General features: G+C 70.9%; 50 protein-coding genes and 1 tRNA gene (2 of these 51 only partly in view). 29 read left to right on the forward strand and 22 right to left on the reverse strand.

Features of this window, described 5'->3' with window-relative positions:
* Positions 1-1057 carry the 5' portion of a tryptophan synthase subunit beta gene (gene trpB, locus EXE47_RS09380; protein ID WP_094495299.1) on the reverse strand. The gene continues 107 nt to the left of window position 1, outside the view, so the window shows 1057 of its 1164 coding nt (coding positions 1-1057); its start codon is at positions 1055-1057; its stop codon lies off the left edge, out of view.
* A gap of 112 nt (positions 1058-1169) precedes the next feature.
* Between trpB and EXE47_RS09385 the strand changes: the two genes are divergently transcribed.
* A complete protein-coding gene (locus EXE47_RS09385; protein WP_137691097.1) occupies positions 1170-2366 on the forward strand; it encodes a pyridoxal-phosphate dependent enzyme in 1197 nt (398 codons plus the stop codon).
* Between the two features lie 65 nt (positions 2367-2431).
* Here the strand turns inward: EXE47_RS09385 and EXE47_RS09390 are convergent, their stop codons facing one another.
* A complete protein-coding gene (locus EXE47_RS09390; RefSeq protein WP_137708234.1) occupies positions 2432-3634 on the reverse strand; it encodes a redox-regulated ATPase YchF in 1203 nt (400 codons plus the stop codon).
* Positions 3635-3741: 107 nt separating this feature from the next.
* Positions 3742-3999: a hypothetical protein gene (locus EXE47_RS09395; RefSeq protein ID WP_094495297.1), complete on the reverse strand. Its 258-nt coding sequence runs from the start codon at positions 3997-3999 to the stop codon at positions 3742-3744.
* A 118-nt stretch (positions 4000-4117) separates the two neighbouring features.
* On the opposite strand from EXE47_RS09395, the gene EXE47_RS09400 reads away from it, so the two are divergent.
* Entirely contained in the window at positions 4118-4660 is a 543-nt protein-coding gene (locus tag EXE47_RS09400) for a universal stress protein (RefSeq protein ID WP_137708235.1), read from the forward strand.
* 139 nt (positions 4661-4799) lie between these two features.
* Here EXE47_RS09400 and EXE47_RS09405 read toward each other — a convergent pair whose 3' ends face one another.
* Complete coding sequence (locus EXE47_RS09405) at positions 4800-5789, reverse strand: biotin--[acetyl-CoA-carboxylase] ligase (protein ID WP_137708236.1); 990 nt, start codon at positions 5787-5789, stop codon at positions 4800-4802.
* A 77-nt stretch (positions 5790-5866) separates the two neighbouring features.
* Between EXE47_RS09405 and EXE47_RS09410 the strand changes: the two genes are divergently transcribed.
* Complete coding sequence (locus tag EXE47_RS09410; protein ID WP_049929359.1) at positions 5867-6250, forward strand: 2Fe-2S iron-sulfur cluster-binding protein; 384 nt, start codon at positions 5867-5869, stop codon at positions 6248-6250.
* A 138-nt stretch (positions 6251-6388) separates the two neighbouring features.
* Complete coding sequence (locus EXE47_RS09415) at positions 6389-6952, forward strand: hypothetical protein (protein ID WP_049929357.1); 564 nt, start codon at positions 6389-6391, stop codon at positions 6950-6952.
* 60 nt (positions 6953-7012) lie between these two features.
* Here the strand turns inward: EXE47_RS09415 and EXE47_RS09420 are convergent, their stop codons facing one another.
* Positions 7013-7948, reverse strand: a complete 936-nt coding sequence (locus tag EXE47_RS09420) for a DMT family transporter (protein ID WP_049929356.1) — start codon at positions 7946-7948, stop codon at positions 7013-7015.
* A gap of 183 nt (positions 7949-8131) precedes the next feature.
* Between EXE47_RS09420 and EXE47_RS09425 the strand changes: the two genes are divergently transcribed.
* A complete protein-coding gene (locus tag EXE47_RS09425) occupies positions 8132-8614 on the forward strand; it encodes an Lrp/AsnC family transcriptional regulator (protein ID WP_049929354.1) in 483 nt (160 codons plus the stop codon).
* Between the two features lie 7 nt (positions 8615-8621).
* On the opposite strand, the gene EXE47_RS09430 is transcribed toward EXE47_RS09425, so the two are convergent.
* The 3 genes from EXE47_RS09430 to EXE47_RS09440 form a co-directional block, all read right to left on the reverse strand.
* Positions 8622-9146, reverse strand: a complete 525-nt coding sequence (locus EXE47_RS09430) for a phosphate-starvation-inducible PsiE family protein (RefSeq protein WP_049929353.1) — start codon at positions 9144-9146, stop codon at positions 8622-8624.
* Positions 9147-9224: 78 nt separating this feature from the next.
* Entirely contained in the window at positions 9225-11108 is a 1884-nt protein-coding gene (gene gatE / locus EXE47_RS09435; protein ID WP_137708237.1) for a Glu-tRNA(Gln) amidotransferase subunit GatE, read from the reverse strand.
* A 560-nt stretch (positions 11109-11668) separates the two neighbouring features.
* A tRNA-Leu gene (locus tag EXE47_RS09440) sits at positions 11669-11753 on the reverse strand.
* 184 nt (positions 11754-11937) lie between these two features.
* On the opposite strand from EXE47_RS09440, the gene EXE47_RS09445 reads away from it, so the two are divergent.
* The gene (locus tag EXE47_RS09445) at positions 11938-12498 is read left to right on the forward strand and encodes a DUF420 domain-containing protein (protein ID WP_086215564.1); all 561 of its coding nucleotides are present in this window, start codon (positions 11938-11940) and stop codon (positions 12496-12498) included.
* A gap of 20 nt (positions 12499-12518) precedes the next feature.
* Here EXE47_RS09445 and EXE47_RS09450 read toward each other — a convergent pair whose 3' ends face one another.
* The 4 genes from EXE47_RS09450 to rqcH form a co-directional block, all read right to left on the reverse strand.
* The gene (locus EXE47_RS09450) at positions 12519-13223 is read right to left on the reverse strand and encodes a halocyanin domain-containing protein (protein WP_094495292.1); all 705 of its coding nucleotides are present in this window, start codon (positions 13221-13223) and stop codon (positions 12519-12521) included.
* A gap of 99 nt (positions 13224-13322) precedes the next feature.
* Positions 13323-14822: an amidophosphoribosyltransferase gene (gene purF / locus EXE47_RS09455; protein WP_137708238.1), complete on the reverse strand. Its 1500-nt coding sequence runs from the start codon at positions 14820-14822 to the stop codon at positions 13323-13325.
* 115 nt (positions 14823-14937) lie between these two features.
* Complete coding sequence (locus EXE47_RS09460; protein WP_094552583.1) at positions 14938-15330, reverse strand: DUF5820 family protein; 393 nt, start codon at positions 15328-15330, stop codon at positions 14938-14940.
* A gap of 75 nt (positions 15331-15405) precedes the next feature.
* Positions 15406-17592, reverse strand: coding sequence for a ribosome rescue protein RqcH (rqcH, locus tag EXE47_RS09465; protein WP_094593274.1), 2187 nt, complete (start codon positions 17590-17592; stop codon positions 15406-15408).
* Positions 17593-17748: 156 nt separating this feature from the next.
* Between rqcH and EXE47_RS18945 the strand changes: the two genes are divergently transcribed.
* Together EXE47_RS18945 and EXE47_RS09470 are read left to right on the forward strand one after the other, a co-directional pair.
* Complete coding sequence (locus tag EXE47_RS18945) at positions 17749-18051, forward strand: hypothetical protein (protein ID WP_241997573.1); 303 nt, start codon at positions 17749-17751, stop codon at positions 18049-18051.
* A 48-nt stretch (positions 18052-18099) separates the two neighbouring features.
* Positions 18100-19089, forward strand: coding sequence for a S8 family serine peptidase (locus EXE47_RS09470; RefSeq protein ID WP_256370619.1), 990 nt, complete (start codon positions 18100-18102; stop codon positions 19087-19089).
* A 27-nt stretch (positions 19090-19116) separates the two neighbouring features.
* Here EXE47_RS09470 and EXE47_RS09475 read toward each other — a convergent pair whose 3' ends face one another.
* Complete coding sequence (locus EXE47_RS09475) at positions 19117-20847, reverse strand: tRNA uridine(34) 5-carboxymethylaminomethyl modification radical SAM/GNAT enzyme Elp3 (RefSeq protein ID WP_137708239.1); 1731 nt, start codon at positions 20845-20847, stop codon at positions 19117-19119.
* A 126-nt stretch (positions 20848-20973) separates the two neighbouring features.
* On the opposite strand from EXE47_RS09475, the gene thiC reads away from it, so the two are divergent.
* The 4 genes from thiC (at position 20974) to EXE47_RS09495 (ending at position 24920) form a co-directional block, all read left to right on the forward strand.
* Positions 20974-22410 carry a phosphomethylpyrimidine synthase ThiC gene (thiC, locus tag EXE47_RS09480; RefSeq protein ID WP_137708250.1) on the forward strand — a complete coding sequence of 479 codons (1437 nt, stop codon included), beginning with the start codon at positions 20974-20976 and terminating at the stop codon, positions 22408-22410.
* 105 nt (positions 22411-22515) lie between these two features.
* The gene (locus EXE47_RS09485) at positions 22516-24030 is read left to right on the forward strand and encodes a DUF790 family protein (protein ID WP_089307546.1); all 1515 of its coding nucleotides are present in this window, start codon (positions 22516-22518) and stop codon (positions 24028-24030) included.
* Between the two features lie 84 nt (positions 24031-24114).
* Positions 24115-24648 carry a DoxX family protein gene (locus tag EXE47_RS09490; protein WP_049929340.1) on the forward strand — a complete coding sequence of 178 codons (534 nt, stop codon included), beginning with the start codon at positions 24115-24117 and terminating at the stop codon, positions 24646-24648.
* Between the two features lie 14 nt (positions 24649-24662).
* On the forward strand, positions 24663-24920 hold the full coding sequence (locus tag EXE47_RS09495) for a hypothetical protein (RefSeq protein ID WP_241997575.1): 258 nt from the start codon (positions 24663-24665) through the stop codon (positions 24918-24920).
* A 77-nt stretch (positions 24921-24997) separates the two neighbouring features.
* On the opposite strand, the gene EXE47_RS09500 is transcribed toward EXE47_RS09495, so the two are convergent.
* Entirely contained in the window at positions 24998-25549 is a 552-nt protein-coding gene (locus EXE47_RS09500) for a hypothetical protein (protein ID WP_086215556.1), read from the reverse strand.
* Complete coding sequence (locus EXE47_RS09505; protein WP_049929337.1) at positions 25546-26508, reverse strand: RsmB/NOP family class I SAM-dependent RNA methyltransferase; 963 nt, start codon at positions 26506-26508, stop codon at positions 25546-25548. Before EXE47_RS09505 ends, EXE47_RS09500 begins: the two co-directional genes overlap by 4 nt.
* Before the next feature lie 97 nt (positions 26509-26605).
* Between EXE47_RS09505 and EXE47_RS09510 the strand changes: the two genes are divergently transcribed.
* Entirely contained in the window at positions 26606-27346 is a 741-nt protein-coding gene (locus EXE47_RS09510; protein ID WP_086219131.1) for a proteasome assembly chaperone family protein, read from the forward strand.
* Between the two features lie 6 nt (positions 27347-27352).
* On the opposite strand, the gene EXE47_RS09515 is transcribed toward EXE47_RS09510, so the two are convergent.
* Both EXE47_RS09515 and EXE47_RS09520 read right to left on the reverse strand, forming a co-directional pair.
* Positions 27353-28723, reverse strand: a complete 1371-nt coding sequence (locus tag EXE47_RS09515) for an isochorismate synthase MenF (protein WP_049929335.1) — start codon at positions 28721-28723, stop codon at positions 27353-27355.
* A 106-nt stretch (positions 28724-28829) separates the two neighbouring features.
* Complete coding sequence (locus tag EXE47_RS09520) at positions 28830-29444, reverse strand: sulfite oxidase-like oxidoreductase (RefSeq protein WP_049929334.1); 615 nt, start codon at positions 29442-29444, stop codon at positions 28830-28832.
* Between the two features lie 254 nt (positions 29445-29698).
* Between EXE47_RS09520 and EXE47_RS09525 the strand changes: the two genes are divergently transcribed.
* From EXE47_RS09525 to EXE47_RS09535, 3 genes are all read left to right on the forward strand, one after another.
* Positions 29699-29914 (forward strand): cell surface protein, encoded by a 216-nt coding sequence (locus tag EXE47_RS09525; protein WP_049929331.1) that lies wholly within the window; start codon positions 29699-29701, stop codon positions 29912-29914.
* Between the two features lie 94 nt (positions 29915-30008).
* On the forward strand, positions 30009-30287 hold the full coding sequence (locus EXE47_RS09530) for a UPF0058 family protein (protein ID WP_008442749.1): 279 nt from the start codon (positions 30009-30011) through the stop codon (positions 30285-30287).
* 104 nt (positions 30288-30391) lie between these two features.
* Positions 30392-32311, forward strand: a complete 1920-nt coding sequence (locus tag EXE47_RS09535) for a rhomboid family intramembrane serine protease (protein ID WP_049929330.1) — start codon at positions 30392-30394, stop codon at positions 32309-32311.
* A gap of 37 nt (positions 32312-32348) precedes the next feature.
* Here EXE47_RS09535 and EXE47_RS09540 read toward each other — a convergent pair whose 3' ends face one another.
* Positions 32349-32972 carry an METTL5 family protein gene (locus tag EXE47_RS09540; protein WP_049929329.1) on the reverse strand — a complete coding sequence of 208 codons (624 nt, stop codon included), beginning with the start codon at positions 32970-32972 and terminating at the stop codon, positions 32349-32351.
* 3 nt (positions 32973-32975) lie between these two features.
* Positions 32976-33374 (reverse strand): hypothetical protein, encoded by a 399-nt coding sequence (locus EXE47_RS09545; protein WP_049929328.1) that lies wholly within the window; start codon positions 33372-33374, stop codon positions 32976-32978.
* A 335-nt stretch (positions 33375-33709) separates the two neighbouring features.
* Here EXE47_RS09545 and EXE47_RS09550 point away from each other — a divergent pair, with 335 nt between their 5' ends.
* From EXE47_RS09550 to EXE47_RS09565, 4 genes are all read left to right on the forward strand, one after another.
* Positions 33710-34663, forward strand: a complete 954-nt coding sequence (locus EXE47_RS09550) for a transcription initiation factor IIB family protein (RefSeq protein WP_006113981.1) — start codon at positions 33710-33712, stop codon at positions 34661-34663.
* Positions 34664-34759: 96 nt separating this feature from the next.
* Positions 34760-35194 carry a universal stress protein gene (locus EXE47_RS09555; RefSeq protein ID WP_137708252.1) on the forward strand — a complete coding sequence of 145 codons (435 nt, stop codon included), beginning with the start codon at positions 34760-34762 and terminating at the stop codon, positions 35192-35194.
* A gap of 33 nt (positions 35195-35227) precedes the next feature.
* Positions 35228-37378, forward strand: coding sequence for an AMP-binding protein (locus EXE47_RS09560; RefSeq protein ID WP_049929327.1), 2151 nt, complete (start codon positions 35228-35230; stop codon positions 37376-37378).
* A gap of 61 nt (positions 37379-37439) precedes the next feature.
* Positions 37440-38588, forward strand: a complete 1149-nt coding sequence (locus EXE47_RS09565) for an acyl-CoA dehydrogenase family protein (RefSeq protein WP_049929326.1) — start codon at positions 37440-37442, stop codon at positions 38586-38588.
* A 7-nt stretch (positions 38589-38595) separates the two neighbouring features.
* On the opposite strand, the gene EXE47_RS09570 is transcribed toward EXE47_RS09565, so the two are convergent.
* Positions 38596-39270 carry an MBL fold metallo-hydrolase gene (locus EXE47_RS09570; RefSeq protein ID WP_049929325.1) on the reverse strand — a complete coding sequence of 225 codons (675 nt, stop codon included), beginning with the start codon at positions 39268-39270 and terminating at the stop codon, positions 38596-38598.
* A gap of 147 nt (positions 39271-39417) precedes the next feature.
* Between EXE47_RS09570 and EXE47_RS09575 the strand changes: the two genes are divergently transcribed.
* Both EXE47_RS09575 and EXE47_RS09580 read left to right on the forward strand, forming a co-directional pair.
* Entirely contained in the window at positions 39418-41274 is a 1857-nt protein-coding gene (locus tag EXE47_RS09575) for a DNA mismatch repair protein (RefSeq protein WP_049929324.1), read from the forward strand.
* The gene (locus EXE47_RS09580; RefSeq protein WP_049929323.1) at positions 41267-41722 is read left to right on the forward strand and encodes a hypothetical protein; all 456 of its coding nucleotides are present in this window, start codon (positions 41267-41269) and stop codon (positions 41720-41722) included. The genes EXE47_RS09575 and EXE47_RS09580 overlap by 8 nt, the downstream gene beginning before the upstream one ends.
* Positions 41723-41750: 28 nt before the next feature.
* Here EXE47_RS09580 and EXE47_RS09585 read toward each other — a convergent pair whose 3' ends face one another.
* Entirely contained in the window at positions 41751-46463 is a 4713-nt protein-coding gene (locus EXE47_RS09585) for a glycoside hydrolase family 15 protein (RefSeq protein WP_199237884.1), read from the reverse strand.
* Between the two features lie 127 nt (positions 46464-46590).
* Between EXE47_RS09585 and malA the strand changes: the two genes are divergently transcribed.
* The 3 genes from malA (at position 46591) to EXE47_RS09600 (ending at position 51368) form a co-directional block, all read left to right on the forward strand.
* Positions 46591-48720, forward strand: coding sequence for an alpha-amylase MalA (gene malA, locus EXE47_RS09590; protein ID WP_137692703.1), 2130 nt, complete (start codon positions 46591-46593; stop codon positions 48718-48720).
* Between the two features lie 124 nt (positions 48721-48844).
* Entirely contained in the window at positions 48845-50335 is a 1491-nt protein-coding gene (gene malQ / locus EXE47_RS09595) for a 4-alpha-glucanotransferase (protein WP_137708240.1), read from the forward strand.
* A 4-nt stretch (positions 50336-50339) separates the two neighbouring features.
* On the forward strand, positions 50340-51368 hold the full coding sequence (locus EXE47_RS09600) for a sodium:calcium antiporter (RefSeq protein ID WP_094495277.1): 1029 nt from the start codon (positions 50340-50342) through the stop codon (positions 51366-51368).
* A 60-nt stretch (positions 51369-51428) separates the two neighbouring features.
* On the opposite strand, the gene EXE47_RS09605 is transcribed toward EXE47_RS09600, so the two are convergent.
* Positions 51429-51641 (reverse strand): PLDc N-terminal domain-containing protein, encoded by a 213-nt coding sequence (locus tag EXE47_RS09605; RefSeq protein WP_137708241.1) that lies wholly within the window; start codon positions 51639-51641, stop codon positions 51429-51431.
* Between the two features lie 95 nt (positions 51642-51736).
* Here EXE47_RS09605 and EXE47_RS09610 point away from each other — a divergent pair, with 95 nt between their 5' ends.
* From EXE47_RS09610 to EXE47_RS09625, 4 genes are all read left to right on the forward strand, one after another.
* The gene (locus EXE47_RS09610) at positions 51737-52069 is read left to right on the forward strand and encodes a hypothetical protein (protein ID WP_137708242.1); all 333 of its coding nucleotides are present in this window, start codon (positions 51737-51739) and stop codon (positions 52067-52069) included.
* A 90-nt stretch (positions 52070-52159) separates the two neighbouring features.
* Positions 52160-53473, forward strand: a complete 1314-nt coding sequence (locus EXE47_RS09615) for a Zn-dependent hydrolase (protein ID WP_137708243.1) — start codon at positions 52160-52162, stop codon at positions 53471-53473.
* A 357-nt stretch (positions 53474-53830) separates the two neighbouring features.
* Positions 53831-54877 carry a transcription initiation factor IIB family protein gene (locus tag EXE47_RS09620; RefSeq protein ID WP_049929315.1) on the forward strand — a complete coding sequence of 349 codons (1047 nt, stop codon included), beginning with the start codon at positions 53831-53833 and terminating at the stop codon, positions 54875-54877.
* A 101-nt stretch (positions 54878-54978) separates the two neighbouring features.
* Positions 54979-55030, forward strand: partial view of a hypothetical protein gene (locus EXE47_RS09625; RefSeq protein WP_049929314.1) — the 5' end (the start) only. 128 nt of this gene lie beyond the right edge of the window; the window shows 52 of its 180 coding nt (coding positions 1-52); it begins with the start codon at positions 54979-54981; its stop codon lies off the right edge, out of view.

Genomic DNA, 55030 nt, shown 5'->3' on the forward strand with positions numbered 1-55030 from the left:
CGGTCAGCGCGAGGGCGTGGGCCGGCTCCAGCGCCGGGATGATCCCCTCGGCCTCGCTCAGTTCGCGGAACGCGGCCAGCGCCTCGTCGTCGGAGACCGCGTGGTACTCCGCGCGGCCCATCTCCTGGAGCGCGGCGTGCTCCGGCCCGATGGCGGGGTAGTCGAGCCCGGCGGAGACGGAGTGGTTCTCGGTGTCGTCGCCGATCGTCTTCGTCTTCATCCCCTGGAAGATCCGCGGCTCCTCCTGTTTCGTCTTCGAGAGCGGGGCCGAGTGGTTCGCGTCGTCGGTGCCGCCCGGCTCGGCGCCGTAGAACATCACGTCGTCATCCTTGAACGCGTGCCAGAGGCCGATCGAGTTCGACCCGCCGCCCACGCAGGCGACGCACGCGTCGGGGAGGTCGCCGTGGCGCTCTTGGATCTGCTCGCGGGCCTCGGTCCCGATGACGGACTGGAACTCGCGGACCATCCGCGGGAACGGGTCGGGCCCCACGACGCTGCCGACGAGGTAGTGCGTCGAGTCGACGTTCTCGGCGAAGTCCTCTAACGCGGCGTCGACCGCCTCCGCGAGCCCCTCGTTGCCGCGGTCGACCGGCTCCACGTCCGCGCCCATGAGCCGCATCCGGAACACGTTCATCTCCTGTCGCTGCATGTCGTGCCGGCCCATGTACACGGTCGTGTCGAGGTCCAGCAGGGCGCCGACCATCGCCGTCGCGGTGCCGTGCTGCCCCGCCCCGGTCTCCGCGATCAGGCGGTCCTTCCCGGCCCGCTTGGCCAGCAGCGCCTGCCCGAGCGTGTTGTTGAGCTTGTGCGCCCCGCCGTGGAGGAGGTCCTCGTGTTTGAGGTAGATGTCCGCGCCGTACCGCTCGCTGAGCGTCTCCGCGTAGAAGACGGGCGTCGGCCGCCCCGCAAAGTGTTCGAGCAGGTCACGGAACTCCGCCATGAACTCGTCGTCGGCGACGGCCTCCTCGTAGGCCGCCGCCAGCTCCGCCAACGGTTCCTCCAGCGGTTCCGGGACGTGTCGGCCGCCGAACTCGCCGAACTCGCCTGACGTACCCATGCGTGACCGGTGTGGCCGCGACTCAAAAAAGACGAGGGAACCCCCGGGCGCTGCCGCGGTCGCGGCGCCCGCCCGTGACCAACGATTTGTGTCGCGACCGAGACCGTGGCGTATGGAACGACTGGTCTGTTACGACTGCGGCGAGACGTACCCCGCCGGCGAGGCGGCCCGCTGCGCGTGCGGCGAGCCGCTCTGGTTCGACACGCACGGGACCGGGTTCTCGTGGCCCGAGGCGAGCGGCGGCGGTGGCCTGCGGCTCGGGCGAGACTCCCTCTGGCGGTACGAGCCCGTCCTACCCGCGGCGACCGTTCCGAGCGGCCTCGCCGCGGCCGCCGGGGGCACGCCGCTGTTCCGCGCGCCGTCGATCGAGCCGGCGGACGGGCCGCGGGTCCACCTCAAGGTCGAGGGGACCAACCCGACGGGGAGCTTCAAGGACCGGGGGACGGCCGTCGGGATGGCCCGCATCGACGGCCCGGTCGGGACGGTCTCGCACGGCAACATGGCACTGAGCGTCGCCGCGCACGCGGCGGCGCTGGACCGGGAGGCCGCGATCCTCGTCGCCGAGGACACGCCGGACTCGCGGCTCGCGATGATCGCCCAGCACGACCCGCACCTGTTCCGGGTCCGGGGGGAGTACGGGCGGCTCTACGAGGACACGCTCGACCACGACCTCGGGGTCGCCTTCCTCAATTCCGACGCCCCGCTCCGGGTCGCCGGCCAGAAGACGGTGGCGTACGAGATCTGCGAGGCGTTCGCTCCCGACGCGCCCGACGCGATCGTCCTGCCGGTCAGCAGCGGCGGACAGGCGAGCGGCGTCTGGAAGGCGCTCCGAGAGCTGGACGCGGCGGGAGTGCTCCCGTCGATCCCGCGGATCTACCTCGCGCAGGCCGCCCGCTGTGACCCGATCGCGCGGGCGTTCCGGCGGGGAGACTCCCGCGTCGAACCCGTCGCGGGCGAGCCGACCGCGGCCGTCTCGATCAACAACGCCGACCCGCCGAGCGGGAACCGCGCGCTGGCCGCCGTCCGGGCGACAGACGGCGGCGTCGTCTCCGTCTCGGAGGAGTCGATGCTGGCCGAGACTGACCGGCTCGCGGCCGACGCCGGAGTCTCCGTCGAGCCGTCGTGCGCGGTGGCGACGGCCGCCGTGCGAGAGCTCGCCGCGGTGGGCGAGTTCGGCCCCGACGACGACGTGGCCGCGATCCTGACGGGGTCGGGGTACAAGTACGGAGCGACCGAGGTCGAGGGCTTGTCCGTTCGGGAGGTCGACCGGGCCGACGTTCCCGACGCGGTCCGCGATATCGTATCGTGACCGGCCGGACGCACAGAGGTCGTTCGGAAGAGCGGCCAGCGGGGTCGGCGGCCTCGTCGGAGCGGCTACGGCGCGGCCTGCTTCGTCGAGACCAGTTCGATCACGTCGCGGTGGGAGAGCTCGCGGTCGGTGCCCACCTGCCGGCCGCTCCGGCAGTCGGTGCCGTGGAGCAGCCCCTCGCCGATGTCCGAGTGGATGTGGTACGCGAAGTCCTCCGTCGTCGACCCCTCGGGGAGGATGAAGCAGTCGCGGAAGACTCCCTTCTCGTCTTTGCTCCCGTTCGCGGAGCCGGGGAAGACGGCGATACAGCCCAGCACGTCGAAGACGGCGGACTCGAGCGCGCCCTGGACGCCCGTGCCGTCGTACTCGTCGACGAACTCGGAGATCTGGTCGAGGCCGGCCTTCTGCTCCCCGGAGACGTCGCCGACGACCTCGAACGCGTCGTCGCCGGGCGTGTAGTCGACGACGCCGGCGTCGTCGGCGTTCTTCAGCGCCTTCTCCGCGTGGGCGCTCGCGGGGACGAACGAGAGGTGGTCGTAGTCGGGGTCGCTCGTGATCTCCGCCCAGTTCGCCTGCGCCTCGGGGGTGTCCATCTTGTTGGCGGCGATCACCATCGGCTTCGTGCGCTTGCGGATCTCGCGGGCCAGTTCGACCTTGTCCGTCTCGTCCCACGTCTCGGGGTCGAGTTCGAGGTCCTGCGCGAGGATGGTGCGTTTCATCCGGTCTTTGTCGGTCCCGAACGCGGACATCTGGTCGGCGAGCTCCGCCTCGATGGCCGCGTCGGCGCCGTGATACCGCGTCTCGAACTTCTCTAAGCCCTTCTCCAACACGTCGAGGTACCACGCGTCGAGCTCCTCCTCTAAGAAGTCGATGTCCTCACGGGGGTCGTGGCCCTCGGTCGCCTCGCCCTCGATGTCGGTCTTCCCCGAGAAGTCGACGACGTGGATCAGCACGTCGGTCTCGTTGAGGTCGGTGAGGAACTGGTTGCCGAGCCCGCGGCCCTCGTGGGCGCCCGGGACGAGCCCGGCCACGTCGACCAGCTTCACGGGGACGAACCGCGTCCCTTCGCGGCAGACGCCGACGCTCGGCGTACAGGTCTCGTCGAACTCGGGCGCGGCGCAGTCGACGCGGACGTACGCCTCGCCGACGGTCGGGTCGATGGTTGTGAACGGGTACGCCCCCTCCGGTACGTCGTTCATCGTCGCGGCGTTGAAGAACGTCGACTTGCCCACCGAGGGCTTGCCGACGAGACCGATCCGATAGCTCATTACCACCGCTGCGCGGCGCGGCGCCAAAAGCGATGCGAGACGCGCCGTGGCGTGGGGATCGGTGACGAGGGAGGGGGCCGGCCGCGAGCCGTCGCGGGAGGCCCGATCTACGCGTCGCCGTCGGACTGCCCGGGCTCCCCGAGCGCCTCGATCGGGAGGACCTTCTGGAGCGCGGCGTGCGCGTCGGCGGCGCCCTCGAACCTCGCCTGGTCGACCTCGGCCAGGAGGTCGCCGAGGTCGGCGTCGCCGTCGGCGAACAACACCGTCGTGCCTGCGAACGAGTCGGCGAGCGCTCCGCGGTCGGCGGGGTACGCGCGGTCGGCGAGCGTCGATTCGGGGCGGGAGCGGTTGATCTCGTCGGACATACCGACCCGTCGTGCGAGAGAGTATAAGCGCGCGCTCGGCCCGGACGCCACCGGACGGCGGCGAGAAACCGGCAAGAACAAAGGGTTATCCGTCCCGGTCGTCATGCTACACGTGAACATGCCCCTATACGACCGGATTCTGGTCCCGACCGACGGCTCCTCGGAGGGGGAGTTAGCGGTGTGTCACGCGCTCGACCTCGCCGCGGTCCACGGGGCGTCGGTGCGCGCGATATACGTGGTCGACACCGCGCGGTACGCCGGGATGCCGATGGAGACGACGTGGGAGGGGGTGGGCGACCTGCTGTACGACGACGGCGAGGCGGCGCTCGAGACGGTGTGCGAACTCGCCGCCGACCGCGGCGTCGACGTCGAGACGTCCGTCGTCGACGGCTCGCCGAGCCGCGAGATCATCACCCACGCCGAACGGACGGGCTGCGACCTCGTCGTGATGGGGACCCACGGGCGCGGCGGGATCGACCGCCTCCTCCTCGGTAGCGTCGCCGAGAAGGTGGTCCGGAGGTCGTCGGTGCCGGTGTTGACCGTCCGGATCGGCGACGACGAGGACGCGGCGACCGCGGGCGAGACCGCGACCGCGGGCGAGACGGGCGCCGCCGGGGCCGACGCGGACGGGTCCGTCTCCGACGCGACGGAGACGGGGTAGCGAGCCGCGGCGCGTCGGCTGGGAGTCAGGCCGCGTCGCGGAGGTCAGGCCGCGTCGCGGAGGTCAGGCCGCGTCGCGGAGGTCAGGCCGCGTCGCGGAGGTCAGGCCGCGTCGCGGAGGTCAGGCCGCGTCGCGGAGGTCAGGCCGCGTCGCGGAGGTGTTCACAGTCGCCCGCGTGGACGCGCCGCCGGCCCTCGTCGGTGTCGACCACGAGCGCACCCGGCTCCGTCACGTCGACCGCGGTGCCCTCCACGACCCCCTCGGCGGTGTCGACCCGGACGCGCCGCCCGAGCGTGCTCGCCCGCTCGCGCCACGCGGGGAGGACCTCGTCGAGCGCGCCGGGCGAGGCGGTCAGTTCCGCGTAACGTTCGAGCAACGTCGCGGCGAACCGCCGCCGGTCGATCGGGCCGCCGCGCTCCGCCGAAAGCGACGTCGCGCCCGCGGGCAGCGTCTCGGGGTCGAGGTTGGCGTTGACGCCGACGCCGACGACGAGCCAGCCGACCCGGTCGGCCTCCCCCTCCATCTCCGTCAAGATCCCCGCCAGCTTCGGGCCGCCGCGGCCGGGGGTGTCGGGATCTGGCACTTCGGAGCCGCTTCCGTCGCCCCCGACGAGCACGTCGTTCGGCCACTTGATCCGCGCGTCCACGCCGGCCTCGCGGGCGGCGTCGGTCGTCGCCACCGCGGCCGCGAGGGTGAAGAGCGGCGCCCGCGCGGTCGGCACGTCCGGCCGGGTGAGGACCGACAGCCAGACCCCGCCGCTCGGCGCGACCCACTCGCGGTCGAGGCGGCCGCGGCTCCCGGTCTGTTCGTCGGCGACTACGGCGACGTCGGTCTCCCCTTCTGCCGCGAGCTCCCGGGCCCGCTCGTTCGTCGACGCGATCCGGTCGTGATACTCCACGGAGTAGGGTGCGTCGAGGCCGAACGCGATCCCCGGTCCGGAGTACCCCGGCTCGTCGGGGGCGACGTACCCCGCCGCGGTCGACTTGACCGCGAACCCGTCCTCGCGGAGCCCCTCGACCGCCTTCCAGACGGCCGCCCGGGAGACGCCGAGCGACTCGGCGAGGGCGGGCCCGGAGACGGGGCCGTCGTCGGCAGCGAGGGCGTCGAGCAGCGCGCGCCGCGTGTCCATGTCGCCCGTTCCGACGCCCGGGCCGAAAGCCGTTCCGGGTCCGGGACGCTTTGTGTGCGGCGCGCGAAGGGACGCCGATGACCGAGGACGAACCCGACGAGGACGCCGGCGGACGGTCAGGGAGCGGGTCCGAGACGGTCCCGCTCGTCGTCGTCGACGGCGACGACCGCGTCGAACTCGCCGTGGAGCGCGGTCGCAACCTCCGGCGGGTCATGCTCGACGCCGGCCTGTCGCCGTACGCGTCCGCGACGCGCCGGCTCAACTGCGGGGGGCGGGGGATCTGCGCCACCTGCGGCGTCCGCGTCCGAGAGGGGCCGCCGGCCGACCAGTGGCACGACCGCCTCGCCGACCGGTTCGGCTACCCGCGGCTCTCCTGTCAGATCGCGGTCGACCGCCCGATGACGGTCGCGCTCGTCGACAAGCGCGTGTGGGGCGGGCGGCGGTCGGGCGGCGACGGGTAGCGGCCGCGACCGCGCCGGGCCACACCGCGTTTCCGGTGAAACGGCGAACGGTAGCGCGTGGCACGCGACCGCGCGCGGAAAGCGTGACGACACCGCTCGCGGCACAAAAGCCAAGTCCGCGGGCCCGAACGGTCCGGTATGCAACCCTCCAAGGAGCGCGAGTCGTCCGACGACCCGATGGACGACCTCGACGACCTCCTCGACGACGACCTCGCGGGCGGCGAGGGAGAGTCAGAGGCCGACGCCGGCGGGGCCGCGAGCGCCGAGCCGACGGCGGGGAGCGAGGCCGGCTCCGGGGACGCCGGCCGGGTCGGCGTCTCGGGGCGGTGGTTCTCGGCGAAGGCGTTCGGTCTCGCGCTCGTCGCGGTCGCGGTCGGCGTGTTCGTCGGCGGCCTGATCCCGCTCATCGGCGGGACGGTCGGGACCGCGGGCGGCGTGTTCGTCGCCGCGTTCCTGCTCGGCCTTGTGCTATCGGCGCGCCGCTACGTCGAGACCGGGACCGCCGGCGCCGCCGCGGGCGCGGCGAGCGCGGTGACGAGCGTCCTCGGCGTCGGCTTCCTCCCGATCGGGATCGACTACCTCTCGCAGTGGGGGCTCCCGCTCGTCGCGGTCGGCGGGGGCGTCGGGCTGGTGCTCGCGCTGCTCGGCCACTACTTCGGCCGCGACCTCCGCGCGGGGCTGAGCCGAGACGTGGAGGGGTGAGTCGCCGAAATCCGCGAGGGGTGAACGACCGGAACCCGCGAGAGGCGTCTCCGTGAGCCGCTACTCTCGCAACCGGTCGACGCCGACGTAGTCGGCGATCTCGCGGCGCTCTAAGACGAGGAAGCCGGCGAGGATCGCGACGAACCCGATCAGCGCCTCGGCGTCGACGAGGTGACCGAGCAGGGCCCAGCTACCGACCGCGGCGACGACGGGCTCGGCGTAGCCGACGAGGTGGAGCTGCGACGGGCCGACCGCGTCGAGCAGCGCGAAGTACAGGAGGAACGCGACCACGCCGGAGAGCAGCGTCAGATACGCGAGCGAGGCGATCGCCGTCTGGTTCCAGGCGATCGCGGCGGGCGACTCGCCGATCGCGGCGGCCGCGACGAGCAGCTGCCCGGCTCCGATCACCATCGCCCAGCCCTGAAGCGCGGCGATCGGGAGGTCGGTGCGGAGCGGGCGCAGCAGGACGGCGCCCAGAGAGAAGGCGGCCGCGCCGGCGAACGCGAGCGCGACGCCGACGACCGCCGCGCTGCCCAGCCCGGCCGCGGCCGGGTCGGCGATCACGGCCACGCCGATGACGCCGAGCGCGAACCCGCCGATTTCGACGGGGCCGAGGCGTTCGTTCGGGAGGAGCGCGGCCGCGAAGACGGCAGTCAACACCGGCGAGAGGCTCACGACGACCGCGGCGACCGCGCCGGAGATCCGGATCTCGCCGAGGTAGAGGAACCCGTGATACGCCGCGATCACGAACGTGCCCGCGACGGCGACGCCGAGCCACTCGTCGCGGCCCCGCGGGATCCACCGGTCCGCGGCGACCGCGGCGTAGCCCAGCACGACCGCGCCGGCGACGACGTACCTGACGCCGGCGAACAACAGCGGCGGGAAGTAGTGGAGGCCGGCCTCGATCGCGACGAAAGACGTGCCCCAGAGCGTTGCGAGCAGCAGGAACGCGGCGACGACCGCTTCCGGAGTAGAGAGGAGGTTTCTGAGATTCACTGGTTATGAATTCGAAAGACGCAGACGTAGTTAAACTATTCTCTCGGATAGTGCGTTATTCGAAACGAAGAATCAGACATACGAATTAGATCCGATTCGAGCCCCGAACGGCGCCGACATCTTGGAGTATCCTCCAACCCTGTCGGTCGACATATACAACCGGTCGGGGGTCGATCCGGGGGTATGGACGAGCGCGACGTGCGGCTGTTGAAGGCGATATCCGATCTCGGTACCGGGAGCCCGGAGCGGCTCCACGAGGAGACCGGGATTCCGGTGTCGACGATCCACTACCGACTGAACAACCTCCGGGAGGACGGCGTCATCGAGAACGACCTGTACGACCTCGACCACGAGGCGCTTGGGCTCGGCGTCACCGTCATCGTCGAGGTGCTCGCGAGCTACGAGGGTCCGTACGAGGAGTTCGCGGACGAGCTGCTGGCGGTGGAGGGCGTCACGGAGGCGTTCTTCACGATGGGCGAGACAGACTTCGTCGTCCTCGCGCGACTCTCCTCGTCGGACACCGTCGAGCGGCTCATCAGCGACTTCGAGGCGATCCCCGAGGTCGAGCGCACGAACTCGACGTTCACCATCGCGGCGCTGCGCGACGAGCCGCGCGCGCCGGCGACGTACGACCTCGACACGTTGATCGAGGAGCTGACCGAGTGACGGCGGCTCACTCGGGCGTCAGCGAGGCGCCGACAGAGCGCTCGACGTACAACAGCAGCACGAGCCCGAGCATTACGGTCCCGTAGGAGACGGCGGCGAACAGCGCGTCCTGCGTCGAGGGGTACTCGGTGGTGCGGAAGATGATCACCTTCCGGACCATCGCGATGACGCCGGTGTAGATCACCAGCCTGACGATCCGCCTGGTGTCGCTCTGTTCGATGTACGCGACGACCGTCTGGTACACCTCGACGATGATGAGCAGCAGGAGGCCCGTCTCGATGAAGCCGATGACCACTTCCGGGTTCGTGATCTCTCCCGTCGGGACGGACTCAACGATCTGGATCGCGAGGTCGACGACGCCGATACCAAACAGGAGCGCGAACAGCGCCGCGGCGGCGAGTTCGACGGCGTGAACGAAGCGGTTCGTCACCTCCGAGACGCGGCCGCTGACCGTCTGCGTCTCGGCCGGGTCGGGCGCGCGGTCCGACGCGGACGAATCGTCCGACTGGTCGACCACAGGCGAGTCTGCCATCAGATGACCCTCAATTCCGATAACGGACTCGCGCCACGTAAAGAGGGGGCCTAACCGGTGTGGGACGCGCGGAACGCGTTACGAGCGCTTGCCGATCTCCTCGCGAAGCACGTCGGAGACGACCTCCCCGTCAGCCTTCCCGCGGAGCGCGCCCATCGCCTCGCCCATCAGCCCGGAGAACGCCCCCATCCCCTCGGCCTCGATCTGGTCGGCATTGCGCTCGACGACCTCGACGACCGCCTCGCGGACCTCCGCCTCGCTCACGCCCGAGAGGCCCGCCGCCTCGACGGCCTCGCTCGCCGTCAGATCGGGGTCCTCGGCGAGCGTCGTCAGCACCTCGGGGACGCCCTCCTTCGCGAGGTCGCCCGACTCGACGAGGTCGAACAGCGCGAGGAAGTGGTCGTCGGTGAGGTGCTCGACGGGCGCGCCGTCGCGCCGGATCTCCGTCGTCGTCGACTCCAGCGTCGTCGCAGCGAAGGTGGGGTCGACGCCGCGGTCGACCGCCGCCTCGAACAGCGGGAACCGCTGGCCGAACGCGACCTGCTCGGCGAGCCCGGCGTCGAGGCCGAACTCGTCGGCGTACCGTTCGGCCTTCTCGTCGAGGAGTTCCGGCGTCTCCACGTCCGAGGGGTCCGGTTCCACCGGCGGCACGTCCGTCTCGGGGTACATCCGCGCGGCGCCCGGGAGGGGGCGGAGGTAGCGGGTCGTGCCGTCGTCGTTCGCGCCGCGGGTCTCCTCGGGGACGCCCTCCATCGCGGCCTCGGCGCGCTCCGCGGCCGCCTCGATCGCGAGGTCGGCGGTCTCCGGGTCGGCCGCGACGACGGCGACCGCGTCCGCCTCGCCCGCGCCGACCGCATCGCGTAGCGCGTCGACCTCCGCCTCGGTGACGCCGTACGCCGGCAGTTCGTCGGTGTGGAAGATGCCGCCCGCGCCGTGGCGCTTCGCGTGGTCCGACAGCTCCGTGCCGAGCCGGCGGTCGGGCTGGAGTTCGCGGCCAACGAGGCCGTCGAACCCGAACAGCGGGACCGCGGTGACCTTCCCGCCAGAGTCGAGCGCGCCGCGGATGACGCCCGACTCGGTGTCGGCGAAGACGTCGGTCGCGTCCGTCACGTCGCCGACGCTCGCGTCGCGTTCGCGGAGTTCGTCGCGGATTTCGAGCAGCTCCGCCTGTCGGCCCACCTCGCCGCGGACGATGTCCTCGATCCCTTGGAGGTCCTGAACGCCCTTCACCTCGACGCGCGCGCCGTCGGCGATGGAGACGTTCACGTCCTGCCGGATGGTGCCGAGCCCGCGCTTGACCGCACCCGTCGAGCGAAGCAGCATCCCGATGCGCTCGGCGGCCTGCCGCGCGCCCTCCGGGCTGCGGATGTCCGGGCCCGTCCCGATCTCGACGAGGGGGACGCCGAGCCGGTCGAGCGAGTAGACGACGCCGTCGTCCGTCTCTTCGACGCGCTTCGCGGACTCCTCTTCGAGCATGAGGTCGACGACCGACACCGACCCGGACTCCGTCTCGATCTCGCCGTCCTGCCCGAGGAGGATCGAGCGCTGGAAGCCGGAGGTGTTCGAGCCGTCGATGACGAGCTTCCGCATGACGTGCGCCTGGTCGACGACCGAGAGGTCGAGCAGGTCGGCGATCTGGAGCGCCACGGAGAGCGCCTCGCCGTCGACGCGGCGGGGCGGTTCGTCGTCCTCCTCGACGAGGCAGGTCGTGTCGTACGCGAGATAGGTGAACTCGCGGTCGACGCGGCTCTCTTCCATCGCGGCGTCGTCCAGCTCGCCCAGTTCGCTCTTCGTCGGGTGGAGCTGTCGGGTGATCGACCGGTCGGACTCGTCGGGGTCGCGCTCGACGGTCGGGGAGTCGCAGAACAGCTTGGTCTCGGTGTCGAGCTGCTGGTGGATCTCCAGCCCGGCGACGAGCCCCAGTTCCTCGTAGTCGTACTCGGGGGTCGCGTCCGTACTCATTACGCCACACTCCGACGGCGCGCGACTAAAAGGGTGGCAGTTCGCGCGGGCGAGGCGACAATCAGCAACAAACAGCCGATGCGGTGGCGCGTGCCTGCGATCGACCGCCCCCGGCGGCCGCGAAGCCAGCACGCGCGAGGGAGTCGGTGGTCCTCCGCTTCGCTCCGGACCACCGACAGGGCGAGAGCCCCGCTCTCGCTTACAACCGGACGTCGTCCGGTGACGAGGCTGGGGAGGCGTGAGGCGCGGTGCTGTGCTGGGCGGGACTCAAAGGGGCAGTCGCGAGGGCGGCGCAGGCGACGTAAACACCGTAGTGAGTGAGCGAAGCAAACGAACGAGGAGCGCAGCGAGCGTGCGCCGCCCTCGCGACTGGGGCTTTGGAGGTGGTCGCCGCCGGTCCACGAGTAACGATTTATAACCGAGCGGCCGGGGCTTTGGGGCAGTTCACCACCGTAGCATTCCGATCGTAGTCGTCACTTCTTACGTAGCATCGAAAGGAATTGTGCGTGGGTGCTGTCGTAGAGACAACACCGGCATCGGTGGGGGTGTGCCCCGAGCGATGCGTGGGACCGGATTTGAACCGGCGGACCTCTACAGGACAGCGCCCTCAACGCTGCGCCGTTGGCCTGGCTTGGCTACCCACGCTCGCGGTGTTCTGTCGCGTCTCCACGTACCCTGTCCCCAATTAAAAGCCCTTCCATTCGAGGGAGCCGTGCCGGGGTTTCGCAGACCGGCGGGCGGCGCGCCGCCGTCCCGATCCGGCGACCGCGACCGGAACGCGTCGACCGCAACCGGCACGCGTTTGGGGGTCGCGTCCCTCCGTCCTGGCATGTCCGACTGGGCCCGCGAGAACGTCTCCGTGTTGACCGCCGTCGCCTCCGGCGTCGCGCTCGCGCTCGTCTTCGGCGCGGTGGGCGGCGTGATCCCGAGTTCGCTGCTCCCGCGCGCGAGCGACGCCGTCCTCGCCGCGATCCCGCACTTCAACGCCGCCGTCTCCGCGACGGCGATCGCAACGATCCTGCTCGGCTGGCGGGCGATCTCCCGCGGGAACGTGACGCGTCATCGGAACTTCATGGTGACCTCGTTCGCGCTGTTCGCCGCGTTCCTCGGGGCGTACCTCTACCGACTGATCCACGTCGGCACCACCGAGTTCCCCGGGCCGGAACTCGTCTACTCGTACGTGTACCTCCCCTTCCTCGCGATCCACATCCTGCTCGCGATCGTCTGCGTCCCCTTCGTCTTCCACGCGCTGTTCCTCGCGGCGACGCGCCCGTACGCGGACCTCTATCAGACGCGGCACTCGCAGGTCGGGTTCGTCGGCGCCGTCCTCTGGCTGATCTCCTTCACGATGGGGATCGGCGTGTACCTGCTGCTGTACCACATCTACTGAGGAAAGACGCGAGAAGAGGACTACGCGTTCCGCTCTGCCTTCTTGTGTGCCGCGTAGAACAGCGGGACGAGCAGCGCGCCGGCGAAGCCGAACCCGAGCGCCAGCGTTCCGATGTCGCTCGCGGAGAGACCGCCGTCGGACCCGCCCGAGTCGCCGCTCCCGGAGCCACCGTCGCCGCCGTCGCCGCCAGAGCCACCGCCGCTGCCGGAGCCGCCCTCGGCCTGCGGGTCGACGAGGTCGTCGTCGACGGACCCGACAGCCACGACGCCCTTCATTCCGACCGCCCGGTGGGGTTCACAGAGGTAATTGAACGTGTCACCGTCGCTCGCGTCCTCGAAGGTGTACTCGAAGGTCGTGCCCTCCTCCGAGACGGGCGAGCCGCTGTCGAACGTGCCATCGTCCGCGACGACGTTGTGACCGCCGCCCTGTCCGGTCCACTCCCAGACGACGGTCGCGCCCGGGTCGATGAGGATGGCGGCGGGGCCGAAGCGGAGCCCGTTCTCGCCCGCGCCGACCGAGACGGTGACCTCGTCCTGCCCGCGGTAGTCGTGAGTACCGTCGTAGTTGCTGACGCCCTCGAGCCACCCGTCGTACTGGGCGGCGGCGGTCCCGCTTCCGGCCGCGACCCCCGCCGCGACCGCCGCTCCGGCGGCCCCGGCGCGGAAGAATCCGCGGCGGCTCATCGACGCGGCGTCGCCCTCGGCGGCGTCGGTGTTCCCTGTCATGCTCGCACCTCTGACCGTGATCGTATTTAAGCCCCCGATACGTTCCGAGCGGGCGGCCCGGCGGCGAACGTGTGCGGGGCCGGCGCCGAGTCGGAAGGGTCAGTCGTCCGCCGGCGTCGGGTCCGATACCGGCGCGTCGACATCACGGTCGGTCGCCTCGCCCTCGACATCGAAGGGGTACTCGCCGGTGACACAGCCGAGACAGAGGTCCGCGCGGCTCTCGCCGAGCGCCTCCGCGACCGCGTCGATGGAGAGGTACGAGAGCGAGTCGGCGCCCACCTCCTCGCGGATCTCCTCGGTCGAGGCGTCGGCGGCGATGAGTTCGTCGCGCGTGGCCATGTCGATGCCGAAGTAGCAGGGGGCGAGGATCGGCGGCGCGCCGATCCGGAGGTGGACCTCCTCGGCGCCGGCCTCGCGGACCAGCTCGACGAGCTGCGTCGATGTCGTCCCGCGGACGATGGAGTCGTCGATGATGGTGACCGACTTCCCCTCCACAGTCGACCGAATCGGGTTCAGCTTCAGCCGGACGGCGCGCTCGCGCTCGTCCTGCGTCGGCATGATGAACGTCCGGCCCACGTACCGGTTCTTCATCAGCCCCTCGGCGAACTCCACGCCGCCGTCGTCCGCCGGCCGCGGCTTGCCGGCGGCCGTGGTCTCGCCCGCCGCGTCCGCGTAGCCGGAGGCGAAGGCGCGCCCGGAGTCGGGGACGGGCATCACCACGTCGGACTCGACGCCGGACTCCTCCCAGAGCTTCCGGCCGAGCTTCCGGCGCACCTCGTACACGAGGCTCTCGTCGATGACAGAGTCGGGGCGCGCGAAGTAGACGTGTTCGAAGAAACAGTGGGCGGTCGCGTCGCGCTCGACCAACTGATACGTGTCGTAGCCGGTGCCGTCGGGGTCGAGGACGACGAGCTCGCCGGGTCGGACGTCGCGGATCAGCTCCCCGTCGAGCGTGTCGATGGCGGCCGACTCGCTGGCGAGGACGTAGCCGCCGTCGATCTTCCCGAGACACAGCGGGCGGTTGCCAAGCGGGTCGCGGACGCCCAGCACGGTGTCGTCGTGGGTGATCGCCAGCGAGTAGGAGCCGTGGATGCGGTTCATCGTGTGTTTGACCGCCCGCACGAGGTCCTCTTCGAGGAGGTTCCGCGCGAGGTCGTGGGCGATCACCTCGGTGTCGCCGTCGGAGGTGAACGCGTGGCCCGCGGCCGCGAGCTCCTCGCGCACTTCGTCGGCGTTGACGAGGTTCCCGTTGTGGGAGAGCCCGAGTGAGCCGGACTTGAACGACACCGAGAAGGGCTGCGCGCAGCTCTTGTCGAGGCTCCCGGCGGTCGGGTAGCGGACGTGGCCGATGCCCGTGCCGCCCGACAGCGACGCGAGGTCCCCCTCCTCGAAGGCGTCGCCGACGAGGCCGCGCTCGACGTGGCTGTGCTGCTGGAACCCGTCGTGCGTGACGATGCCGGCCGACTCCTGGCCGCGGTGTTGGAGCGCGTACAGCGCGTAGTACAGCGGTCGCGCGGCCTCCCGGTCCTCAAGCGAGACGCCGACGACGCCGCACTTCTCCCGCGGTTCGTCGCCGCCGTAGTCCCCACCGGCGTTCATGTACGCGAGGGTGAGGCGGGCGGCGATAAAAATCCTCGTGTTCGTGGCGTATCGCTCCGCTAATCGTGCGATGATATACGCGATCGTGGATAAAACTCGGCTCGCCGGCGCGTCGTTACGCCCCCTCTTCAGCACCGACGAACTCGTCGAGGCGCGCGAAGTACGCCTCGCGGGGCACCTGATACGCGTCCCGGTAATCGATCTCGCCCGCGACGAACCGTTCCGCGACATCGACCGCGCCGGCCGCGCCCGCCTCGCGGCTCTCGTGCGTCTCCGCGACCGCCTCGATTTCGGGCTCCAAGAAGAGGACGACGTGCCACTCGTCAGTCGCGTACTGGCCCGAGCCGGGCCGCGCGTTGCGGGAGCCGTTCGTCAGGTAGATCGTCGGGAGACACTCGTCCGGGAGGTCGCCGCTCCCGAAGACATCGGGGCGGTAGACGAGGATCGCCCGGCCGCTGGGCTCCTCGTTCCACACCCGCCACCCCTCCGGCAGCGATTCGAAGGTCATAGCCTCGCCTCGGTCGCGGAGGCTTGAAAACGTCGCGCTCGGGGAGAAGAATCGTTCCGCGGTCGACGGGGGGCCTCAGTCGACGATGTCCGATCCGCCCGGCGGGAGGAACTCCTGTAGCTGGTCCGCGCTCGCGACCTTCCGCACGAACGACTGGTCCGCGAACCGCTCTTTCAGATTCCGGTACGCCATCATCGCGGCGTCGTTCTGCGCGTACATCCCCGGTTCGAAGGTGAGGTGCGCGGCCGCGCGGTCGACGACGGCCGACGGCGGGCCGCCGATGGCGCGGGTGACCGGCTCGCACTGGACGCCGACGGCGATCCGGCAGGGGACGTCCTCGAAGTACGTCCGGTCGCCGCGGATCACGAAGCTCCCCTTCTCGATGTACTCGCCGCTCTCGGGGGTCTTCGACACCTGGTCGGGGTCGACCATGTACGCGTCGCCCGCGCCGCGGCCATCCTTCCAGTCAGACGAGTAGGAGACGGCGAACTGCGCGGCCTCCCGCAGGGTCTCCTCCGAGAAGTCGACCGGATCGGCCGACTCCGACGGGCCTGAGGCCTTGAGGATCGTCACCGGCCCCCCGTGCGCCTGCGTGTGGAAGAACCGATCGTGTTTACCCATGTACTTCTTCACCAACTCCTCGTTCTGGTCGGCGTTGCGCCCGCCGATGACGAGGTAGCCGGTCGAGGTGCGGAACCAGCGGAACCGCTCGAACCAGTCGTCCGGGCTGCGGATCGGGATCGAAGAGCGGGAGAGCCAGTCGGTCTCGTACGCCTCGTCGTCGTCCTCGTCGTCGCCCTCTTCCTCGCCGCCGTCGTCGGCCGCCTGCTGTTCCTCCCACTCCGCCTTCCGTTCCTTGACCGCCTCCAGCTCCTCGCGGGTGGACTCGATCGCCGCCATCGCCCCCTCCTTCTTCTCCTCGACGCGTTTCGCCTCCCGGTAGAGGCGGTCGGCGTTGACCTCGACGCCCTCGCTCGCGTCGACCTCGACGCGGACGGGGTCGCCGTCATCGTCCTCGAGTTCCACCGTTACCGTCCCCTCGCCGCCGTCGACGTCGACGACGGCCTCCGCGGCCGGAATTCCCCGCTCCGCGCCGGCGTCGAGCGTCTCCGCGATCTCGTCCCACGGCACCTCGTTCTCGCGGGCCTCCCGCACCGTCGAGATCACCTCGTCGACGAGGTCGTAGTTCGCGTACAGCAGCTCCGCGCGCTCGCGCTCCGCCTGCGCCTGTTCCTCGAACCCCTCGATCGCGCCGCGCTGCTGTTCGATGATCCGCTCCTGTTTGGCGATCTCCTCCTCGAAGTCCGGGCGGGAGGCGCTCGCGTCGGCGGGGGCTTCGCCGTCGCCGGTCTCCTCGCTCCCCAGCCGGTGGAAGTACTCGTCGACGGCGGCGTTGAAGGAGTCGAACCCCACGCTCGGCAGGTCCTCGTGCTCCGCGAGCGGGAAGGGGGTCACGTCGACCACGCGGGGGTCGGCGTCATCGGCGCCGCCGTCGCTCCCGTCGCCGTCGATCGATTCCTCGTACACTCGGGGGTCGATGTCGCCCGAGCGGAGCCGTTCGTCGATCCGGGAGAGGGCGTCGTGGAGCGCCCCGAGTTGGTCGTCCGTCGCCTCCTCGATGGGCGTCTCCTTCGGCACGCCGGCGCGGGTACACACCTCCTCGGCGTAGAGGCCGCCGAGGTTCAACTGGGTGGCGAGGGTGCGCACCACGTCGCTGTCCGACTCGCGCATGTGCCGGTCGAACCCGCCGCGGCTCACGTCGAGGGGGTTGAGCCGCGAGGCGGGGTACTCGTACTGCGAGCCGGGCGCCACCGTCCGGGACTTCAGCCGGACCGTCGACAGCGCCCCGATCACCTCGCCCGTCTCGTCGAGCGCGGCGACGTTGCCCTGCCCGAACAGCTCGGCGACGAGCGTCGTGTTCTGGTCCTCGCGCTCAAACTCGAAGGTGAGGATGCGGTCGAACTCGTACTGCTCGACGCCCGCGAAGTCCGCGCCGGACAGCCGGTTCCGGAGCATCTTCGCGAAGTTCGGCGGGCGGCCCGGCGCGTCCGCGACGTGGTCCGGGTCGGCGGCGTGCGCGCGTTTGATATCTCCGACCTCGATCATGAGCTCGACGCGGCCGCGGTCGAAGTCGCGCAGCTTCAGCCGGAGCAGGTCGTCGTCGTAGAGGTACGCCTTGTCGACCTTCGCGCCCTCGTACCGATTCAGCTCGGTGACGAGCGCGGCGAGGTCGATGCTCGACAGCTCCCGCTTCTGGTCCATACTCGATGAAGACTCGCGGGCCGGAAAAAGGCGTGTCGTTGTGGTTAGCCCGCCCGGGCAGCGACCGGTTCCGGCTGCCGAGCCGTCCGAGCGGCTATTATATTGTATAAATGTTTTGGGAAAATTATATTTTTGCGATGTCCGAGTGTCAAATACATGTCTAACCTTACCAAGAGAAAGTTTATCAAGGTGAGCGGGTCGGTGATCGGTGGTATCGCGGCCGGGACGACGGTAACCGCTGCGGCACGGACAGACAGGTTCATCGTCTCAACGAAGGGCAAGGCCGACCTGAGCGACCTGACGGTCGTCCACGAGATGCCCGGGATCAACTACGCGGTGGTCCAGGGCGACGAATCGGACGTGAAGCGGTCGGTCAAGAGCTACGAGGCGGACGTACGGATCGAACTCGACTCGCCGGGCGTGAACAAGGAGACGCCGACGCTGGACGCATCGGACTAAGAGGGACAGCCGGGAGACTTCCTCCAGTGGGACAAAGACAATCTCGACATTCCCGAGGCGCACGCGACGACCGAGGGCGAGGGGACTCGGGTCGCCGTGATCGACTCGGGCGTGCTCGAAACGCATCCGGACCTAGCCGGGCCACTAAACCTCGACCTCTCTCGGAACTTCACCGCCGACGGAGGCGATCACAACCCCGTCGGCAGCGACGACCACGGGACGCACGTCGCCGGGATCGTCGCCGCGGACAACGGCGGTGGTGTCGGTGTCAACGGAACGGCCCCGAAAACCGACCTCGTCGATTGTCGCGTGTTCTCCGGACCCACCGCCTCGTTCGGTGACATCCTCGCGGCGGTCGTCTACAGCGCGAACATCGACGCTGACGTGGCGAACCTCCCGCTGGGAGCGTACCCGATCCCGAGACAGGCGCAGGGGCAGTTCTACGGGAAGGTCCTCAACAGCGCGATGACGTACGCGAACAAAGAGGGGACGCTGCTCGTCATCGCGGCGGGCAACGACAGCGCCGACCTCCAGCACGACAAGAACTTCATCAGCCTCCCGAACGAGGGCGCGCAGGCGGTGTCGGTCGCCTCGACGGGGCCGATCGGATACGGGTGGGACGCGGACGGTGGCGGAGAGACAAGCGATCTGGTCGCCCCACCTGAGAGCCCGGCATTTTACACGAACTACGGGACGAACGCGGTCACGATCGCCGCGCCGGGCGGCGATGCCGACCAAACCGCGATCGGTACCGGCGTTCCGTGGTTCAATGACCTCGTGTTCAATACCGTGTTCAGCTACGTTGACACGGACGGAGACGACGAGCCCGACACACAGGTACCGGGTTACGGCTGGAAGGCCGGGACCTCGATGGCGGCCCCGAACGTCGCGGGCGCAGCGGCCCTCGTCAAGTCGGCGAACCCCGACTACAACGCGAACCAAGTCGAGGCCGCGCTGAAGAAGGCCGCCGAGGTGCCCGACGACTACGGGAAGGAGTACTACGGCGCCGGCTATCTGAACGTCGTCGACGCGCTCTGAAGTCGTCCGACGGACGCGTTTTCCCGACTACAGCCGCTTCGACACGTACGGCCCGTCCTGCCGGTAGCCGAGCTTGTTGCGGTAGTACTCGCGGGCGCCGATGCCGGAGATGACCGCGACCTTGTCGTAGCCCGCGTCGCGAGAGAGTTCCTCGGCGCGTTCGAGAAGCTTCGTCCCGTACCCCTTATGCTGCCAGTCGCCGTCGCCGCCGATGCCGACCTCGGTGCCGTACACGTGGAGCTCGCGGATCAGCGCGGCGTCTTCGAGCTCCGGCCGGGTCGGGTCGCTCTCGGTTCCCGGCGCGCCCGGCTGGTCGGGGGCGAACGAGGGGAACCGTAGTCGACAGAAGCCGACCAGGAGATCGCGGACGGGGTCCTCGAAGGCGATGAAGTGTTCCGTCCCGCCGCCGGCCTCGTAGGTGGTGACAGAGAGTTCGACATCGTCCGGGTCAGGGTCGGCGTCGTTGTGGCCGACTTCGCGGGCGCGGATGTCCCGCTGGACGATCCCCTTCTCCTCGGCGCGCTGGGCGGCGAGCTGTCGGAGGTTCGACTTCTGGACGCCCGCGTCGATGAAGTCGGCCGGGATGTCGCGCTGGACGCGCTGGAGCCGCGTGTACTTCGGGATGAGGTCCATCACGTCGGCGACGAGGTCGGCCGCCTCCTCGCTCGTGAGCGGGTCGAAGTCGTCGCGCCGCCACCGGTCGTACACCCGCGTCCCCTCGACGACGAGCGTGGGGTAGATCTTCAGGTAGTCGGGGCGCCAGTCGGGGTTCTCGAACAGCTGCCGGAAGTCCTCCAGACACATCTCGCGGGTCATCCCCGGCTGGCCCGGCATCATGTGGAAGCCGACTTTGAACGCGGCGTCGCGCAGGCGGCGGTTGGCGTTCCGGCTCGCCTCGTTGCCGTGGCCGCGGTGCATCTCGCGGTTGATCCGCTCGTAGGTGGTCTGGACGCCGACCTCGACCTTCGTGCCGCCGAGGTCGAGCATCCGGTCGATCTGCTCCGGGTCGCACCAGTCGGGCTTCGTCTCGAAGGTGGTGCCGATGTTGCGGATCGGATTCGTCTCGTTCTCGGCGATCACGTCTTCGAGGTACTCGAACTCGGTCTCCTCGGGCGCGGGCGCGAACGACTCGCCCTCCGCGGGCTCCGGCTCCTTGTCGAGGTCGTAGTCGTTCATCGCCTGGAGCGCGCGCTTGACGAACCACTCCTGGTAGTCGTGCGAGCGCGCGGTCATCGTCCCGCCCATGAGGATGAGCTCCACCTTGTCGACGGGGTGGCCGATCTTGCGGAGCTGTTCGAGCCGGAGCGTGACCTGCCCGTACGGGTCGTAGTCGTTCTGCTCGCCGCGGGCCGCCGCGGGCTCGTGGCCCGTGTACGACTGCGCGGAGGAGAACTCTGAGGCCGGGCCGCCCGGGCAGTAGAGGCACTTCCCGTGCGGGCACAGTTCGGGGGAAGTCATGATCGCCACGGGGGAGACCCCGGACGCGGTCCGGACGGGCTTGCGCTGGACCACCTCGATCACGTCGTCGCGGTGCTCCGTCGGTGCGTGGTCGAGGATCTCGGTGTTCTTCGGCACCTTGGGGGAGCCGAACTCCGAGCAGGCGTCGAGCTTGGCGCGTTCGAGGTCGTCGCGCTCGATCTCGCCGTCGAGGATCCTGTCGACGAGGTGTTCGCAGGTGCGGACGAACGCCTCGGAGTCGGTGGGGTCCCCGGAAGCGGCGTCGTCGGACTCGGCGTCGCCCGCCGCGTCGGTACTCATTACCCTCCGATCCGCGGGTTTCGGGGTTAAGCGTGTCGCACCCGGGCGCCGACTCGGTGCGCCGAGCCGTTTACCACAGAATATATTAGTTAGTGGTATTACCGAGTGATTATGCCAGCGACACAGATGGAGCGGGCGCGACGCGGCGAGGTCACCTCCGCGATCGAACGCGCGGCGGCGCGAGAGAACCGCGACCCGGAGTTCGTCCGCGAGGCGGTCGCCGAGGGGCGCGCGGTGATTCCGAACAACCACGCGCACGACGCGCTCGACCCGATGGTCATCGGCCGGGCGTTCGCCACGAAGGTCAACGCGAACATCGGGAACAGCGAGACGACGAGCGGCCGGGAGGAGGAGCTCGAAAAGCTCCACGCGGCGGTCCACTACGGCGCCGACACGGTGATGGACCTCTCGACGGGCGACGAGCTGGACGCGACCCGCGAGGCCAACGTCGCGCACTCGCCGGTGCCGGTCGGGACGGTCCCGATCTACGAGGCGGTCAAGCGGGCCGAGTCCGCCGAGGCGATCACCCGCGAGCTCCTGCTCGACGTCATCGAGAAACAGGCGCGGCAGGGCGTCGACTACATGACGGTCCACGCGGGGATACTGATGGAACACCTCCCGCTGACCGACGGCCGGAAGACGGGGATCGTCTCGCGAGGGGGGTCGATCCTCGCGCAGTGGATGGAGGAGAACGAGTCGCAGAACCCGCTGTACGCGAATTTCGAGGCAATATGTGAGATATTCGCCGAACACGACGTGACGGTCTCGCTCGGGGACGGCCTCCGGCCGGGCTGTGTGGCCGACGCGAGCGACGAGGCGCAGTTCGCCGAGCTCGACACCCTCGGAGACCTCACGCGGACCGCGTGGGACCACGGCGTCCAAGTAATGGTGGAGGGCCCCGGCCACGTCCCGCTGGACGATATCGCGGAGAACGTCGAGCGGCAGCAGGCGGTGTGCGACGGAGCGCCGTTCTACGTCCTCGGCCCGCTGGTGACGGACGTGGCGCCGGGGTACGACCACATCACGAGCGCGATCGGCGCGACCGAGGCCGCGCGGGCCGGCGCGGCCATGCTGTGCTATGTGACGCCGAAGGAGCACCTCGGACTGCCGGAGCCCGAGGACGTGCGGGACGGTCTCGCCGCGTATCGTATCGCGGCGCACGCGGCCGACGTGGCGAACGACCTCCCCGGCGCGCGCGACTGGGACGACGCGCTCTCTGAGGCGCGGTACGAGTTCGACTGGCGGCGCCAGTTCGACCTCGCGCTCGACCCCGAGCGCGCGCGGTCGTACCACGACCAGACGCTTCCGGGAGACAACTACAAGGAGGCCCGCTTCTGCTCGATGTGCGGCGCGGAGTTCTGCTCGATGCGGATCGATCAGGACGCCCGAGACGCGGACGGCGGGATGGCGTCGATAGCGGGATCAGAGGGGACGGACCTCGACGCGTCGCCGGCCGCGAGCGTGAACCTCCCGCCGGTCGGGACCCACGACACGAGCCGCGTGCCGGAGCGGATCGAGGTCGAGGGAGTGACGTTCACCCCGGAGACCACGGACGACGACTGATGCGGGCGGAGGGGCCGATGCGGGCGAGCCGCGGCCACAAGCGCGCGTCGGCGCGGGAGCGTCGAACCCGGCCGGTTTTAGGCCGCCACGCCCGTAGCCGCCGCCGTGCTACGGAAGGACCTCCTGCGCGTCTCCCGGGCGGGCGGCGGCTACCGCCCGCAGTTCACCGGGCGGGAACATCGGCCGCTCGCGGCGCGCGTCCTCGGGGCGTTCGAGTCGCACGTCGGCGAGCGCCGCGGCGACCTCGACGACGCGCTGGCGGACTTGGAGGCCGACGCGGCCGCGCGGAACGGCGACTTCAAGCTCGTCCGCGGGCTGGCGGCGCTCGTCGAGCGCGAGTGCGAGTTCGAGACGCGCGCGGCCGTCCCGCCGCGTCGCGTCCGGCGGGCCGCGTTCGAGGCCGCGGAGGCGGTCGGCGTCGCGAGCGAGGCGGAGCGAGAGACCGCGGTCGACCGCGCGGCCGACGCGCTTGGGATCGACTCGAGGGACGTGTCGGCGTCGCTGTACGCCGACCGCGACGTGAATCGGGTACTCGTCGACGCCGACGTGCGCTGGGACCCCGACACGCTGCTGGAGCAGTACGACCTCTCTCTGGCCCAGACTACGCTGTTCGACGCCACCGAGGTCAGAGTGCGGTCGAACGACCCGAAGCGGCTCGTCTCGGCGGTGAAGCGCCTGCGGCTGATGTACGAACTGGAGCAGACTCCCGAGGGCCGGGAGCTCGTCGTCACCGGGCCTGACGCGCTGTTCTCGCGCACCCGACGGTACGGGACCGCCTTCGCGAGACTGCTCCGGACCGCCGCGGAGTCCGCCGAGTGGTCGCTGGAGGCGACGATCGACGACCGCGGCCGCGAGCGAACGATGCGGCTCTCGGACGGTGACGTGACCGTGCCCGACGTGGAGCCGGTGGCGGAGCCCGACTTCGACAGCGGGGTCGAAGCGGACTTCGCCGGTCGGTTCCGCGGGCTCGACCTCGACTGGACCCTCGTCCGCGAGCCGGAACCCCTCGAAACCGGCGCGAGCGTCATGATCCCGGACTTCGCGTTCGACTACGACCACGCCGACTTCCGGCTGTTCTTCGAGGTCATGGGCTTCTGGACCCCCGAGTACGTCGAGAAGAAGCTCGGCCAACTCGCTGACGTGGAGGACGTGGACCTGCTCGTCGCGGTCGACGAGAGCCTTGGCGTCGGCGAGGAGGTAGCCGCACGCGACCACCGCGTCGTCACCTACTCGGGCGCGGTCCGCGTGAAGGACGTGGTCGACGTGCTCCGCGAGTACGAGGCCGAGTTCGTCGCGGACGCCGCCGCCGCCCTCCCGGACGCCTTCGAACCGGCGGACGACGTGCTCCCCCTGCGGGACCTCGCCGACCGACACGGCGTGAGCGAGGCGGCGGTGGAGGGCGGGCCGTTCCCCGCCCACGAGCTCGTCGGCCGCACGCTGGTCAGACCGGCGGTGTTGGAGCGAATCGACGACGATATCGACGACGGGGCGGCGCTGTCCACGGTGGAGGCGACGCTGGACGAGTACGGCGTCGACGACGCGAGCGCAACCCTCTCGACGCTCGGCTACCGAGTTGAGTGGGAGGGGCTCGGCGGCGGAACGGTGAGACGGAAGGAGTAGTCCGCGGTTCGCGAATTACTCGTCGGTGACATTGGAGATAGGTTTATATATCCTAACCGAACATTTTCGCAACCGAGGTTACGCATGGTCACGAACATCCAAACGCAGCTGCTGGGCAGAGACGTATCGTTCCCGGTCGAGGAGTCGCGCTTCGCCTACTGGCTCGTCGTCTTGCGTCTGATCGTCGGGTGGTGGTTCCTCCACGCGGGACTCGACAAGTTCCTCGCGTGGCCGTTCGACGCGAGCTGGTTCGTCGGCGGCGCGGCGGCGCAGACGAGCCTCGGCCCGGTGGTCACGCTGTTCTCCGACGGGATCCTGTTGTCGTTCACGAACATCATGGTCCCCTTGGGACAGACGCTGATCGGGTTGGGGCTGATCGTCGGCGCGCTGACGCGGCTGGCAGCGTTCTTCGGCGCGTTCCTGATGACGTTCTTCTACTTCATCAACGGCGAGACCGGCGGCTGGGCCCACGGCGTGATCACCGGCGACCTGCTCGGGCTGCTGATCTTCGCGATGATCGCCACGCTCGGGGCCGGGCGCGTGCTCGGCGTCGACGCCTACCTCGCGAAGACGTCGTTCGTCAGGGACCACCCGCGGCTGCGGTACTTAATCGGCTAACGAGGTGACGACGCATGAGCCAACTCACTACCATGGAACGAGTCGGACTGTACGGCGGCGGCGCGCTCATCCTGATCGGCACGGTCGGGATGGGGCTGCTCGAGATAATCGCGGGGGTGCCGCACCCGGTGTCGGGAGAGGGACAGGTCGTCCACGAGACGCTGATAAGCCTCAGCGTCCGGTCGTACACCATCCTGCTGGGGCTGCTGCTACTGGCGGCGTACGGAATCACCAACCTCGCCACCAAACCGCCGGAGGACACGTCGATCTGACCCGCACGACCCGCTGGAGCGCCGTCGAACCGCGGCGCTCCGACGACTAACTTTTTACCGAACGCCGGGAGGGCCGCTCACTCCACGACCGGCAGGTCCGCCCGGCTCCCCTTCGGGACCACGGAGCGCAGCTCGTCGTAGAGGTACAGCCCAACCCCGATCGGGACCGACTCGCCCGCGACCTCGTGGGTCGCGATCAGGTAGCCCCAGTCGCCGTCCCACTCGGGGAGGTCTTGGTCGTCACCCGCCGCGAACCGGGACGCCTGCGCCGGGTCCAGTTCGATCGCGTTCTTGGTCGCGAGATGACCGAACCGCGAGACCGCCCGGCCGGTCGGCTTCCAGTGGTCCTGTCGCGTGCGCAGGAAGGTCATCCCGATCGCCTCGACCTCGCTGGGGTCGGTCGCCTCGCCGTTGAAGATCCAGATCTTCCCCGCGCCCTTCTCCCAGAAGGAGTACTCCGCGAACACCTCGGGGTCGATCCCGAACCGCTCCTCCCACCAGTCGAGGACCTCTGCGCGGCTCGCACGGCCCTCGACCTCGCGGTCCGCAGGGGTCGCGGGGAGCCGGTCGAACCGCTGGCCGTCGTTGGTGGGGGCGTCGCCCGCCTCTCCGCCGGTCTCGTCGCTCACGCGTCCACCACCCCGTCGGCGGCGGCCGCGCTATCGGTCTCATCGCCCGCCGCGCCGCCGACTCGAAGCTTCGCGCAGAAGAAGCCGCCCGTGTCGTTGCGGTGGGGGTAGATCCGCTGCGCGCGCGTCACCGACTCGTCGTACGTCTCCCCCTCCCACTCGGTCACGCCGGGGTCGGCGTCGAGCGGCAGGTCGAACTCGACCAGTTCGCAGTCCTCGTTCGCGAGGACGTGGTCGAGGACGGCCTCGTTCTCCTCGGGCGCGAACGTACACGTGGAGTAGACGACGACGCCGCCGGGGCGGGTCGCCTGGACGGCCCTCGCCAGGACGCCCTTCTGGATGCCGGCGACCGCGTGGACGTGGTCGAGCGTCCACTGGTCGAGGACGTCCGGGTTCTTCCGGCACGTACCCTCACAGGAGCAGGGCGCGTCGACCAACGCGCGGTCGAACTCGTCGAACGCCAGCGGCTTCGTCGAGAAGTTGCGGGCGTCCTGGTTCGTGACGATCGCGTTCGTGATCCCGAGGCGCTCGGCGTTGTGCCGGAGCGCGGAGAGGCGCCCGAGGTTGTTGTCGTTGGCGACGACGGTCCCCTCGTCGTCCATCGCGTCGGCGATCTGGGTGGTCTTGCTGCCGGGCGCCGCGCAGGCGTCCCAGACGCGCTCGCCGGGTCGCGGGTCGAGGGCGAGCGTCGGCAGCACGGACACCTCCTCCTGCCCGTGAGTCCAGCCGTGGACGTACGGCCAGTTGCCGCCGGGGTTGCCGTCGGGGAGCCGGAAGAGGCCGTCGTGCCAGTCGACGGGCTCGTAAGCGACGCCCGACTCGTCGAACGCCTCGCGGACGCGGGCCGGCGTCGCCGCGATCCCGTTCGTGCGCACGACCGAGGGGAGGGGCCGGTCGCACGCCGCCCGGAACGCGTCGACGTCGTCGACGAGCGACTCGTATCGGTCGAGCGGATTCATGGCCCCCCTTTCGCGTCGGGCCGTTAGACCGTTTCGGGACGCGCGAGGTGCCTCCCGCCGCCGCACCTTTAGGTCGACCCCGGGCGTACGGCCGCACATGGCACGCATCTCCGTCCTCGACGACGGCGTCTCGCTGGACGAGCCGACGCTGATAGAGGGGTTCCCCGGCGTCGGGCTCGTCGGGAAAATCGCGACGGACCACCTGATCGACGCCCACGGGATGACCCACTACGCGAACGTCCACTGCGACGGGCTCCCGCCGGTGACCGTCTACCGCGAGTCCGAGACGGCCGCGACGACCCCGGTCCGGCTGTACGCCGACTCCGAGCTGGATCTCGTCGCGCTGCGCAGCGACGTCCCCGTGAACCCGGGGGCGGCGACGGAGGTCGCGGCCTGCCTCGGCTCGTGGTTCGACGAGATCGACCTGTTCCCGGTGTTCCTCTCCGGCCTCGGCCGCGAGAAGGACGAGGAGCCCCCGGAGCTGTACGGGATCGCGACCGGGAACGGCGCCGAGGCGCTGGACCGCGCCGAGGTGTCGGAGCCGTCGGAGTCCGGGCTCGTCTCCGGGCCAACGGGCGCGATGCTGGCGGCCGCGCTGGAGGACGACCGCGACGCGGTCGGGCTCGTCGTCGAGTCCGACCCGCAGTTCCCCGACCCCGAGGCGGCGCGGGCGCTCATCGTCGACGGCATCGACCCGATCGCGGGGATCGAGACGCCGACCGACGGGCTCGTGGAGCAGGCGACGGAGATCCGGAACGCGAAGCGCCAGCTCGCAGAGCAGATGCGACAGGCGACCGAGGAAAGCACGCAGGCCGAGCCGCTGAAGATGTTCCAGTAGGCGGGGTCAATCCGCTGCGTCGCCCTCCAGCTCGTCGAGGATCGGCCGGTACTTCAGCTGGACCTCGTCCCACTCGCGGTCGGGGTCGGAGTCGGAGACGACGCCGACGCCGGCGAACAGCGTGGCTCGACGGCGGGTTCCGACCGCGGACCGGATCGCGACCGCGAACGCGCCGTTGCCGGCGGCGTCGATCCAGCCCACCGGCGCGGCGTACCAGCCGCGGTCGAACGGCTCTGTCTCGCGGATCGTCGCCAGCGCGCGGTCCGGCGGGAGCCCGCCGACCGCCGGGGTGGGGTGGAGCGCCTCGACGAGTTCGAGGACGTGTCGGTCCGCGTCGAGCTCGGCGGTGATCGGCGTGTGGAGGTGTTGGACGGTCGCGAGTCGTCGAACCCGACGCTCGCCCGCGGAGACCGACGCGGCGAACGGCTCAAGCTGGTCGCGGACCGTCTCCGCGACCAGCTCGTGCTCGTGAACGTTCTTCTCGTCGTCGAGGAGCTCGCGCGCGAGCCACTCGTCCTCGCTCGGCGTCTCGCCGCGGCCGGTCGTCCCGGCGAGCGCGTCGGTCTCGACGGTCCGCCCCCGCAGCGAGACGAGTCGCTCCGGCGTGGCGCCGAAGAAGGCGCTCTCCCCCGCGGCGGGCTCGAACCAGTAGCGGTGGCAGTCGGGGTACTTCTCGGCGAGGCGTTCGAGGGTGGCCGCCCGCGGGAAGTCGGCCGCGAGGTCGGCCTCCAGCGCCTGCGCCAACACCACCTTCTGAAGGTCGCCGTCGGCGATCCTGTCGACCGCGGCGCCGACGCTCTCGCGCCACGCGTCGCGGCTCGTCGTCCGGCGGCTCTCGCGGATCCCCGGGCGAGGGGGCCGGGAGCCGGCGGCCGCGGTCGGCGACCCGGCGTCGACGGCGTCGAGGGCGGCGAACCGGTCGACCTCGCGGGCGAGCCGGTCCTCGACGGCGTCGACGCCGGCGTCCGGCCCGACCGCGTTGACCGTGAGCCACGCGCCGTTGTCGGCGTAGGTCAGCTGGACCCGCGGCAGGACGAACCGGGCCTCCGGAAACGGCGCCCACGGCTCGCCGTCGCAGGCGCCCTCGTGGAAGGCGAACCCGCCGAACACGCGGGGGCGGGCCGCCTCGGTGCCGGCGTGGACGTCGCCGGACTCGAACAGCTCCGTCGCCGACTCGCGGATCGCCGCGAACCGGTCGCCCCCGGACGCGGTCAGCGTCGCGGCCTCGCCGCCGCCGATCACCAGCGCGTCGTCCGGCGCGCTCCACGTCGTGCGCGGGGTGGGAAGCGCCTCGAACGCCGCCGCGAACGCCGGCTCGACGACCTCGGTGGTCCGGCTGACCAGCGGCGACGACGACCGCGAACGCGCCTGTTCCATGCGTATCGAGTCGGGGACGTGGACCCTTTATCCTGACTATCGGGGCGGAGGACCGGGGGAACTCGGGCGACGACGCGGACGGGCCGAGCGCGACCCCGGGGGGCGCTCAGCTGTAGCGCTCCTCGTTCCAAGGGTTCGCCGTGTCGCTGTACCCCCGCTTCTCCCAGTAGCCGAGTTCGGGCTCGGTGAGGAACTCGACGCCCGAGACCCACTTCGCGCCCTTGTACGCGTACTTGTGCGGCGTGACGACGCGGATGGGGCCGCCGTGGTCGGCCGGGAGGTCGTCGCCGTCGTAGCCGTAGGTGAGCTGGACGCCCGGCTTCGTACACTCGTCGAGCGGGAGGTCGGTCGTGTAGCCGTCGAGCGCGTGGAACATGACGTGTTCGGCGTCGTCGCGGACGCCGGCGCGCTCGGCGAGGTCGGCGAAGGAGACGCCCGTGAACTCGCAGTCGAACTTACTCCAGCCGGTCACGCAGTGGAAGTCCTGTCGCTGGGTGACCGACGGGAGGTCGCGGAACTCGTCGAGCGAGAGGGAGAGCGGCTCCTCGACTGCGCCCCACACCTCGAACTCGAACGTCTCCGGGTCCCACGAGGGCGTCCCGCTCTTCGAGAGGACCGGGAAGCCGTCCGTCTCGCGCTGGCCCGGAGGGAGTCTGTCGTCGCCGTACTCGCGGTAGAGGTCGGTGAGGTCCTCGGCCGCGTCGACGCCGGAATCGGTCATGAACCGCCGTTCGGCCCGGACCGACGTATGAATGTCGCTCTCAGAGGACGCGCTGGGGACCCGCGAGTGTCGCCCTCGAACGGCACGGACGCCCGGCGGCGAGACACCGGTACCGCTCGGCGGGGGATTCGCACAAACCTAACCGACCTTCAGAAGATAAAAAATGAGCTTTCGAGTCTCTGCTTTGAGTTTTCATATCTCCGGATCTGCGACGCCAATTTTATATACGCCATGCCACAAGACCCGGACAGCAAATGCCACAAGTGAAGATAACCGTGCCGGAGCATCTGGAGATGCAGATCGCCCAGATGGTCGAGGAAGGAGAGTTCCTCAACCGCGAGGAGGCGGTCGAGGAGCTGTTGTCGACCGGCATCAAGGCGTACAAGACGAGCGGCCCGCGAGACGACGACGACTCCAACGGGTTCGAGGACGAGGGGATGATGGGCCACGAAGACGAGTACGTCTTCTGACCGCGCGGCTCCCTCGGTCAAGGTCTCCGGGGCGCAGAACCGTGCGTACCGCCCTCAACAACGCTTAAAGGGCCTACGACCCGTATCCGTGGGTATGCACAAGGACGAGCTGCTTGAGCTTCACGAACAGATGGTGACGATCATGGAGCACTTCCGCGCGCAGGAGACGGTCGACGGGTCGCTGTTCGACCCCTACGACGAGCTCGAAGTCGACCCCTCCCACGTCCACAAATCGAAGAGCGAACACAAACACGCCGTGTTCGTCCTCGGTAACGCCTTAGCGAACGCGATGAGCGAAGACGAGTTCTCGCCCGCCGGCCGCGTCGGCAAGCGGATGGAGGAGCTGGCCGACGACGCCGAGAACAAGATCTGACCCGTCGGACGCTTTCGCCCGCCCGCTCGACCTCGCATTACGCCCGACCCCGTACCGCGCTCGACCCCCGTTATTGATGTGTGCGCGGCCCCGTCGAACCTGACATGGTCGCGGACGCGCTGGCGTCGGACGCCGTCCACCTCGCCGCCGGCGGCGTCGCCGTCGCCGTCGCGCTCGCCGCGGTGTTCCTCGCGGATCGACGAGGGGCCGACTGGACGCGGACGCTCCGCTCGCGGCTCCTGCTCGGTGTCCCGTGGGGGACGCTCCTCGTTGTCGCCGGCGTGATCGGAGTGTACCTGTTCGTCCAGTCCGGAATCGACGACCCGAACCGACCGGTCGTGATCCCGTTCCGGTCGTGGTCGTACTTCTACCCGGAGGGGCTCGTCTGGTCCAGCTTCGCGCACGCGGGCCGCGGACACATCACCGGGAACCTCCTCTCCGCGCTCGTCGCGGGGAGCCTCGCGGAGTACGCGTACGGCCACTTCCCCGAGGGACGCGAGGTCGGCGACCGGGAGCGGGCCGCCGTCCGGTCCCGCCGACTCCCGGATCGCCTGCGAGGTCTCCCGGGTCGAGTCCGTGAGATGCCGAGTCGGGCCCGACGGCTACCGAGCCGGATCCGCGCCGTCGAATCCCCCGGCGAGAACCCCTACGTCCGTGCGTTCCTGATCGTCCCCGGCGCGGCGGTCGCGTTCGGCCTCGTCTCCGCGCTGTTCGCGTTGGGGCCCGTGATCGGCTTCTCCGTCGTCGTGTTCGCGTACTGGGGGTTCGCGCTCGTCACGCGTCCCGTCGCCGCGGTCGTCGCCACGACGGGAACGGCGCTCGTCGGCGTCGTCTACGACGCCCTCCGGACGCCGGTGGCGTTCGCCGAGGCGTCCCCATCCTACGGCGCCCCGGGGTGGGCGAACGTCGCGATCCAAGGGCATGCGCTCGGGCTCATCGGCGGCGCCCTCGTCGCCGTCGTACTCCTGCGGCGGCGGCGGACTCGAGGGGGGGACGACGGAAAACGCAGCGAGGACCGCGACGCGGGCGCGACCCCCGGTCGGTGGCGGTTCCATCCGAATACCGCGCCGGACCACGACGGGTCGCGCGCGGACGCGTCGGAGCGCACCGCGCTCGTCGTCTTCGGGGCGCTCCTGCTGTTCGGCGCCTCGCGTCGGCTGTGGGCGGTGTACTGGTACCTCGGCAACGAGCGGTACGAGCTGTACCGCGCGGTCGGCGTTGGGCTGCTCGCCCTGCTGGCCGCGATCGTCGCCGTCGCGGCCGCCTCGCGCGACGACCCGCTCTGGCCGTCCCGAGCGGTGCCGAAGCCCGAGACGCTCAGAGACGGGATCCGGTCGTCGACGCCGGCGGCGGTCGGACTGGTCCTGCTCACGGCGGCGCTGGCGGCCGTCGCGGGGCCGGCCGTCGTGCCGAACCTCGTCACGGTCGAGGACGGCGACCTCCCGGGCAACCCGATCGAGGTCGAGGGGTATCAGGTGACCTACGCGGAGAACGTCGAGGACCGACTCGTGGGCGTCGTCGACGTGGAAGCGTTCGGGCGCTCGACGTCGGTCAACACGTCGGGGGTGATCGTCAGCGACCCCGACCGCGAGATATGGACGACCGCCGTCTCGAAGGGGAACCTCGCGTTCTGGGGGTACCGCGCGGTCGACGTGGGGGGCACCGGCTGGCGGGAGACCGTCTGGGTTCAGCGGGTCGGCTGGGTCGCCGCGAACGGCGGTCCGGCGTACCGGGTCGACGTGGTCAGGAACGAGACGAGACGGACGCTGTTCACGAGCGACCCCGCCCGGGCTGAGCCCCGGATCGACGGGCGGAACGTCGTCATCGCGGCCACGCCCGACGGGTTCGAACTGACGGTTGCCGGCGGCAGCGGGAACAACGTCACGGCGCCGCTCCCGGCCGCGAACGAGACCGAGACCGTCCGCGGGATCACGTTCGTTCGCGAGGGCAACGCCGTGTTCGCGCAGCGCGGCGAGACGCGAGTGCGGGTCGCACAGCGGGAGCGGTACGAGGGACGGCGGTAGCCCGCGCCGGCGGGCCGGGAAGAGAGCGTCCGGCCCCCTACGACCACTCGATCCGGTACACTTCGGTGTCGATGTCGCGCGCCTCGTCGGTGTGGTGATCAAACTGTGCGTCGATCCGGAACTCGGCCGCGAACGCGTGCGTCACCTCGCCGCCCTCGTCGGCGGCGAACGCCTCGACGAACTTCCGGCTACCGGCGTTGTGGACCGAGTAAGAGACTTCGGCGAGGTCGCTCGCGACCGCGAGGAACTCCCGATCGGCGTTGCGGTTTCCGTCCTGTGCGCCGAACGGCGGGTTCATGACGACGGTCGCGGGCTCGGAGACCGCGAGCGGCGGGCGGGTCGCGTCGCCGCGAACCCAGTGGACCGGCGCGCTGGCGGCGACGCGGCGCTCGTTCCCTCGGGCGGTCGCGAGCGCGCCCCCGTCGAGTTCGAGGCCGACGACGCGGGCGGGGCCGCGAAGCGCCGCCGCCAGCGCGAGCATCCCCGTGCCGGCGCCGAGGTCGAGCACGGTCCGCCCCTCGACGTCGCCGTGGAGGTCCGCCAGGTGGACGACGTGGGCGGCCAGCTCCGGCGGCGTCGGGTACTGTTCGAGGGCGGCGTCGGGGCGCTCGAAGCCGGCGACGACGCCGAGCTTGGTCGCGAGCGAGCGCTTCGTCGCCATCGGTCAGGCGCCGCCGGCGTCCGCGCCCACCCGGACGAGTTCGACGCCCTCGCGGTCGGCCCGCTCGGCGAGCGCCGCGAGCGCCGTGCGGGCCTCTTCGCGAACTTCGCCGGTGACGCTGACCTCGATCCGGCCGGCGCCGAGGAACGCCGCGGCGCGGAGGAGCCCGCGCAGTCGGTCGACCTCGCGCTGTCGCTCGAGGGTGCTCTCGGTGTCGAACTCGGCTTCGGCGGCGACCGCGGCGGGCTGGTAGCCGCGGGCCGCGAGCCCCCGCTTGAGGTCGCGGAGGTGCTCGGGCGCGGTGCTGTCGAGGTCCGCCGCGTCGATGACGACGGGATCGACGTCGGCCGGGCGACAGCCGCGAAGCGTGCGTTCGACGCCGGGCGGGGAAGTCGTACTCATACACGCCTATTGGTATAGGTTATACAAAAATCTTCTTGAATGTTTAAGAGTAATAAACTTGGGCACCGGGGGTAAGACCGACGGAGCTGGCGAGAGGTGGGCGTCAAACGACGCCCGAGGCTCGACCGGGGCTCCGTCCACGGTCACGTTTCGTGCGTCTCGGTGCGGGTGGCCGGGCGACGGTAGGGCAGCCATCGATGTGTATTCTGTTCGCTAATCTGCTATTAATCCCTCTCTAACGTCCGAAAACGCGATTTTACGTCGGTTCGAGAACCGTCAGGATCGATGATAGGGGTGGACAAGGCTTAAATGCGCGACTGACCAGAAACCTTTTAATGGAACGTCCGAGTCGCCAGCGGCAACAGGAGCGGGACACGGAGCAGGAAACGGACGAATCGACGGTCTCCTGTCCGGAGTGTGACTCGGAGAACATCGTCACCGACGCCGATCAAGAGCTCGTCTGCGAGGACTGCGGGCTCGTCTTGGACGAGCGGAACATCGACCGCGGGCCGGAGTGGCGCGCGTTCAACCACAACGAGCGGCAGTCGAAATCCCGGGTCGGCGCGCCGATCACGGAGACGATGCACGATAAGGGACTGACGACGACGATCGACTGGAAGGACAAGGACGCGTACGGGCGGTCGCTCTCCTCCGAGAAGCGCTCGCAGATGCACCGACTGCGGAAGTGGCAGGAGCGGATCCGGACCAAGGACGCGGGCGAGCGCAACCTCCAGTTCGCGCTCTCTGAGATCGACCGCATGGCGAGCGCGCTCGGCGTTCCCCGGTCGGTACGGGAGGTCGCCTCGGTCATCTATCGACGCGCGCTCAACGAGGACCTCATCCGCGGCCGCTCCATCGAGGGCGTCTCCACCGCCGCCCTCTACGCCGCCTGCCGGCAGGAGGGCATCCCCCGGAGCCTCGACGAGGTCGCAGACGTGTCGCGGGTTCCGCAGAAGGAGATCGGCCGGACGTACCGCTACATCTCCCAGGAGCTCGGCCTAGAGCTGAAGCCGGTCGATCCCAAACAGTTCGTCCCCCGGTTCGCGTCCGCGCTCCAGCTCTCCGAGGAGGTCCAGTCGAAGGCGACCGAGATCATCGATGTCTCAGCCGAGCAGGGGCTGCTCTCCGGGAAGTCCCCCACCGGTTTCGCGGCCGCCGCCATCTACGCCGCCTCGCTGCTCTGTAACGAGAAGAAGACCCAGCGCGAGGTCGCCGACGTGGCGCAGGTCACCGAGGTCACCATCCGGAACCGGTACCAAGAGCAGATCGAAGCGATGGGCTTCCGTTAGGCGGTCGGCCGGTCGAGACCCCGGAGTTCGTCCCGTCTCGGGATCTGAACAGTTGGATCGGGTTTTTAATCGCTACCCGCTGTAGCGGGGAGTGTGATGTACTCGGATGTCCTCGTTCCGACCGACGGCAGCCCGGCGTCGGACGCCGCGATCGAACACGCGATCGACCTCGCAGATCGGTACGACGCTCGCCTCCACGCGCTGTACGTCGTCGACGGCGCGGCGTACTCCAGCCTGGAAGCGGGCGCGGAGATCGTCGTCGAGGCGCTCGAATCGGAGGGCGAGGAGGCGACGGGACGCGTGGCGGACGCCGCCGCGGACGCGGGCGTGGAGTGCGTCACCACCGTCGCGTCCGGCACCGCCTACCAGTCGATCCACGACTACGTCGACGGGAACGACATCGACGTGGTGGTGATGGGGACCCACGGCCGGAAGGGGCTCGACCGTTACCTGCTCGGGAGCGTCACCGAGCGGGTCGTCCGCACCTCGGACGTTCCGGTGTTGACCGTGCGACAGCCGGCGGATGAGTAGCCGCACGGCCTCGGGCGAACGGAGGTGACACCGATGCGCGACTGGCTCTCTCACCGCGTGGTCTCGTCGCCGGACGGGACCGCCCTCGTCCGCGCCGAGGACGGCGAGGCGTGGAGCTACACAGACCTCGACCGGCTCGTCGCCGAGACGGCGGGGCGACTCGTCGCGCACGGACTGGGCGAGGGCGACCGGGTCGGCGTGCTCACGCCCCCGTACGTGGGCACCGTCGGCCTCGTCCACGCGACGATGCGGATCGGCGCCACGTTCGTCCCGCTCGGCGAGGAGCTGACCGCCCGCGAGATCGCCGCGCGGATCGACCGGACCGACCTCGACGCCGTCGTCTGCGCCGAGCCGACCGAATCGACCGCGACCGCCGCGGTGTCCGAGATCGAGGGCGTCCCCGTTTACTCCGTGGACGACCCGGCGGACGCGGACGTAACTGGGATCCACGACGTCGATCCGGCGTCGCTCGATCCCCCGGAGTGGTCGTTCGAGGACCCGCTCTGCGTGCTGTTCACCTCGGGGACCACCGGCGAACCCAAGCCCGTCCCCCTGACCGCGGGCAACGTGTACAGCTCCGCGGTCGCCTCCGCGTTCCGCCTCGGGGTCGAGGCCGACGACCGCTGGCTGGTGTCGCTGTCGCTCCACCACATGGGCGGGCTCGCGCCGGTGTACCGGTCGGTGCTGTACGGGACGACCCTCGTGTTACGCGAGGGGTTCGACGCGGGCGGCACCGCCGACGACATCGACGCCTACGACGTGACCGGCGTCTCGCTCGTCCCGACGATGCTCCGGCGGATGCTCAACCGGCGGGGGACGCTGTCGGACTCGCTTCGGGTGGTCCTGCTCGGGGGCGCGCCAGCGCCGGCGGAGCTGTTGGAACGGTGCCGCGACTACTCGATCCCCGTTTACCCGACGTACGGAATGACGGAGGCCGCGTCGCAGATCACGACCGCGACGCCCCGACAGACCAGAGACCGGATCGGCACGGTGGGAAAACCCCTGTTCGGCACCGACGTGACCGTCGTCGACGGCGGCGACCCGGTCGACCCCGGCGAGACCGGCGAGATCGTCGTCAGCGGGCCGACGATCACTCCGGGGTACCTCGTCGAGGACGGCGGCGACCCGGACGCGGTCGACGGTGCGGGCGCGTCGACCGCCGATGCGGTCGAGGGGGGCGACGCGTCCTCCACCGGGTCGGTCGGCGTGAACGGGATCGAAACAGCGGACCTCGACCGCTCCGATTTCGGCCCGTACGGACTCCGAACCGGCGACGTCGGGCGGTTCGACGAGGACGGCTACCTCCACGTGCTCAACCGCGTCGACGACCGGATCATCAGCGGCGGCGAGAACGTCGAACCCGGGGAGGTCGCGGACGTGCTCCGGGAGTACGACGACGTCGACGACGTGGCGGTGGTCGGGCTCGACGACGAGGTGTGGGGCGAGCGCGTCGCCGCGCTCGTCGCCGTCGGCGACCAGTTCCGGTCGGCGGCCGCCGACCCGGCCGTCGACGACGCGGTCCCAGAGATCGATCCCTCGGTGACCGACGGGGAAGGCGACGGCGCGGACGGGGGCGACGCGGAGAGCGAGGCCGCGATATCGGCCACCGGGGCCGGATCCGTCGGTCCCGCGCCGATCGACGAGGCGGCGTTCGTCGAGTTCGCCCGCGAGCGGTTGGCGCGGTTCAAGATCCCCAAGACGATCGCGTACACTGCGGAGCTGCCGCGGACGGTCTCGGGGACGGTCGACAGGGAGGCGACGCGCGCGCTCCTCCACGAACACGGGGCGGACCCGCGCGGGAACCCCGACCTCGAGACCGCGGGGTTCGAGCCAGCCGACCCCGCGGAACCGCCCGCGGAGTCGGACGCGGCGGGGAACGAGTCGGACGCCGCGGAGCCTGACTCGGACGACCGGCCAGCGGGGGGCGGCGAGGCGGACGACGCTGCGGGAGGAGTGAACGACGCGGGCGCGCTCGAAGGCGGCACGGTGGCCGACGGAGAGCCTTCGTCGGATGCGACCGAGGGAGACGAGGTCGCGGCCGGATCGGAGGGAGTCACGCGACGCGACGCGGAGGTGGGCGGCGACGAGGACGGCGACGTGGAGACAAGCGGCGACGAGGACGGCGACGCGAGGGCGGGCGCTGACGGAGAACGCAGCGACACGGACGCGGTCGACGACGCGTGAACTCGCCCGGAGTTCTTCGTTGTTCCACGAAGGTTTTGTCCACGGGGTCCACAGGGTCGGTATGGAGTTGCTCGACGACAGCATCGTGCCGGAGCGCGCGCGAGACGTCAAACAGGAGGCCCGCGAGTTCGCCGACGAGTACATCGCACCGAACGCCGAGTCGTACTACGACACCGGCGAGTACCCGTGGGAGGTGCTCGAAGCCGGGATGGACGCCGGGCTCGTCGCGCAGGACATCGGCGAGGAGTACGGCGGGAAAGGGTTCGACCTCGCGCAGGTGCTCGCCATCGCGGAGGAGTTCTACCGCGCGGACGCGGGCATCGCGCTCACCCTCCAGCTCGCCAGCTTCGGCGCGGAGATGGTCGAGGACTACGGCACGGAGGAGCAGAAGGAGAAGTACCTCCGGCCGGTGGCCGAGAACGAACAGCTCTCGGGGCTCGCGGTGTCGGAGCCGCAGACCGGCTCCGACCTGGCGGGCATGACGACGAAGGCCGAGAAGGTCGAGGGGGGCTACGAGCTCACCGGCGAGAAGTACTGGGTCGGCAACGCGGTCGAGGCCGACTGGCTCACCGTCTACGCCAAGACCGGCGAGAGCGACGACCGTTACTCGAACTACACGCTGTTCATCGTCGAGACGGACTCCGACGGCTACGAGGCCGAGCACATCCCCGAGAAGATGGGGATGCGCGCGTCGAAGCAGGGCCACATCGTCTTCGAGGACTGCTTCGTCCCCGAGGAGAACGTCGTCGGCAGCGAGGGCGGCGGGTTCTACGCCCTCGCGGACTTCTTCAACCACGGCCGCGTCATCGTCGGGGGCCACGGACTGGGCCTCGCGGCCGCGGCCATCGAGGAGGCCGAGGCGTTCATCGACGAGCGCGAGGCGTTCGGCCGCACCATCGACGACTTCCAGGCCGTCCAGCACACGGTCTCGGACATGCGGATCGGCTTCGAGTCGGCGCGCGCGCTCAACTGGCGCGCCTGCGAGAAGGTCGCGAACAGCGAGGACGCCGGCTACTGGGCCGCGCTGGCGAAGACCAAGTCCACCGAGGTCGCCACCGACTGCGCCGAGAAGGGGATGAAGCTCCACGGCGGCCGGTCGAACCTCACCGAGCGCCGGATCGCCCGCGTCTACCGCGACGTGCGCATCCCGGTGATCTACGAGGGCGCCAACGACATCCAGCGCAACCTCATCTACCGGCAGTCGCGCTAGGCGGCGTTCAGAGCGTCGCCGCCAGCCGGCGCAGCGCCTCGTCACCCCCCGAGGCGAGCGGGTCGCCGTGCCCGACGCAGGCGACGTCGAACGCGGGGGCGCGCTCCGCGAGCGACCGGACGCTCGCCGCGACCGCGCCCGTGTCGTAGCTTATCACCCAGCCGGACTCCGTCAACTCGCCGTCGGACTCCGAGACGAGGTCGCCGAGCAGCGCGACGCCCAGTTCCTCGCTGACGTAGGCGACGTGGCCGGGCGTGTGGCCCGGCGTGTGGTACGCCGTGAACGAGCCGATCGCGTCGCCGTCGCGGACGCCGACGATTTCGAGTTCCGGGAGATCGGTGACGAGTCCGCCGAGCCGCTGTATCAGCCCTTTATGATTCCCGAGCGGGGGGGTCCGATAGCCCCGCAGCAGTTGCGCGTCGAAGCCGTAGGCGTGGACCGGCGCGTCGAGCTCCGGCGTCAGCGCCGCCAGCGTCCCGACGTGATCGAGGTCGTAGTGGGTGAGGAGGACGCGCCCGATCGCCGAGAGATCGACGCCGGCGTCGCCGAGGCCCTCTCGGATCGCGCCCTCGTCCCACGGCGTCCCGGCGTCGACGAGCGTCGGCACGTCGTCGAAGACGAGGTACGCGTTGACTCCGCCGCAGTCGAGTCGCCAGACGCCGTCCGCGATCTCCGTGGCCATGGCCGCGAGTAGGAGTCAGCGCGGTATGAACGCTGCCGTGGCGGAACCGACGGCGAGGGGACGGAACTCGCGCCGACGCTCTCGCGGGGTCGCCGTCGGCGACGCGAGCGACGAAAGCGCCAAGATGCCGGGGCCACACCACGGGGTATGCGACTCCAGGACTACTGGGGGATCGGGCCGAAGACGAGCGAGCGGCTCGCCGAGGCCCTCGGGACCGAGCGGGCGGTTGAGGCGATCGAGTCGGCCGATGTCCGCGCGCTCGTCGACGCCGGGCTCCACCGCGGCCGCGCGACCCGCATCCTCCGCCGGGCGAACGGGGAGGCCGGGATGGACGTGCTCGCGACTGGCGACGCGCGCTCGGTGTACGACGACCTCCTCGGGCTCGCGGCCGACGCGGCGTTGACCGCGCACGCGGCGGACCGCATTCGGGTGTTGACCCCGCTCCTCGACCGCGACGCCGTCGAGGCACGATTAGATCGGGTCGTCGCCGCCCGCGACGCGTGGACCGACCTCGACGAGGCGGACCGGGAGTCGGTCGCGGACGCGTTCGACGCGTACGACGAGGCCGCCGGCTCCGACCTGGCCGCGGTCGAGACCGCCGTCGCGCTCCGCGAGGCGGGGTTGACGGCGGGACCGTTCGCCGACATCGGCGCGCTGGACGGGGACCGCCTGCGCGACGCGGCCGACGCGCTCGCCGACGTCCGGGGGTCGATCGACCCCGCCGGCGGGCTCGACGGTGACGATATCGAGATCGCGGCGGGCGCGGACGCGGAGCTGGACCGGCTCCGCGAGCAGCTGTCCGCGGCGCGCGACCTCGCCGACTCCGCGTTCGACGTGCTGGAATCGGTCCGCGACGGGAGCCTCCGCGACTTCGAGGCGCTGGAGGCGGCGACGATCGACCACGTCGCGAGCGAGACGGGCGTCGAGCCCGCGACGGTCCGGGCCGCGTCGCCCGACGAGGCGCTCGACGCCGCCGACTTCGTCTCCGGGACGCTGCGGGACCTCGTCGTCGAACTCGAAGCGGCCGTCGAGGAGCGTGAGGCCGCCGTCGCGGCCGACATCCGCGAGCGGCTGGGCGACGAGTCCGCAGGGAGAGACGACGCGACCGCCGGCGGCGGCGACGGAGCGGACGACGGCGGCGACACCGCCGTCGCCCGCGCCGCGTCCGCCGTGTCGGACGCCGCCTTCCTGCTGTCGCTCGGGCGGTTCGCGGCGGAGAACGGGCACGTCCGCCCGACGCTCGTCGACGACGGCATCGCCGTGCGCGGCGCGCGGAACCCGTTCCTCGGGGGCGACGTCCAGCCGGTTTCGTACGGCGTCGGCTCGCACTCGCTCGCTGACGCGTCGGGCGTCGCGAGCGCCGACGCGCCGCCGACCGGCGACCGCGTGAGCGTCCTCACCGGGGCGAACTCCGGCGGGAAGACGACCCTCCTCGAAACGCTGTGCGCGGTGGCGCTGCTCGCATCGATGGGGCTGCCCGTGCCCGCCGACGCGGCCGAGGTCGGGACGTTCGACCGGATCGTCTTCCACCGCCGACACGCGTCGTTCAACGCCGGCGTGCTGGAGTCGACGTTGAAGTCGGTCGTGCCGCCGCTGGTCGCGGACGGTCGGACGCTCATGCTCGTCGACGAGTTCGAGGCGATCACGGAGCCGGGCCGGGCCGCCGACCTGCTGAACGGGCTGGTGACGCTCACGGTCGACCGCGGCGCGCTCGGCGTCTACGTCACGCACCTCGCCGAGGACCTGAGTCCGCTGCCCGAGGCCGCACGGATCGACGGCATCTTCGCGGAGGGGCTGACGAACGACCTGGAGCTCCGCGTCGACTACCAGCCGCGGTTCGAGACGGTCGGGAAGTCCACGCCGGAGTTCATCGTCTCGCGGCTGGTCGCGAACGCGGGCGACCGCGGCGTCCGCGCCGGCTTCGAGCACCTCGCGGGCGCGGTCGGCGAAGAGGCCGTCCAGCGAACGCTCTCGGACGCCGAGTGGGCGGCGAACGATGACTGAAGAGTCGGCGGACGACGCGGCCGGTCCCGACCGGATCCGGTCGATCGCGGTTCACCGCGAGGACGTGGCGAACGCGCTCGAGGCCACGCTCCGGAGCGACCGCGAGGTCGTCCTCCGCGCGACGCCGCCGTTCTCCGGGCGGATGCGCGCACGGCTCCACGCGCTCGACGCCGGCGGGAATGGAGGCCATAACGGGAACGGTGGTTCCGACGACGCACCCGCGCCGCTCCACATCGACCCCAGGGACCTCGTCGCGGACGTGCCCCCGTACCCCGAAGTCGACGACACGGCCGCCGAACTCCCTGACGCCGACCTCGAAACGCGTCGCGAGCGACACGCCGAGAGCGTCGAGGCGTGGCGCGAGACCGTGCGCGAGCGCGTCGGTTCGACGGTCGAGATCGAGGTCGACGGCGGGGTCCGCAGCGTCGACGTGAACGCGCTCGGGTGAGCCGAGCCGGAGACCGGAACCGCCCGACCTAGAGCCGAAGCCGTTCCACCGACGTGCCGGCCGCCTCGAACGCCTCGTCCGTCGCGGCCGCGACCACGACGGTGTCCGCGTCGGTCGCGGCGTCGAGGTCGACCTCGAAGGCACCGTCGTCGTCGGGCGTCACGAGCCGCGAGGTCTTTCGGGTGTGGACGGCGACGGACTCGGCGTCCGTCTCGCCCGCGACGACGACCGCGTCCTCGGCGAACTCGGCCGTGGCGGTCAGGTCGGGGCCTGCGGGGCGGTCGCGCTCGACGTACCGATCCCGGACGACCGCCGGCGTCTCGACCGGTTCGTCCGCGTCGACGCCGTGCGCCAACCGGACGAAGCCGGCCATCGACCACGCGAGGGGGGTCGCCCCCCCGGTGCCCTCGCCGAACTCCCAGCCGTACTTCGTCGGGTGTTCGCGGTCCCACACCTGCTCGGGGAGCATCAGCCCGGAGTTGCCGAACCCGGCCATCGTCTCGAGCAGGGCCTCGGGTTCGAGCGCATCCTCGTCGGTCCCGCCGAAGGCGTCGGGGCCGTCGGCGCGGGCGCGCAGCTCGTACTCGCCGCGCTCGCCGGTGAAGATCGGCCAGAGACGCCCGCGGCCGTCGCCGGTCCCGGCCCACGGCGCGCCGGGGTCACCGACCGCGATCTCGCCGTACGCGTCGCCGACGTAGCGGTACCAGGCGGCGCCGTGCGGCGTGTCCACCCGGATCGAGTCGTCGACGACCGAGACGGAGTTGCGGACGACCGGGTCGTCGGCGGGCTTGATCCCCAGCCGGACGAGTTCGAGGAAGCCGCCGTCGATTATCTCCCGCTCGTCGTACGTCGGCCCGTCGTTGGCGATGGTGCGCGGTCGGCCGGAGTCGGGGTTCCCGTCGGCCGTGATCCGGATGTAGTACGGGGTCCGATCGTGGCGGTCGGTCCCCGTCGAGGTCGCGCACCACTCCTCGACGCGCGCGGTCCAGTCGTCGGCGAGCGCGAGCCACGCCAGCGCGTCCGCACGGAGGGAGTCGGGCGATTCGGCGCCGTCGCCGTCCGCCTCCTCGCGCCGGTCGGCCTCGGCGAGCGCGAGCGCCGCGCCGCAGACGAGGCCCGCTATCTCGGCCGCGATGCTCGACGGCGAGTAGCCGGCCTCCTCTTCCCAGCGCTCCTGTGCCGTCTCGGGGCCGTTCTCGGCGATGTAATCGAGCGAGCGGGCGACCTGGTCGTACGTGTAGCCGGCGTCGTCAAGCGTCACGCCGCGCTCGTACAGCTGCCACGCCATCACCGAGGGGAACCCGATGTTGTCCATCTGCTCGCCGCCCCACCGGGTCCGGCCGTCGATGTAGGTGTTCTGCGGGAGGAACCCGTCGTCGTCCTGCTGGGTGTTGTAGAGGTAGGCCAAGGCGTCCGCGCCGCGTTCGAGCTCGTCCATCTCGATCAAGGCCGTGAACACCTGATAGAGGTCGCGCGACCAGACGAAGTTGTAGCCGTAGCCGCGGTTCTCGGCGGCGTACTCGGTCTCGCCCCACGGCACCGACGGGCTGGCGATCCCCGCGCCGTCGTGGGCCTTGTCCTCGACGGCCGCCAGCGTCATCAGCGCGAACCGATACTGCGCCGCGAGGCCGGGGTCACCGGCGACCGAGTCGGGAAGCTCACGGTCGGCGAGCCACGCGCGCCACGTCTGCGCGTACGCCGCCGCGGCGTCGTCGAACCCGCGAGCGAGCGCGCCCTCCGCCTCGCCGAGCGCGCCCGCCGTGTCCGAGTCCTCGGCGAACCCGAGCGCGACCGTGTCTCGCAGCGACTCGCCGCTGCCGACGAGACCGGCGAGCACGACGTTGCCGACCGCCTCGGGCGATTCCTCGACGCGCTCGCCGTCGCCGAACAGCGCGTCGGTGGCGTCGCCGTCGGCCGCGAGCGCGCTCGCCCAGTCGAACCCGTCGCCGCTCGCCAGCGCGAGCGCGGGGGCGAACGGCTCGCCCTCGTCGTCGACGAGCTTCCCGGGGTCGCGGTCCGGGTCGTCCTTGCGCGCGAGGAGGTGCGCCCCCACGTCGCCCGCGACCCGCTCGGCGCGGTCGTCGGTGCCGACGTTCGCGATGGTGGCGTCGACGAGAGCGTACACGTCGTACTCGCGGGACCCCTCGAACCGGACGTCGGCGAGAATCGCGGTGCCGTCGGTGTCGACCGCGTACTCGACGGTGAGCGTCCAGCCGTGGCCGTGGCCGTCGCCGGTCTCGCGGATCGTCTGGACGTACGCCAGCGCGTCGTCGGCCGCCGGCTCGGTCGTCCGCTCGATCGTCTCCGTCGCCGAGACGTGGCCCGTCTCGGCGAAGGTCCGTATCGCGTACTCGGAGTCGGGGTCGGCCACGAGGAAGTCGAACGTCCGGACGTTCATCACGTCGATCCGGGGGAACCGCGCCTCGGTGAGGGCCCCCTCGGTGAGCGTGAACCACACCGGGACCGGATCGTCGGCGTCGTAGTCGGCGGGCGTACCGACGCCGAACTTGCGGCCCGTGGTCCAGTGCGGCGCCGCCTCCGGGCCGGTCTCGCGGTCGTGCGGGACCGGGAGTTCGCCGCGGCTCGCCAGCGTCACCGTGGCGTCGATGCGGAGCGCGTGGGACCACGCGATCGGCGTCGCGCTGTCGAGGTCCCCGTCGTCGAACACCTGCTCCGCGAACAGCCCGGCCTCGTTGACGAAGGGACCGTCCGGCTCGCAGAGGGCGTAGAGGTCGCGCGCGTCGGCGAACAGCGGCTCCGCGGTCCCGCCGCGGTCCTCGACGACGCCCGCGAGCGTCGCCGCCGCGGTCGCGCCCCACAGCGTCGCGATCGACCACACCTTCGCGGCGCCCTGCTCGGCGGTGCGCCAGTCGTCGCCGGTGAACCGCACGAGCCCCTCCACGGCGGGCGTCTCGCGCCGGAGCGCGTCGATCGACTGCCGGACGTGGGTGTTGACGCGGTCGAGGAAGCGGTCGAACTCGCTCGCCGCGACGGTGTCGACCGAGCCGGAGCCGTCGGTGGCCGCGGCGTCGTCGGGCGCGTCGTCGTCGGCCGCCGGCGTCTCGTCGAGCAGGGCGGCGTACTCGGCGGCCGCGGTCGCGAGCGCGAAGGTGCTGGCGTCGGCGCGGCTGTCTTGGTCCTCCTCGCTCGCGCGCTGGAGGAACCGCTCCGTGTCGGGGTTCCAGCGCGCGTCGAGCCCGGAGAGCGCGGTGTCAGCGGCGTCGGCCGCGTCGGCCCGGAGTGCCTCGTCGACCGGCGCGCGCGCCACCGCGGCGAACGCCCGGAGGTACTCGGCGCCGGTGTGGGTGAACCGGCCGAGCGCGTTCTCCCAGCAGTTCTGACAGCGGCGGGGGAGCCCGTCGTCCTCGGTCGTCTCGAAGAGGAAGTCGACGGCGTCGGCGATCGTCTCGTCGATCCGGTCGCGCCACTCTTCGGGGAGGTCGGCCTCGCGGCGGAGGGTCGCGAGGAACGCGACGACCGTGGCGGGCTGGTCGAGCTGATCGTTCGGGCCGGGGGTCGCGTTCGCGCCCTCGATCCGGGCGTTCGCCCAGCCGGGGGCCACCTTCCCGGAGTCGGCCCACACGCGGTGGGGCCACGAGCCGTCGGCGTCCTGCGTCCGACAGAAGAAGCTCGCGGCCGCGAGCAGCTCCTCGTCGGCGTCGAGGCCGAGCTCCTCGCTCGCGTCGAGCAGCGCGGTCGAGACGGTCGCCTCGTCGCGGAACCACGTGTAGCCGTAGCCGCCGGAGGTGGAGTAAAACGGGTCGAACTCGGGGGCGGCGATCCGGCCCCCGGACTCCGCGGTGAGCAGGTCGAGCGCGCGGAGGTCGCTCGCGATCACCGACCGTCGCGGGGCGTCGGCGGGCACGTCCGGTCCGCGCCCGTCCGCGGCCTCGCGGAGGTCGTCCGCGTCGGGGTACGCGGTGGCGATGTTCGAGACCGTCTCGATGCGGCGCTGGCGGTCGACCCCGTCGGTGAGCGCGTCCTTCGCGTCGTCGCCGGTGTCGCGGGCGGCCCGGCGGTCGACGACCGCTCGCCCGGCGAGCGTGACGCGCTCCGTGCGGCCGTCGCGCTCGAAGGGGGCGCGGACGACCACGTCGGGAGTGAGCCGCGAGTCCTCTCGTCGGTCGATCTCACCGCGGTGCGGGAAGCCGTCGTCGGCCTCGCCGAGCAGCTCCGGAATCGTCCGCAGGCGCTGGCCGTGGGCGTTCGAGAGCCCGGTCGAGGCGGTGAGGAAGTCGTGCTCGGTGCGGTGGTACACCTCGACGACGCCGCCGTCCTCGGGGCCGGCCCCGTCGTGGACCATGTTACCGACGCGGCCCTCGACCATGTCCGGCGAGAACGCGTAGGCGGCGACGATCTCGGCGTCGGCGGGCGGTGATCCCCGGAGTTCGACGTGCGTGAGGTGCGTGTCGCTCACGACGAGGTCGAACTGGTGGATGGTGTAGCGGCCGGCGTCGTACTCCGTCTCGACGAGCGGCGTGTCGCCGTCGTAGTGCTGGCGGGTCGTCTCGAGGTCGTCGAACCAGCGGACCCCGCGCCCGGCGGTGATCCCCATCCGCAGGCGGTCGGCCCCGCCGACCTCGGAGAGGGAGTACGAACAGTCGTGGACGGTCCCGTCCGGTCCGACGTGGACCAGTCGGCCGTCGTCGCCGGTGAACGCGCCGGCGGTCATCGAGTGTTCCGCCGGGTAGCGCTCCCCGCGCCGACGTTCGTGCTCCGTAAGGGCGGTACGCAGTCGCATACCCGCTCTGCGACTGCCGGAGTAAAAGCCTTGACGACCGCGGCCGGTATCCGAACGGACGCTGCGCGGCGCAGATCTCACCGAAACAAGAGCAACACCGAAGGCCCCGGGCGTTAATTGGCGTCACATGCACCACCCCGGACCCCCGCGCTTCCTCGCGACCGGCGAGCAGACCGAACTGGCTCCGCGAGACCCGAACCCCGACGCGACGTACGTCTGGCGCGTCGCCGACGCCCCGCCCGGCAGCGAGGCGACCGTCGGCGACGACGCCGTAACGGCGTTCACGCCCGACGTTCCGGGCCGTTACCTGCTCGGGCTCGACGCGCCGGACGGCGACCACCTGCTCACGGTCCGCGCGTTCCCCGCGAGCTACGAGGGCGTCGACGTCGCCGGCGGCAGCGGGACCGCGATACGGGACCGCGACGCGGACGACGCGCCGGTGGACTACGCCGCGCGGGAGCGGCACGAGGGCGTGGGTCGGCCGCGGGTCAGGGTGGACGCGAGCGTCGCGTTCGGCGGCGACGCCGAGTCGACCGGCGGCGAGACCGGAGGGGAGGAGGCGCGCTCGGGCGCCGGAGAGGCGGTGTTCACCGCGACGCCGACGCCGAACCCGGAGTCCGCGTTCGACGCCGACGACCTCTCGGTGACCTTCGTCGTCGACGACCGGGACGTCGAGACCGCGGTGGCCGACGGCCGCACGAGCCCGCGAGACGCGCTCCGGGTGAGCGACGGCGGCCGCGAACTCCGCGTCCCCCTCGACGCGGTTCCTGACCGCCTCCGCGTTCACGCCGTCGCGGTCGCGCGGGACTCGGGAGAGGATCCGCGCGTGAGCGTCGCCGACGCGGCCGCGGTCGAGCGCGCCGGGGACGGTCCGCCGGGAGCGACCGACGCCGGCGGCGAGGCCATGCTGACCCCTGACGCGCCCGACTTCGAGACGCTCCGACTCAACGACCCGCCGGCGTGGACTCGCAGCGCCTCCGTCTACGAGGTGTTCGTCCGCACCTTCGCGGACGCCGACGAGGGCGCGGCGTTCGACGCCATCGCGGAGCGGATCCCCCGGATCGCGGAGCTCGGCGCCGACACGCTCTGGCTCACGCCGGTCCTCGGGCACGACGGGAAGCCACACGGCTACAACATCGTCGACTTCTTCGACACCGCCGACGACCTCGGCGAGCGCGAGGACTTCGAAGCGCTCGTCGAGACGGCCCACGACCACGGGATGCGCGTGCTGTTCGACTTCGTCGCCAACCACACGGCCCGCGACCACGAGTGGTTCCGCGACGCCTACCAGAATCCGGAGTCGCCGTACCGCGACCGCTACGAGTGGCAGGAGTCCGGCGAGCCGGGGACCTACTTCGACTGGGAGCTTATCGCGAACCTGAACCACGCGAACCTCGACGTGCGGCGGTTCCTCCTCGACGTGATCGACGAGTGGGCCCCGCTGGTCGACGGGTTCCGCTGCGACATGGCGTGGGCGGTCCCGGACTCGTTCTGGCGCGAACTCCGCGACCGCGTGAAGGACATCGACCGCGAGTTCCTCCTGATGGACGAGACGATCCCGTACATCCCCGGCTTCCACGAGGGGATGTTCGACGTCCACTTCGACGCGACGCTGTACTTCCAGCTCCGCCAGGTCGGTCGCGGCGCGGAACCCGCTTCGAGCGTCCTCGACGCGGTCGACCAGCGCGCGGAGATCGGGTTCCCCGACCACGCCGAGTTCCTCCAGTACATCGAGAACCACGACGAGACGCGCTACCGCGTCGAGTGCGGCGACGCCGCCGCGGCGGCCGCGGGCGCGGCGATCATGACGCTGCCCGGCGTCCCGATGGTGTACGCCGGCCAGGAGATCGGTCAGCGCGGCCGGCGCGACGCGATCGCGTGGGACCACGCGCGCGAGGAGGTCCGCGATCGCTACGAGCGACTGCTCGCGACCCGACGGGACCACCCGGCGCTCGGGCCGGAGGGCGACGTGTCGCGCGTCGGCTACCACGTCGCGAGCGGCGACCTCTCCGAGCGGCCGATTGTCGCGAGCGGCGACGTCCACCCGGACGACGTGGTCGCGTTCCGCCGGCACGACGGCGACGAGGACCTGATCGTCGTTCTCAACTTCGCGCCCGCGGACGCGAGCGTCGCGATCGATGTCGCTCACGGCGAGCGCGACCTGGTCACGGGCGAGCGGTGCGTGGTCGAAGACGGCGAGGGCACCGAGCGGGTCCGCGTCGACGACGTGGCGGTGGTGCCGGTCGCAGAGGAGTGAACGGCGGGCCGGAGAGTGGCCGTCCGGTCGCGGACAAGTGAGCGGCCAGTCGTGACGATCTCCGCCGCCGCGACGCGATCCCCGGACGCAACGTTTGAAGTCAGTGGGGGGCGCAGGGTGGCCTATGCGATTCGACCGCTCCGACGGCGTCTTCTGTCACGTCACCTCGCTACCGGGGGCGTACGGGATCGGCGACCTCGGCGAGGGCGCGCGCGACTTCCTCTCGTTCCTCGGCGACGCCGACGTCGACCACTGGCAGATCTGTCCGATCGGGCCGACGCTCTCCGTGGCCGGGGAGTCGCCGTACCAGTCGCCGTCCGCGTTCGCCGGCAACCCGCTGTTCGTCGACCCCGAGGGGCTCGTCGACGACGGCTGGCTCGACGAGGGGGACCTGCGGCCGGTCCCCGACTTCCCGACCGACCGCGTCGACTACGAGGCGGTCCGCGAGTACAAGCTCCCGCTGTTGCGGACCGCGTTCGAGCAGTTCGAGGAGCGGGCGACCGAGGAGGACCGCGCCGCGCTGGGCGCGTTTCGCGAGCGCGAGCCGTGGCTGGCCGACTACGCGCTGTTCAGGGCGCTCTCCGACGCCCGCCCTGAGGACGTGTGGACGGAGTGGCCCGCGCCGCTGCGCACGCGAGACCCGGACGCGCTGGCCGAGGCGCGCGAGGAACACGCCGCGGAGGTCCGGTTCCGCGCGTTCGTCCAGTGGACGTTCGACCGCCAGTGGCACGACCTGCGCGCGGTCGCCGCCGATGAGGGCGTATCGATCGTCGGCGACGTGCCCATCTACGTCGCGCTCGACTCCGCCGACGTGTGGGCGAGCCCGGAGGCGTTCCGGCTCGACGAGGGGAACCGTCCGACTGCGGTCGCGGGCGTGCCGCCGAACGCTGGCGATTCCGGCCAACGGTGGGGGAACCCGCTGTACGACTGGGAGCGGCTCGCCGAGTCGGGGTACGACTGGTGGCTCGACCGGTTCCGTCGGCTGTTCGACCTCGCGGACGTGGCGCGGCTCGACCACTTCCTCGGCTTCGTGAAGTACTGGGCGATCCCCGCCGACAGCGACGACCCCGCGGACGGCGAGTGGCGCGACGGGCCGGGCCGCGACCTGTTCGAGGCCGTCGAGCGCGAGCTCGGCGCGGCCCCGTTCATCGCCGAGGACCTCGGCTTCGAGGACCCGGCGATGGACGAGCTGATGGCCGAGTTCGGCTTCCCGGGGATGCGCGTCCCGCAGTACGCCGACTGGTGCGCGGAGGGGAACGAGTACCAGCCGATGCACTACGGCGAGGGGGTCGTCGGCTACACCTCGACGCACGACACCGACACGTGGGCCGGCTACTTCGAGGACCTCCCCGCCGAGCAGCGCGACTGCTTCCGGTACAACGTCGGGAGCGACCCCGACGAGCCGCCCGAGTGGGCGATCATCGACGAGGTGTGGAGTTCGGACGCGATCCTCGCCGTGGCGACGATTCAGGACCTGCTCGGGCTCGGCAGCGAGTCCCGGTTCAACGAGCCCGGGACGCTGGACGGCAACTGGGAGTGGCGCGTCGCCCGCGACGACCTCGACGACGCGACCGCGGACCGGCTGTGGGAGCTGGCCGGGAAGCACGTGCGCTAGCGCCGTGACGGGCGCCCTCCCCGACTCGCCACTCGTCCACGTCCTCGTGATCGCCGCGGCGACCGCGTTCATCTGGCTCGGGAGCGGCTGGTTGGAGGAGGCCGCCGAGACGCTGTCCGGGTACTACGGGCTCCCGGAGGTGGTTCAAGGGTCGATCGTCGTCGCGGTCGGATCGAGCTTCCCGGAGCTCGTGAGCGTGCTGGTCACCGCTCTCACCGGCGTCTTCGACATGGGCGTGGGCGCGCTCGTCGGGTCGGCCATCTTCAACGTTCTCGTGATTCCCGCGGCCGCCGGACTCGGAGGCGAGGACGAGCTGGAAGCCAACCGGGCGATCGTGTACAAGGAGGCGCAGTTCTACATGCTGGCGGTCTCCGCGCTGGTCGTGACGTTCGCGCTCGCGGTCATCTACTTCCCGGTGTCGACGGACCCGATCGTCGGGACGTTGCCGCGCTCGCTCGCGGTCATCCCGCTCGCGCTGTACGGTCTCTACCTCTTCATCCAGTATCAGGACGTCGACGACGCGGCGATGGACCGCGTGCGCGAGGGGATCGACATTCGGCGCGAGTGGGCGAAGCTCGGCGGCGGGCTCGCGGTCATCGTCGTCACCGTCGAGCGGCTCGTGGCGTCGGTGGAGTCGCTCGGCGTCACTTTCGGAGTCCCGGAGTTCCTCGCCGGCGTCACGGTCGTCGCGGCAGCGACGAGCCTCCCGGACACGCTGGTCAGCGTCCGGACGGCGCGCGAGAACCGGGGGACGACGAGCCTCGGAAACGTCCTCGGATCGAACACGTTCGACCTGCTCGTCGCTATCCCGCTCGGCGTGCTGATCGTCGGCGAGGTCGCCGTCAACTTCTCGACGGCGGTGCCGATGCTCGGCGTGTTGACGGTCGCGACCGTCCTGCTGTTCGTGACGCTCCGGACGAGCCTCGCGCTCAACGAGCGCGAGTCGTACGCGCTGCTCGCGGCCTACGGGCTGTTCGTCGCGTGGGTCGTCGCCGAGAGCGTCGGCGTGACGAGCGTGCTCAAGGGCGTGTGAGTCCTCCGGCGGGATCGGCGCCGGGAACCACTCGTCGGCCCCGGTGCGTGAGACGGCGGCTCAGTAGGAGTCCCGCCCGATGATGAGGTACAGCAGGATCCCGAGCAGCGGCGCGAAGAACACGACGAGCGCCCACAGGATCGGCGGGTGCTCGCTGCGGCTCTGCGCGTCAGAGTACGTCCACACGATCATCGCGAGGTGGACGACGAGGAACCCGAGACTGATTAAGAGGGCGATACCGGCCGCCGCGCCTTGGAGGAGCAACGGGGACATGTCGGCTGACACCACAACGCCGCGCGGAAAGTGTCTTCGGGATCGGAAGGCGCTCCCGGCGAAACGGCTATGAGAGACGGATGTGAACGGCACGCATGGTCGGTGTCGTGCGCGCAGCGGGTGCCACGACCGAGCTCTGCTGCGGCCTCGCGCTGCTCGCGCTGTCGCGGACCGACACCGAGGGGTTTCCGGCGGCACCGTTCGCGACCGGCTTCGCAGTCGGCTACCTCTACCGTCACGCGCGGGCGACCGCGGGCTGTCGGCGGTTCCGCGGCGGCCCGGCACGAAGCCTCGGGATCGCGCTAGCGTGGGCGGCGCTCGGCGTCGCCGCCGAGCGGTCGATCGACGGGAAGGCGGCGAGCCGCGCGTTCGCGGCCGGACTCGGGCTGGGCTCGGCCGGCTACTGGCTCGCGCGGCGCGGGGAGTGAAGGCCACTCGGGAGGTGACCGACCGGACACCCGCCTCGACGCGACCGCCGGAGCCCGAACCGTTTTGATCGCGGAGCGCCCGGCTCAGGTATGACGCTCCCAGTCGACGCGGACCGGCTCCGCGCGGACATCGAGGCGAATGCGGCGTTCGGCCGCGTCGAAACGGGCGATCCGGACGCGCACGCGCGAACGAATCGCACTGGATCCGAGGCGAACCGTCGCGCCAGGGACCGGCTGGTCGAACGGCTTCGAGCCGCCGGTCTCGACGTCGCGGTCGACGCGGTCGGAAACGTCCTCGGGACGTGGGTCCCGACGAGCGCCGATCCCGAGGCGGCTCCGGTCGTTTCGGGGAGCCACCTCGACAGCGTGCCGGAGGGCGGGATCTTCGACGGCCCGCTCGGGGTGTACGCCGCGTTGGAGGCGGTCCGCGCGATGCGCGACGCAGGGGCCGAGCCGGACCGACCGGTCGCCGTCGTCAGCTTCACCGAGGAGGAGGGAGGCAGCTTCGGCAACGGGCTCCTCGGTTCGTCAGTCGCGACCAGCGAGACGGCGCTCGACGACGCGCTCGCGCTGTCGAACGCTGGCGGAGAGACGCTCGGCGAGGCGCTCGACCGGATCGGCTACCGCGGGGGCGACGCCGTCGACGCCGCCACGCCGACCGACGACGACGGCGACCCGACAACGCTCGATCCCGCGTCGTGGGCGGCGTTCTACGAGCTCCACATCGAGCAGGACACGACGCTGGAGGAAGCGGGCGCGGCGGTCGGTGTCGTGACGACGATCACCGGGATCACCCATTGCGAGGCAGCGATCGAAGGCGAGGCGAACCACGCGGGCGCGACCCCGATGGACGAGCGGACCAACGCGCTCGCGGCCGCGAGCGAGTTCGTGTTGGACGTCGAAGCCGCCGCGAACGAGGTCGTGGCGTCCTCGTCGCCCTCGGCGGTGGGCACCGTCGGGTCGCTGTCGGTCGCGCCGAACGCGACGAACGTGGTTCCCGGCCGCGTCGAGGCCAGCGTGGATATCCGCGACGTCGAGGCCGGATCCATGGAGGCGATCGTCGAGGCCGCGCGCGACTCGCTCGCGCGGCTGGAGCGCGAGCGGGGCGTCGAGACCGCGTTCGAGCGACCGTTCGACGTTGCGCCCACGCCGATGAGCGACCGGCTCCGCGGGGCCGCACACGGCGCCGCCGACGCCGCCGGGCGGGAGGCGATCGACCTCCACTCGGGCGCGGCGCACGACACGATGCGGGTCGCGCGCGTCACGGACGCGTCGCTGCTGTTCGCTCCGTCCCGCGACGGGATTTCGCACAACCCCCGAGAGTGGACCGACTGGGACGACTGCGCCGCGGCGACCGAGGTGCTGGCGGGCGCGCTCGCGCGCGCCGCGGTCGACGAGCGGTGACGGTCGACGGTGCGAGCGAGGTCGGCGCTGTACCCGGTGGCCTCTCAGGCACACGGACCTCGGGTGGGGCGCCGACCGGCCCCTTGAGTCGAGGACCGGCCTCGCTGCGTGGGGGCGGTCACTGAGAGTGAAGTATAAATACGGTCGCACGACTCCGCTCCGGGACATCACCGATCGCGGATAGGACGAGGTCGAGGTCACATATCCGCGTACACCGACGTATGAAGCCGCTTCCGGTCGCAACGCCGCGCTCAATTATAGATATATTTATATACTTTCGCGACTAACTATACGTTAACGAGCTGGCGATTCGCGGACCTCGCTGTATTTTCGTCGGGGGATCGTCGGAGCACACACATGACAGAGACACATACCTACAGCGACGGCGGCACGGAACGGGAAGGACGGGCGGACTCCGCGGACGCGTCCGCGGGCGGCGAGCGCACGCGAACGAGGGCGTCGGAGTCGGCGGCCGTCGCGGAGCCGACGGAGAGCGAGCGCGAGCGCACCACGACCTGCCCCGAGTGCGGCGGTCGGCTCGCGACCGACACGGAGCACGGCGAGACGGTGTGTGACGACTGCGGGCTCGTCGTCGAGGCGGACTCGGTCGACCGCGGGCCGGAGTGGCGCGCGTTCAACTCGAACGAGCGGGACAGCAAGTCGCGGGTCGGCGCTCCGACGACGAACATGATGCACGACAAGGGGCTCTCGACGAACATCGGCTGGCAGGATAAGGACGCCTACGGCAAGTCGCTCTCGGGCCGACAGCGACGCCGCATGCAACGGCTGCGGACGTGGAACGAGCGGTTCCGCACCCGCGACTCCAAGGAGCGCAACCTCAAGCAGGCGCTCGGCGAGATCGACCGCATGGCCAGCGCCCTCGGCCTCCCCGACAACGTCCGCGAGACCGCGAGCGTCATCTACCGCCGCGCGCTCGACGAGGACCTGCTTCCCGGCCGCTCCATCGAGGGCGTCGCGACGGCCTCGCTGTACGCCGCAGCCCGGCAGGTGGGGAACCCGCGGAGCCTCGACGAGTTCACGACGGTCTCCCGCGTCGAGAAGATGGAGCTCACGCGGACGTACCGGTACGTCATCCGCGAGCTCGGACTGCGCGTCCAGCCGGCGGACCCGACGAGCTACGTCCCGCGGTTCGTCTCGCGGCTCGGCCTCTCGGAGGAGACGGAGCGGCGCGCACGCGAACTGCTCGACGACGCCGCGAACGCCGGGATCACGAGCGGTAAGTCGCCGGTCGGACTGGCCGCCGCCGCCGTCTACGCCGCCGCGCTCCTGTCGAACGAGAAGGTGACGCAGAGTCAGGTCTCGGAGGTCGCCGACATCAGCGAGGTCACCATCCGGAATCGATACAAGGAGCTCCTCGACGCGAGCGGCGCCGCGAGCGCCTGAGGCGCCGTCAGGAACTCGGTTCGATGTCGGTCTCGTCGGGCTCGACACTCGACCCCCGATCGCCACCCACGTTTTTAACGCGGCCGACTGTACAGGGTGACATGGTTGATGCGTTCGTCAGACTCGTCTGTCCGGAGTGCGGCAAGGAGTGGC

This window comes from Halorubrum sp. GN12_10-3_MGM (assembly GCF_005435235.1).
GTDB classification, from domain to species: domain Archaea; phylum Halobacteriota; class Halobacteria; order Halobacteriales; family Haloferacaceae; genus Halorubrum; species Halorubrum ezzemoulense.

What these genes read in the sequence shown, in the direction of transcription:
- EXE47_RS09385 (WP_137691097.1), top strand. Translation starts at nt 1,170, where the DNA reads ATGGAACGACTGGTCTGTTACGACTGCGGCGAGACGTACCCCGCCGGC.
- EXE47_RS09390 (WP_137708234.1), bottom strand. Translation starts at nt 3,634, where the DNA reads ATGAGCTATCGGATCGGTCTCGTCGGCAAGCCCTCGGTGGGCAAGTCG.
- EXE47_RS09395 (WP_094495297.1), bottom strand. Translation starts at nt 3,999, where the DNA reads ATGTCCGACGAGATCAACCGCTCCCGCCCCGAATCGACGCTCGCCGAC.
- EXE47_RS09400 (WP_137708235.1), top strand. Translation starts at nt 4,118, where the DNA reads ATGCCCCTATACGACCGGATTCTGGTCCCGACCGACGGCTCCTCGGAG.
- EXE47_RS09405 (WP_137708236.1), bottom strand. Translation starts at nt 5,789, where the DNA reads ATGGACACGCGGCGCGCGCTGCTCGACGCCCTCGCTGCCGACGACGGC.
- EXE47_RS09410 (WP_049929359.1), top strand. Translation starts at nt 5,867, where the DNA reads ATGACCGAGGACGAACCCGACGAGGACGCCGGCGGACGGTCAGGGAGC.
- EXE47_RS09415 (WP_049929357.1), top strand. Translation starts at nt 6,389, where the DNA reads ATGCAACCCTCCAAGGAGCGCGAGTCGTCCGACGACCCGATGGACGAC.
- EXE47_RS09425 (WP_049929354.1), top strand. Translation starts at nt 8,132, where the DNA reads ATGGACGAGCGCGACGTGCGGCTGTTGAAGGCGATATCCGATCTCGGT.
- EXE47_RS09430 (WP_049929353.1), bottom strand. Translation starts at nt 9,146, where the DNA reads ATGGCAGACTCGCCTGTGGTCGACCAGTCGGACGATTCGTCCGCGTCG.
- gatE (WP_137708237.1), bottom strand. Translation starts at nt 11,108, where the DNA reads ATGAGTACGGACGCGACCCCCGAGTACGACTACGAGGAACTGGGGCTC.
- EXE47_RS09445 (WP_086215564.1), top strand. Translation starts at nt 11,938, where the DNA reads ATGTCCGACTGGGCCCGCGAGAACGTCTCCGTGTTGACCGCCGTCGCC.
- EXE47_RS09450 (WP_094495292.1), bottom strand. Translation starts at nt 13,223, where the DNA reads ATGACAGGGAACACCGACGCCGCCGAGGGCGACGCCGCGTCGATGAGC.
- purF (WP_137708238.1), bottom strand. Translation starts at nt 14,822, where the DNA reads ATGAACGCCGGTGGGGACTACGGCGGCGACGAACCGCGGGAGAAGTGC.
- EXE47_RS09460 (WP_094552583.1), bottom strand. Translation starts at nt 15,330, where the DNA reads ATGACCTTCGAATCGCTGCCGGAGGGGTGGCGGGTGTGGAACGAGGAG.
- rqcH (WP_094593274.1), bottom strand. Translation starts at nt 17,592, where the DNA reads ATGGACCAGAAGCGGGAGCTGTCGAGCATCGACCTCGCCGCGCTCGTC.
- EXE47_RS18945 (WP_241997573.1), top strand. Translation starts at nt 17,749, where the DNA reads ATGTCTAACCTTACCAAGAGAAAGTTTATCAAGGTGAGCGGGTCGGTG.
- EXE47_RS09475 (WP_137708239.1), bottom strand. Translation starts at nt 20,847, where the DNA reads ATGAGTACCGACGCGGCGGGCGACGCCGAGTCCGACGACGCCGCTTCC.
- thiC (WP_137708250.1), top strand. Translation starts at nt 20,974, where the DNA reads ATGGAGCGGGCGCGACGCGGCGAGGTCACCTCCGCGATCGAACGCGCG.
- EXE47_RS09490 (WP_049929340.1), top strand. Translation starts at nt 24,115, where the DNA reads ATGGTCACGAACATCCAAACGCAGCTGCTGGGCAGAGACGTATCGTTC.
- EXE47_RS09495 (WP_241997575.1), top strand. Translation starts at nt 24,663, where the DNA reads ATGAGCCAACTCACTACCATGGAACGAGTCGGACTGTACGGCGGCGGC.
- EXE47_RS09505 (WP_049929337.1), bottom strand. Translation starts at nt 26,508, where the DNA reads ATGAATCCGCTCGACCGATACGAGTCGCTCGTCGACGACGTCGACGCG.
- EXE47_RS09510 (WP_086219131.1), top strand. Translation starts at nt 26,606, where the DNA reads ATGGCACGCATCTCCGTCCTCGACGACGGCGTCTCGCTGGACGAGCCG.
- EXE47_RS09515 (WP_049929335.1), bottom strand. Translation starts at nt 28,723, where the DNA reads ATGGAACAGGCGCGTTCGCGGTCGTCGTCGCCGCTGGTCAGCCGGACC.
- EXE47_RS09520 (WP_049929334.1), bottom strand. Translation starts at nt 29,444, where the DNA reads ATGACCGATTCCGGCGTCGACGCGGCCGAGGACCTCACCGACCTCTAC.
- EXE47_RS09525 (WP_049929331.1), top strand. Translation starts at nt 29,699, where the DNA reads ATGCCACAAGTGAAGATAACCGTGCCGGAGCATCTGGAGATGCAGATC.
- EXE47_RS09530 (WP_008442749.1), top strand. Translation starts at nt 30,009, where the DNA reads ATGCACAAGGACGAGCTGCTTGAGCTTCACGAACAGATGGTGACGATC.
- EXE47_RS09535 (WP_049929330.1), top strand. Translation starts at nt 30,392, where the DNA reads ATGGTCGCGGACGCGCTGGCGTCGGACGCCGTCCACCTCGCCGCCGGC.
- EXE47_RS09540 (WP_049929329.1), bottom strand. Translation starts at nt 32,972, where the DNA reads ATGGCGACGAAGCGCTCGCTCGCGACCAAGCTCGGCGTCGTCGCCGGC.
- EXE47_RS09545 (WP_049929328.1), bottom strand. Translation starts at nt 33,374, where the DNA reads ATGAGTACGACTTCCCCGCCCGGCGTCGAACGCACGCTTCGCGGCTGT.
- EXE47_RS09550 (WP_006113981.1), top strand. Translation starts at nt 33,710, where the DNA reads ATGGAACGTCCGAGTCGCCAGCGGCAACAGGAGCGGGACACGGAGCAG.
- EXE47_RS09555 (WP_137708252.1), top strand. Translation starts at nt 34,760, where the DNA reads ATGTACTCGGATGTCCTCGTTCCGACCGACGGCAGCCCGGCGTCGGAC.
- EXE47_RS09560 (WP_049929327.1), top strand. Translation starts at nt 35,228, where the DNA reads ATGCGCGACTGGCTCTCTCACCGCGTGGTCTCGTCGCCGGACGGGACC.
- EXE47_RS09565 (WP_049929326.1), top strand. Translation starts at nt 37,440, where the DNA reads ATGGAGTTGCTCGACGACAGCATCGTGCCGGAGCGCGCGCGAGACGTC.
- EXE47_RS09570 (WP_049929325.1), bottom strand. Translation starts at nt 39,270, where the DNA reads ATGGCCACGGAGATCGCGGACGGCGTCTGGCGACTCGACTGCGGCGGA.
- EXE47_RS09575 (WP_049929324.1), top strand. Translation starts at nt 39,418, where the DNA reads ATGCGACTCCAGGACTACTGGGGGATCGGGCCGAAGACGAGCGAGCGG.
- EXE47_RS09580 (WP_049929323.1), top strand. Translation starts at nt 41,267, where the DNA reads ATGACTGAAGAGTCGGCGGACGACGCGGCCGGTCCCGACCGGATCCGG.
- EXE47_RS09585 (WP_199237884.1), bottom strand. Translation starts at nt 46,463, where the DNA reads ATGCGACTGCGTACCGCCCTTACGGAGCACGAACGTCGGCGCGGGGAG.
- malA (WP_137692703.1), top strand. Translation starts at nt 46,591, where the DNA reads ATGCACCACCCCGGACCCCCGCGCTTCCTCGCGACCGGCGAGCAGACC.
- malQ (WP_137708240.1), top strand. Translation starts at nt 48,845, where the DNA reads ATGCGATTCGACCGCTCCGACGGCGTCTTCTGTCACGTCACCTCGCTA.
- EXE47_RS09605 (WP_137708241.1), bottom strand. Translation starts at nt 51,641, where the DNA reads ATGTCCCCGTTGCTCCTCCAAGGCGCGGCGGCCGGTATCGCCCTCTTA.
- EXE47_RS09610 (WP_137708242.1), top strand. Translation starts at nt 51,737, where the DNA reads ATGGTCGGTGTCGTGCGCGCAGCGGGTGCCACGACCGAGCTCTGCTGC.
- EXE47_RS09615 (WP_137708243.1), top strand. Translation starts at nt 52,160, where the DNA reads ATGACGCTCCCAGTCGACGCGGACCGGCTCCGCGCGGACATCGAGGCG.
- EXE47_RS09620 (WP_049929315.1), top strand. Translation starts at nt 53,831, where the DNA reads ATGACAGAGACACATACCTACAGCGACGGCGGCACGGAACGGGAAGGA.